Source organism: Streptosporangium subroseum, assembly GCF_900188345.1.
In the GTDB taxonomy this organism is placed as follows: domain Bacteria; phylum Actinomycetota; class Actinomycetes; order Streptosporangiales; family Streptosporangiaceae; genus Streptosporangium; species Streptosporangium subroseum.
The window spans coordinates 1-57,671 of record NZ_FZOD01000047.1 but is presented as its reverse complement, the minus strand read 5'-3'; the positions used below and the strand labels follow the sequence as shown (position 1 = coordinate 57,671).

At 68.9% G+C, this 57,671-nt stretch carries 43 protein-coding genes (1 of these 43 running past the window's edge); 22 read left to right on the top strand and 21 right to left on the bottom strand.

Annotated features, from left to right (window positions below):
• Positions 1-15 carry the 3' end of a hypothetical protein gene (locus CHC08_RS33590; RefSeq protein ID WP_089211404.1) on the top strand. It extends 342 nt beyond the left edge of the window, so only the last 15 of its 357 coding nucleotides appear in the window; the start codon falls outside the window, past its left edge; the stop codon is at positions 13-15.
• Between the two features lie 259 nt (positions 16-274).
• Here the strand turns inward: CHC08_RS33590 and CHC08_RS33585 are convergent, their stop codons facing one another.
• The gene (locus tag CHC08_RS33585) at positions 275-1,216 is read right to left on the bottom strand and encodes a hypothetical protein (protein ID WP_143653438.1); all 942 of its coding nucleotides are present in this window, start codon (positions 1,214-1,216) and stop codon (positions 275-277) included.
• A 47-nt stretch (positions 1,217-1,263) separates the two neighbouring features.
• Complete coding sequence (locus CHC08_RS33580; RefSeq protein ID WP_245878716.1) at positions 1,264-2,544, bottom strand: cryptochrome/photolyase family protein; 1,281 nt, start codon at positions 2,542-2,544, stop codon at positions 1,264-1,266.
• 422 nt (positions 2,545-2,966) lie between these two features.
• On the opposite strand from CHC08_RS33580, the gene CHC08_RS33575 reads away from it, so the two are divergent.
• From CHC08_RS33575 to CHC08_RS33565, 3 genes are all read left to right on the top strand, one after another.
• Positions 2,967-3,932: a MerR family transcriptional regulator gene (locus CHC08_RS33575; RefSeq protein ID WP_089211401.1), complete on the top strand. Its 966-nt coding sequence runs from the start codon at positions 2,967-2,969 to the stop codon at positions 3,930-3,932.
• Positions 3,933-4,223: 291 nt separating this feature from the next.
• Positions 4,224-4,748 (top strand): RNA polymerase sigma factor, encoded by a 525-nt coding sequence (locus CHC08_RS33570; protein ID WP_089211400.1) that lies wholly within the window; start codon positions 4,224-4,226, stop codon positions 4,746-4,748.
• Between the two features lie 94 nt (positions 4,749-4,842).
• A complete protein-coding gene (locus CHC08_RS33565) occupies positions 4,843-5,823 on the top strand; it encodes a YbgA family protein (RefSeq protein ID WP_245878715.1) in 981 nt (326 codons plus the stop codon).
• Positions 5,824-5,999: 176 nt separating this feature from the next.
• Here CHC08_RS33565 and treZ read toward each other — a convergent pair whose 3' ends face one another.
• From treZ to CHC08_RS49925, 6 genes are all read right to left on the bottom strand, one after another.
• Positions 6,000-7,703, bottom strand: a complete 1,704-nt coding sequence (gene treZ, locus CHC08_RS33560) for a malto-oligosyltrehalose trehalohydrolase (protein WP_089211398.1) — start codon at positions 7,701-7,703, stop codon at positions 6,000-6,002.
• Between the two features lie 3 nt (positions 7,704-7,706).
• On the bottom strand, positions 7,707-10,067 hold the full coding sequence (treY, locus tag CHC08_RS33555; protein WP_338055712.1) for a malto-oligosyltrehalose synthase: 2,361 nt from the start codon (positions 10,065-10,067) through the stop codon (positions 7,707-7,709).
• A complete protein-coding gene (gene glgX, locus CHC08_RS33550) occupies positions 10,060-12,165 on the bottom strand; it encodes a glycogen debranching protein GlgX (protein WP_179282355.1) in 2,106 nt (701 codons plus the stop codon). The genes treY and glgX overlap by 8 nt, the downstream gene beginning before the upstream one ends.
• A gap of 141 nt (positions 12,166-12,306) precedes the next feature.
• Entirely contained in the window at positions 12,307-15,510 is a 3,204-nt protein-coding gene (locus CHC08_RS33545; protein ID WP_089211397.1) for an ATP-binding protein, read from the bottom strand.
• 55 nt (positions 15,511-15,565) lie between these two features.
• On the bottom strand, positions 15,566-16,159 hold the full coding sequence (locus CHC08_RS33540; protein WP_143653437.1) for a hypothetical protein: 594 nt from the start codon (positions 16,157-16,159) through the stop codon (positions 15,566-15,568).
• The gene (locus CHC08_RS49925) at positions 16,146-16,529 is read right to left on the bottom strand and encodes a hypothetical protein (RefSeq protein ID WP_179282354.1); all 384 of its coding nucleotides are present in this window, start codon (positions 16,527-16,529) and stop codon (positions 16,146-16,148) included. The genes CHC08_RS33540 and CHC08_RS49925 overlap by 14 nt, the downstream gene beginning before the upstream one ends.
• 636 nt (positions 16,530-17,165) lie before the next feature.
• On the opposite strand from CHC08_RS49925, the gene CHC08_RS33530 reads away from it, so the two are divergent.
• Genes CHC08_RS33530 through mscL form a run of 3 tightly spaced genes read left to right on the top strand, consistent with a single transcriptional unit; the run spans position 17,166 to position 18,173 of the window.
• On the top strand, positions 17,166-17,375 hold the full coding sequence (locus CHC08_RS33530) for a DUF397 domain-containing protein (protein ID WP_089211394.1): 210 nt from the start codon (positions 17,166-17,168) through the stop codon (positions 17,373-17,375).
• Positions 17,296-17,700 carry a DUF397 domain-containing protein gene (locus CHC08_RS52815; protein WP_338055711.1) on the top strand — a complete coding sequence of 135 codons (405 nt, stop codon included), beginning with the start codon at positions 17,296-17,298 and terminating at the stop codon, positions 17,698-17,700. The genes CHC08_RS33530 and CHC08_RS52815 overlap by 80 nt, the downstream gene beginning before the upstream one ends.
• Positions 17,701-17,744: 44 nt before the next feature.
• Positions 17,745-18,173, top strand: a complete 429-nt coding sequence (gene mscL / locus CHC08_RS33520; protein ID WP_089211392.1) for a large conductance mechanosensitive channel protein MscL — start codon at positions 17,745-17,747, stop codon at positions 18,171-18,173.
• A gap of 86 nt (positions 18,174-18,259) precedes the next feature.
• Here the strand turns inward: mscL and CHC08_RS33515 are convergent, their stop codons facing one another.
• Positions 18,260-18,790: a hypothetical protein gene (locus CHC08_RS33515; protein WP_089211391.1), complete on the bottom strand. Its 531-nt coding sequence runs from the start codon at positions 18,788-18,790 to the stop codon at positions 18,260-18,262.
• 536 nt (positions 18,791-19,326) lie between these two features.
• Here CHC08_RS33515 and CHC08_RS33510 point away from each other — a divergent pair.
• The 4 genes from CHC08_RS33510 to CHC08_RS33495 all read left to right on the top strand — a co-directional run bounded on the left by CHC08_RS33510 (position 19,327) and on the right by CHC08_RS33495 (position 21,635).
• Positions 19,327-20,199 carry a helix-turn-helix domain-containing protein gene (locus CHC08_RS33510; protein WP_245878714.1) on the top strand — a complete coding sequence of 291 codons (873 nt, stop codon included), beginning with the start codon at positions 19,327-19,329 and terminating at the stop codon, positions 20,197-20,199.
• Positions 20,200-20,244: 45 nt separating this feature from the next.
• Positions 20,245-20,469 (top strand): DUF397 domain-containing protein, encoded by a 225-nt coding sequence (locus CHC08_RS33505; RefSeq protein ID WP_089211390.1) that lies wholly within the window; start codon positions 20,245-20,247, stop codon positions 20,467-20,469.
• Between the two features lie 127 nt (positions 20,470-20,596).
• On the top strand, positions 20,597-20,806 hold the full coding sequence (locus CHC08_RS33500) for a DUF397 domain-containing protein (protein WP_089211389.1): 210 nt from the start codon (positions 20,597-20,599) through the stop codon (positions 20,804-20,806).
• A gap of 220 nt (positions 20,807-21,026) precedes the next feature.
• Positions 21,027-21,635 (top strand): hypothetical protein, encoded by a 609-nt coding sequence (locus tag CHC08_RS33495; protein ID WP_089211388.1) that lies wholly within the window; start codon positions 21,027-21,029, stop codon positions 21,633-21,635.
• A gap of 134 nt (positions 21,636-21,769) precedes the next feature.
• Here the strand turns inward: CHC08_RS33495 and CHC08_RS33490 are convergent, their stop codons facing one another.
• On the bottom strand, positions 21,770-22,750 hold the full coding sequence (locus CHC08_RS33490; protein WP_179282353.1) for a Gfo/Idh/MocA family protein: 981 nt from the start codon (positions 22,748-22,750) through the stop codon (positions 21,770-21,772).
• A 63-nt stretch (positions 22,751-22,813) separates the two neighbouring features.
• Positions 22,814-24,397: a peptide chain release factor 3 gene (locus CHC08_RS33485; RefSeq protein ID WP_089211386.1), complete on the bottom strand. Its 1,584-nt coding sequence runs from the start codon at positions 24,395-24,397 to the stop codon at positions 22,814-22,816.
• 227 nt (positions 24,398-24,624) lie between these two features.
• Here CHC08_RS33485 and CHC08_RS33480 point away from each other — a divergent pair, with 227 nt between their 5' ends.
• The 4 genes from CHC08_RS33480 to CHC08_RS33465 all read left to right on the top strand — a co-directional run bounded on the left by CHC08_RS33480 (position 24,625) and on the right by CHC08_RS33465 (position 33,717).
• The gene (locus CHC08_RS33480; protein ID WP_089211425.1) at positions 24,625-25,386 is read left to right on the top strand and encodes a PP2C family protein-serine/threonine phosphatase; all 762 of its coding nucleotides are present in this window, start codon (positions 24,625-24,627) and stop codon (positions 25,384-25,386) included.
• Between the two features lie 493 nt (positions 25,387-25,879).
• Entirely contained in the window at positions 25,880-26,482 is a 603-nt protein-coding gene (locus tag CHC08_RS33475; RefSeq protein ID WP_089211385.1) for an OB-fold-containig protein, read from the top strand.
• 12 nt (positions 26,483-26,494) lie between these two features.
• A complete protein-coding gene (locus CHC08_RS33470; RefSeq protein ID WP_089211384.1) occupies positions 26,495-28,618 on the top strand; it encodes an SPFH domain-containing protein in 2,124 nt (707 codons plus the stop codon).
• 11 nt (positions 28,619-28,629) lie between these two features.
• Positions 28,630-33,717, top strand: a complete 5,088-nt coding sequence (locus tag CHC08_RS33465) for a DNA repair ATPase (RefSeq protein ID WP_089211383.1) — start codon at positions 28,630-28,632, stop codon at positions 33,715-33,717.
• An 81-nt stretch (positions 33,718-33,798) separates the two neighbouring features.
• Here the strand turns inward: CHC08_RS33465 and CHC08_RS33460 are convergent, their stop codons facing one another.
• The 4 genes from CHC08_RS33460 to CHC08_RS33445 all read right to left on the bottom strand — a co-directional run bounded on the left by CHC08_RS33460 (position 33,799) and on the right by CHC08_RS33445 (position 38,107).
• Entirely contained in the window at positions 33,799-34,332 is a 534-nt protein-coding gene (locus tag CHC08_RS33460; protein ID WP_089211382.1) for an alkaline phosphatase family protein, read from the bottom strand.
• A complete protein-coding gene (locus tag CHC08_RS33455) occupies positions 34,329-35,441 on the bottom strand; it encodes an XRE family transcriptional regulator (protein WP_245878718.1) in 1,113 nt (370 codons plus the stop codon). The genes CHC08_RS33460 and CHC08_RS33455 overlap by 4 nt, the downstream gene beginning before the upstream one ends.
• Before the next feature lie 352 nt (positions 35,442-35,793).
• Positions 35,794-36,390: a DedA family protein gene (locus CHC08_RS33450; RefSeq protein ID WP_089211380.1), complete on the bottom strand. Its 597-nt coding sequence runs from the start codon at positions 36,388-36,390 to the stop codon at positions 35,794-35,796.
• 217 nt (positions 36,391-36,607) lie between these two features.
• Entirely contained in the window at positions 36,608-38,107 is a 1,500-nt protein-coding gene (locus tag CHC08_RS33445; RefSeq protein WP_089211379.1) for an MDR family MFS transporter, read from the bottom strand.
• A 209-nt stretch (positions 38,108-38,316) separates the two neighbouring features.
• Between CHC08_RS33445 and CHC08_RS33440 the strand changes: the two genes are divergently transcribed.
• Together CHC08_RS33440 and CHC08_RS33435 are read left to right on the top strand one after the other, a co-directional pair.
• Positions 38,317-38,988, top strand: a complete 672-nt coding sequence (locus tag CHC08_RS33440; protein ID WP_089211378.1) for a TetR/AcrR family transcriptional regulator — start codon at positions 38,317-38,319, stop codon at positions 38,986-38,988.
• Between the two features lie 301 nt (positions 38,989-39,289).
• Positions 39,290-40,120 (top strand): phosphoribosylaminoimidazolesuccinocarboxamide synthase, encoded by an 831-nt coding sequence (locus CHC08_RS33435; RefSeq protein ID WP_089211377.1) that lies wholly within the window; start codon positions 39,290-39,292, stop codon positions 40,118-40,120.
• A 258-nt stretch (positions 40,121-40,378) separates the two neighbouring features.
• On the opposite strand, the gene CHC08_RS33430 is transcribed toward CHC08_RS33435, so the two are convergent.
• A complete protein-coding gene (locus CHC08_RS33430) occupies positions 40,379-41,179 on the bottom strand; it encodes a PP2C family protein-serine/threonine phosphatase (RefSeq protein WP_089211376.1) in 801 nt (266 codons plus the stop codon).
• A gap of 84 nt (positions 41,180-41,263) precedes the next feature.
• Between CHC08_RS33430 and CHC08_RS33425 the strand changes: the two genes are divergently transcribed.
• Both CHC08_RS33425 and CHC08_RS33420 read left to right on the top strand, forming a co-directional pair.
• Positions 41,264-43,162 carry an N-6 DNA methylase gene (locus tag CHC08_RS33425; protein WP_089211375.1) on the top strand — a complete coding sequence of 633 codons (1,899 nt, stop codon included), beginning with the start codon at positions 41,264-41,266 and terminating at the stop codon, positions 43,160-43,162.
• A gap of 23 nt (positions 43,163-43,185) precedes the next feature.
• A complete protein-coding gene (locus CHC08_RS33420) occupies positions 43,186-44,079 on the top strand; it encodes a serine/threonine-protein kinase (protein WP_089211374.1) in 894 nt (297 codons plus the stop codon).
• A gap of 18 nt (positions 44,080-44,097) precedes the next feature.
• Here the strand turns inward: CHC08_RS33420 and CHC08_RS33415 are convergent, their stop codons facing one another.
• Together CHC08_RS33415 and CHC08_RS33410 are read right to left on the bottom strand one after the other, a co-directional pair.
• Positions 44,098-44,703, bottom strand: coding sequence for a DedA family protein (locus tag CHC08_RS33415; protein ID WP_089211373.1), 606 nt, complete (start codon positions 44,701-44,703; stop codon positions 44,098-44,100).
• The gene (locus CHC08_RS33410) at positions 44,696-45,307 is read right to left on the bottom strand and encodes a class I SAM-dependent methyltransferase (protein WP_089211372.1); all 612 of its coding nucleotides are present in this window, start codon (positions 45,305-45,307) and stop codon (positions 44,696-44,698) included. The genes CHC08_RS33415 and CHC08_RS33410 overlap by 8 nt, the downstream gene beginning before the upstream one ends.
• A gap of 133 nt (positions 45,308-45,440) precedes the next feature.
• Between CHC08_RS33410 and CHC08_RS33405 the strand changes: the two genes are divergently transcribed.
• From CHC08_RS33405 to CHC08_RS33395, 3 genes are all read left to right on the top strand, one after another.
• Entirely contained in the window at positions 45,441-46,718 is a 1,278-nt protein-coding gene (locus tag CHC08_RS33405; RefSeq protein ID WP_245878713.1) for a sensor histidine kinase, read from the top strand.
• A complete protein-coding gene (locus CHC08_RS33400) occupies positions 46,691-47,350 on the top strand; it encodes a response regulator transcription factor (protein ID WP_218825614.1) in 660 nt (219 codons plus the stop codon). Before CHC08_RS33405 ends, CHC08_RS33400 begins: the two co-directional genes overlap by 28 nt.
• Positions 47,351-47,452: 102 nt before the next feature.
• Complete coding sequence (locus CHC08_RS33395) at positions 47,453-48,274, top strand: MBL fold metallo-hydrolase (RefSeq protein ID WP_245878712.1); 822 nt, start codon at positions 47,453-47,455, stop codon at positions 48,272-48,274.
• Positions 48,275-48,391: 117 nt separating this feature from the next.
• Here the strand turns inward: CHC08_RS33395 and CHC08_RS33390 are convergent, their stop codons facing one another.
• From CHC08_RS33390 to CHC08_RS33365, 3 genes are all read right to left on the bottom strand, one after another.
• The gene (locus tag CHC08_RS33390; protein ID WP_143653436.1) at positions 48,392-48,829 is read right to left on the bottom strand and encodes a hypothetical protein; all 438 of its coding nucleotides are present in this window, start codon (positions 48,827-48,829) and stop codon (positions 48,392-48,394) included.
• The gene (locus CHC08_RS50890; protein WP_245878717.1) at positions 48,826-54,957 is read right to left on the bottom strand and encodes a non-ribosomal peptide synthetase/MFS transporter; all 6,132 of its coding nucleotides are present in this window, start codon (positions 54,955-54,957) and stop codon (positions 48,826-48,828) included. Before CHC08_RS50890 ends, CHC08_RS33390 begins: the two co-directional genes overlap by 4 nt.
• Positions 54,958-54,959: 2 nt before the next feature.
• The coding region (locus tag CHC08_RS33365; protein ID WP_089211369.1) for a non-ribosomal peptide synthetase at positions 54,960-57,671 on the bottom strand (2,712 nt) is incomplete at its 5' end.

The following is a 57,671-nucleotide window of genomic DNA, read 5'->3' as shown; positions in this document are numbered from 1 at the left end:
GGTCACAAGCACTGAGATCGCTCGTTGACCATGGAGTCGTTCCCGAAGCTCCGGAGCTGACCTCGCGGGCATCCGTCCCGCCGGCTCCGGTGCTTCCGGGGACGTCCCTCATCCGTTCACGTATCGGCGGCGTCCCCGAGCCACCGACAGTCGGTGACGCCCTCCGGCGCGCGGCACCCCCGAGCCACTGACAATCGGTGATGTCCTCCGACCTGCGACTTCCTTGATCCTCCGCTGAATCGGTGACGCCCTTCGACCACTTCGGCGGCGTCCCTCAGCCGGTGAGGACGTCCTCGCGACGGGCGACGAAGGAGTCGCGCCCGCGCGTCAGCTCCCCGCAGCGGGCGGCCAGGCCGTTCACCGTACCGCCCACCCATTCGGCGACATCGCCGACGGCCTCGCCCGTGCGGGCGATCCGCTGATGCTTGATCGCATCGGTGACGATGTTGTCGAAGAACATGTCGGCGAACCAGCGGGTGTCCACCTTGGGAAGCGCCGGGCTGACGTGCACGCCGATGTCGACGAGTTCCCTGGCGAAGACGTCCAGGAGATGCTGGGCGTGCCAGGCCGCCTCGTCCGCGTTGAGCAGGTGGCCGCGTTCCATCATGTCCGCGATGCCGCCACCGCCGGCGAGCATGTCCCACGTGGAGGCGCCGCGCGCGCTGCCGAGGCAGCGCAGGACCTGGCCGACCGCGTGGGCGGCGGCGACCCCGGCACGGTGGGCCTCCTCGTGCTCCCGGAGGTCGGCGTCGACCTCGGCGAGCCGCTGGGCGATCTCGGCCAGCTCGCGGCCCCGGGGATCGCTCGACTCCACCAGCATGCGCTCCTTGCGTTCGAGCAGCGCGGCGAACTCCTCCGGGGCCGACCCGACCTCGGCCAGTGCCTCCTCCAGGGCCGTCCGGTCGGTGTTCAGCCATTCGAGGCGGGTTCGCTGCCCTTCCAGGCGCTGCCGTACGGCCAGTGCCTGGGCCTTCTCCCCGGCCAGCTTCTCCTCCCTGGATCCGGTGAGGCCGGCCAGGAACGCCGAGAAGCCGCCCTCCAGCCTGGAGACGCCCCGCTCCTCCTCGGCGAGTTCGGCTTCGAGGTCGCCGATGAGCCGCCCGACCTCGTCGAGCTGGACCTCCACCGCCTGACGCCGTCTGGTCAGCTGCTCCAGCTGTCGCACTCGCCCGTGAACGGCCCGTAGGTCATCGTCGATGCTCTCAAAAGAGGTCACACTTTTTGCGACGTGCGGCAGAGCCAAATCGTTCCGCCCGGGCGCTGTCAATCCATCGAGACCAGGGGCTGTGGATAGCCGGGGACGCCCGCCGGCAACAGCCACGGCTCGTGGATCGCCCTCTTCGGCACCGAGCACAGCTCGGGCACGTAGCGGCGGACGTATTCGCCGTCCGGGTCGAACCTTTTGGCCTGCCGGATGTGGTTGACCGTCTGGTTGGGCCGGGTGTTGTTGCCCGTCCCGGCCATCCACTGCCAGTTGCCGTAGTTGTTGGCGATGTCACCGTCGAGCAGCATCTCGAAGAAGTGGTCGGCCCCCACTCGCCAGTCGAGACGCAGCCGTCTGACCAGGAAGGACGCCACGATCATGCGGGCCCGGTTGTGCATCCAGTTCTCGGTGAGCAGCTGCCGCATTCCCGCGTCCACGATCGGAACCCCGGTCATGCCCTCCTTCCAGGCCTGCGCGGCGCCGGAGTCGGTGCGCCACTCCTGGCCGCGCGACCGGTAGTCGTCCCGGTTGATGCGGGGGAAGGCCGCCGTCACCTGATGGAAGAAGTCGCGCCAGCACAGCTGCCTGACGAAGGCGTCGCCGTTCACGGCCGTCGACTCCAGCTCCAGGGGCGACAGGCAGCCGAAGTGCAGATACGGGCTCAGCCTGGAGGTACGGTTTCCCGCGAGATCGTCGTGGCCGTCGGCGTAGTCCTCCACGCAGTGCTTCAACCACTGCCTCATCCGTTCGCGCGCCACCGTTTCACCGCCCCTGAACAGCACGGACGGTTCATGATCCGAGTCGGGCAGCAGACCTCCCTCCAGACCGTCGGGAACGTGCACCATGTCGGGCGCCTTCAACGTCTCCCGCCGCGGATGGGCGCTCCAGGCGCGCCAGTAGGGTGTGAAGACCCGGTAGTGATCACCACCGCCCGAAGGCCTGAGCGCGTCGGGCGCGACGATCGTCACGCCGGGGAACCCGCGAAACTCCATCCGGCTCTGCTCACATGCCTCGGCGAGCCGCCGCTGCCTGCGCCGCGCGAGCGTGCTGACGTCCGAACTGGCATAGACGGCCTGGGCCGAGATCCGCCTTGCCAGCCGTACGGTCTCCGCGACCGGGTCGCCCCGGCGAATCACGAGCTCACCGCCCCGCTCCCGTAGCGATCGACGCAGGTCGGCGAGGCACTCGGACAGGAAGGCCGAACGGTGGCCCGCGGGCAGCGCGGGGTCGAGCACAAAAAGCGGGACCACCTGGCGCGCGTTCTCGCATGCGGCGGCGAGGGCCGGGTGGTCGTGCGTCCGGAGATCGCGGTTGAACAGAACGATGACGGTGTCCATCATGATCTCCTTTTCGCACCCTGCGGCGCCGGCGGTTGCACCTACCAGGGTTCATTCCCTTTCATCCGCTCCAGCCCCGGGGGTTGAACCCGTTGGGGCTCACTCCCTTCATGCGCCCCGGCCGTCGCACCCGCCCGGGCTCACCCCTCTCGTACACTCCGGCCCAAGTGGTCACGCGCACCAGAACCCGCCCCATTCGCACACCCGGCCCCGGTCGTTGCGTCTGGCGAGATCAGCTCCTTTCGCATGCCAGCCCCGTGGACCCCATTTGCCGCATATCGCCACCTTTCACGTGCTCCGGCTCCCGTTATTGCATCCGCCGGGACCTGTCGCTCGAAGAACCTTCCAGGGGACGACCACCCGTGCCGTCTGGCAGCCTGGTAGGGCGATTACGGGCATGGAACGGGTTGTGAGAATGAGATGAGATGGGCGAGCAGAGTCAGGTGACCACCGAAGAGGAGCCGGGCTACGGCATCGGAGCCGTCGCACGGCGTCTCGGCGTGCCCGCCCCCACCCTGCGGACCTGGAACCTGCGCTACGGTCTCGGCCCCAGCCGACGAAGTCCGGGAGGGCATCGCCGCTACGACCTGAGCGACCTGCGGCGCCTTGAGGAGATGAACCGGCTCATCCGGACGGGCGTGCCCGCCGCCGACGCGGCGCGGGAGGTCCTGAGAGGCGACGGGCCCCCACCGGCCGCCTCTCTCCGGGAAGTCCCCGATTCTCGGGAGGCCCGGGAGGAAAGGGAGGGCCGGGAGGAACGCCCGCCCGCCCCGGCGCCGCGCCCCGAGATCCCCACGGTGGCGATGCTGGCTCGGGCGGCGATCATGCTGGACAGCCAGCTCGTGTCCGACTGGATCGGCGCGGCGCTGGCCAGGCACGGGGTCATCTGGACCTGGGAGGAGCTGGTGATCCCGGTTTTCGAGACGATCTGCAGGCGTCAGGCCGAGACCGGCGCGAGCATCGAGGTCGAGCACCTGTTCTCCGACCGGTTGCTGGCCTCCCTGAGCCGGTTGATCGAACGCCCCGCCCGGCCGATCAACGTCCGGCCGGTGCTTCTCACCTGCTCCGAGGAGGAGCAGCACAGCCTGCCGATCTACGCGCTGGCCGCCGCGCTGACCGCCGAACACGTGGATACACGCGTGCTGGGCGCGCGGATCCCCTACCCCGCCCTGGCCGACGCGATGCGCCGCCTCGGCCCGGCGGTGGTCTTCGTCTGGTCCCAGCTGCCCGAGACCGGCGACCCGGCCCCGCTCGCGTCGCTACCCCTGCTCCGCCCCGCGAGCCGGGTCATCGTCGGCGGCACAGGGTGGTGGGATGATCTCCCGCCGTCGGTCTCCCGCGTCACGTCGTTCCGGGACGCGCTCACCCAGATCAGCGCCGCCCTCCACTGACCGCGCGCCGCACCGGCCGTCCTCCTTTCGAAGGCTCCTCCCGTCACCGCGCCCGTCGTCCCCGGCCCGGGCCACCCTGACGGGCCGCTCCGCCGATCGCTCCCGTCTCGCCTCTCCGGCTTCCCCCTGACACCGCGCCCGTGGTCCTCGTATGACCGCGCCGGCCGTCCGCGTTTCGCCACCCGGATCCCCGCCTTCTCGCGACGCGCCCCTCCCCTCAGGTTGCGATCACGAAGGGTGAGCGAGTATGAATAAGTTTTGAGTAGGTTTTCTTGGCAAGGGAGAGTCATCATGACAGACACCTTGAACATCCGGCTCGCCGAGGGCGACGACGCCGCGCTGGCCGAGTGTTTCCACACGCACGGGTCGCTGGTCCGCTCCTACCTGCGGCGATTCGTCCCTCAGCAGGATGTCGAAGACCTGCAGCAGATCGTGTTCGCGGAGGTCTGGCGGTGCCGGCACCGCTTCGACCCCGCCCGCAACCTCCCGGCCTGGTTGCTCGGCATCGCGCACAACCGGGCGATCGACCAGCTGCGGATCCGGACACCGCGGACGGTCCCGCTGGACGTGGTGGCCGATCCGGCCGGTGCGGACGGACGGACCCACGGCGACGGCCTGGCGGACCGCGACCAGGTCCAGCGGGCGCTGGCCGAGCTTCCCGCACCGCAGCGCCAGGCGATCGAGCTGGCCTACTACGGCGAGCTGACCCAGCGGGAGATCGCCGAGAGGCTGAGCGTGCCGCTCGGCACCATCAAGGCCCGTACGGCCCGCGGCCTGCGCCGCCTGTCGAGCATCCTTCCCCCGGTCACGGCATGAGCGGGACGGGCCGGGCGAGGGTATGAGCGGGATGAGCGGCACGAGTGCCATGAGCGGGACCAGCGAAACAGGCAACCTGAGTCGGACAGGCGAGATGAGCGACATGAGCCGGACGGGCGACATCGCCGAGGCCATCAGGCCCCGGGTCGCGGTGTCCAGCTGCCTGATGGGCGAGCTGGTGCGGTTCAACGGCGGCCACAGCCGCGACCGGTTCCTCAGCGGGGAGCTGGACCCTCACGTCGACTGGGTGCATGTCTGCCCGGAGATGGAGATCGGCCTCGGCACCCCGCGCGAGACCCTCCGCCTCGAACGCTCTCCCGAGGGGCCGCGCCTGGTGACCAGGAAGACCCGGGTGGACCTCACCGACCGGATGGCGGCCCTGTCCGCCGAGCGGGCGCGCACCCTCGACGTGGACGGCTACGTCTTCAAGTCCAGGAGCCCCAGCTGCGGGCTGCACGGCATCCCCGTCTACGAGGGGGACATGGCCGTGGATCGCAAGGGCCGGGGCGTTTTCGCGGCCAAGATTCTCGACGCCCACCCGCTGCTGCCGGTGGAGGACGAGGGACGGCTGAACGACGCGCTGCTCCGCGAGACCTTCGTGGAACGGATCTTCGCGCACGCCCGGCTGCGCGCGCTGCTGGAGGGCGACTGGCGGGCGCGTGACCTGATCTCCTTCCACTCCCGGCACAAGATGCAGATGCTGGCCCACGACCCCGTCGCCTACGGCGAGGCCGGCCGTGTCGTGGCCCGGGCGGGCGTGCGCCCCCGCGAGGAGCTGGCCGCCGACTACGCCCGCGTGTTCGGCACGGCCTTCGCCACGAAGGCCACCATCGGCCGCAACGTCAACGTCCTGCAGCACTGCATGGGCATGATGAGCGACGCGCTCGACCCGGCCAGGCGTGCCGACCTGGCGGAGGTCATCGCCTCCTACCGGGCCGGCCTGGTGGCCCTCAGCGTGCCCGCGACCCTGCTCCGCCATCACGCGCGGGGCGAGGCCGCCGAGTATGTACGGGATCAGACCTACTTCTCGCCGTACCCCGAAGAGCTCCGCCTACGGAACCACGTCCCCGCGTAAGCGGCCGGTCGGCCGGAGGACTTCGCCCGCGAACCGAGCTCCCTGATGAGGCCGCCGATCAGCGGCCTCATCAATCGGCATTCCCAGATCCGCGTCCTCGGCCCGCGTTCCCTCGTGAGCCGCCGGTCCGGCGGTCTCACCCATCGGCGTTCCCGAGCCCTGTCCCCGCGCCCGCGTCAGGTCACCTTCAGGATCGCCAGGGAGCGGGCGGGCAGGGACAACTCCTCGCCGTCCACGGTCACCCTCGGGTCGGAGGCGAGCAGGATCTGGGCGGGCGAGAGCCGTACCGTGATCGGGATCGGGCTGAGGTTGGCGGCGACGCGGAGCATCCCCCGGTGGACGACCAGCCAGGTCTCGCCGTGATCGACCTGGACCCGGTCGAGCCTCGGGTCCGACAGGTCGGGGTGGGCGCGACGCAGCGCGATCAGTGCCCGGTACCAGTCGAGATGGGCCCGGTGGGCGTCATGGTCGAGCTCGCTCCAGTCGAGCTTGGACCGCAGGAAGGTCATCTCCTCGCCGGGATCGGGCGCCTTGTCGGCCCAGTCGTCGTAGCCGAACCCGACGAACTCCCGCCGCCGCCGGTCGGCCTCCCCCTCGCGGAGCTGCGGCTCGACGTGGTCGGTGAAGAACAGGAACGGCGTGCGCGCCCCCCATTCCTCCCCCATGAACAGCATGGGGGTGAACGGCGAGGTCAGCAGGAGTCCCGCGGCCAGCCTCAGCGCGTCGGGCGCGAGCCGGTCGCCCTCGGCCCGGTTGCCGATCTGGTCGTGGTTCTGCGCGCAGCAGACGAAACGGTAGCCGGGCACGTGGCTCGCCGGGCGCCCGTGGGAACGGTGCCGGAAGGTCGAATAGGTCCCGTCGTGGAAGTAGCCCCGGGTCAGCACCTTGGCCAGGGCCCCCGCGAAGTCGTCGTAGTAGCCGTGCCGCTCACCGCTCACCGCCACGTGCAGGGCGTGGTGGACGTCGTCGTTCCAGGCGGCCTCCAGGCCGTACCCGCCGGCCTCGCGCGAGGTCATCAGCCGGGGGTCGTTGAGGTCGGACTCGGCGATGAGCGTCAGCGGCCTGCCCACGGCCGCCGACAGGGCCTCCACCTCGACGGCCAGCTCCTCCAGCAGGTGCACGGCCCGCTTGTCGTGCAGCGCGTGCACGGCGTCCAGCCGCAGACCGTCGACGTGGTAGTCGCGCAGCCACTGCAGCGCGTTGCCGATGAGATAGCCGCGCACCTCGTCGGAGCCCGGACCGTCCAGGTTGACCGCCTGACCCCAGAAGGAGGAGGCGGAGGAGTGGAAGTAGGGGCCGAAGGGGGCCAGGAAGTTGCCCGACGGGCCGAGGTGGTTGTAGACGACGTCAAGGATCACGCCGAGCCCCTGCCGGTGGCAGGCGTCCACGAAGCGCTTGAGCCCGTCGGGGCCGCCGTAGTTCTCGGTGACGGCCCACAGGTCCACGCCGTCGTAGCCCCAGTTGCGCTCTCCCGGCACCGGGGGCACCGGCATGATCTCGACGAAGTCGACGCCGAGCTCCGCCAGGTGCTCAAGCTTGCCGATCGCCGCGTCGAAGGTGCCCTCGGGGGTGAAGGTGCCGATGTGCAGCTCGTAGATGACCGCCCCCGGCAGACCCCGTCCCCGCCAGAGGTCGTCGCTCCACTCGAACCGGTCGTGCTCGTAGACCCGGCTCGGCCCGAAGATCCCCTCCGGCTGCCATCGGGTCCGGGGGTCCGGCAGCGCCTCGCCCCCGTCCAGCCTGAAACGGTAGTCGGTCCCGTGCCCGGCCCCCGGCACCTCCACCGACCACCAGCCGGCCGACCCCGCGGACATCGAGTAGCGGACCTCCTCGATCTCCACGTCGACCGCGGTCGCATGCGGCGCCCATACCTCGAACATCGGCTAGTCCCTTTCCAGGAGTGCCACGGGGTGAATGGACAGCAGGTGCGCTAGGGGGATCCGGCCGGTGTGCTCGGCCCCGGACAGCAGGTCCCGCCACCTTCCGTGCGGCAGCGTGAGCGTACTGCTCCCCCAGCCGCCACGCCGCTCCAGCCCGACCGGCAGCCGGGTGGCCACCGCGACGGCCCGGTCCCCGCGGGCGAAGGCGATCGCGTGCTCGTCGGCCTCCAGCGGGATGTACGGCGCGGCCGGATCCAGCCGCCGGCGTAGGTTCAGCGCCTGGGTGGTGACCATCAGTTTGGCCTCGTCCCACGACAGATCACCGGCCTTGCCCGCGTCCCACGACGGACCGGCGGCCTTGGCCCCGTCCCACGACGGGCCATCGGCGGCGGCGCCTCCACCGGCGGCGGCGGCAGCGACGCTGCCGCCGCCGGCACCGGCGAGCATCCGGCGGCGCAGGTCGAAGTCGACGGGGCGGCGGTTGTCCGGATCCACCAGGGAGAAGTCGGTGATCTCGTTACCCCAGTACAGGTCGGGCACGCCCGGCAGCATGAACTGGACGAGCTTCTGTCCCAGGGAGTTGGACCGGGCGTACGGCTCGATCCTGTCGGCGAACTCCGCGATCGACGCGCCGCACTCGCCGATGGCCTGGGTGACGAAGTCGCGGATACCCGCCTCGTAGGCGGGGTCGGGGGTCACCCAGGAGATCGAGGTCTTCGCCTCGCGGGCCGCCTTGAAGAGGTAGTCGAAGAGCCTGTCCTGGCTGATCGGCCAGGCCGCCATCAGGTTCTGCCAGGCGAGATAGTCGAGCACCGGGTCGAAGGAGACCTTCGAGGACCACTCCCCGACCGCCGCCGCCCACTCCCCTGGCAGCTCCGACAGCACGGCCAGCCTGGCCCGCACATCCTCGGAACGCTTGGTGTCGTGCGTGGACAGTGTGGTCATCGTTCCGGACGACATCTCCAGGCAGAACGTGTGGAAGTCACCCACGGACTCCCCGAACCGGTCCGGCTCCCCGCCCACCTCGTTCAGGCATGCCAGCGGATACCACCGGTAGAGCGCGGTGTCCTCCACCCCCTTGGCCATCACCGGCCCGCAGGTCTGCTGGAAGCGGGTGACCGCCTCCGCGGGGCCGTACAGCACCGTGTTCACGACCTCCGCGACCGGGGCGCCCTCGGGCAGCCGGTCGGCGGCGAGCTGTCCCGCCGTCTCGACGATCCTGGCCGAGACCTCCGGCACCGGCTCTCCCGGCACCACGTAGGCCCGGTAGACGGGCATCGCGGCGAGCAGCTCCACCAGCGCCTCGCGGTCGGAGCCGACGACGGCGTGCAGCCGGTCGATCTCCGAGGTGAAGAACAGGCCGAGGACCTCGGCCTTGGACTCCTGGACCACCGTGGCGTAGTCGGTCGGCATGCCGGTGTGCATGACGAACAGCTCCACCAGCCGTTCCTTGCCCGCCGGGTCGACGAACAGACCGGTGATCCGGTTGAGCACGTCGTAGCCGCTCGTGCCGTCGCAGTCCCAGTCCTCCGGCAGCTGCTCGGACCCGATCAGGATCTTCTCCACCACGGTCCACACGCCCGAGGCGGCCCGGAGCCGGGACAGGTAGCCGCGCGGCTCCGCCAGCCCGTCGGGGTGATCGATCCGGAGCCCGTGGACGACCCCCTCCTCGATCAGGGAGAGCATCACGGCGTGAGTGGCGTCGAAGACCTCCGGATCCTCCACCCGCAGCCCGATCAGCGAGGAGACGTCGAAGAACCGCCGGTAGCCGGGCCCCTCACGCCAGTCGACCAGCCGGTAGTGCGTGTCGGGCAGGGGGAACTCGTGGTCGTGGTAGCGCAGCACGTCGCCGTCCGCCACCGGGCCGTCGTCACCCCCGAGGACCGGCATGTTCAGCTTGCCGCCCGCCCAGTCGATGTCGAACCAGGACGCGTACGGCGAGGCCTGCCCGTCCTTGAGGACCGACCAGAGCTGCGCGTTGCCCGACTCCGGCACCGGGATCGTCATGTGGTTGGGCACGAGGTCCGCGACGATTCCGATCCCGTGCTCGGCCAGCGTCGCCGACAGCGCTCGCAATCCCTTGATCCCGCCGAACTCCGCCCGGATCCGCGAGTGGTCGGTCACGTCGTAGCCGTGCCTGGACTCGGGGTTGGCCTGCAGGAGCGGCGACAGGTAGACGTGGCTGATCCCCAGGTCCCGCAGGTAGGGAGCGAGCTCCGCCACCTGCGCGAACCCGAAGTCGGGGGTCAGCTGGATCCGGTAGGTCGAGGCCGGCGCCGGATAGACCGGGACCGGCTCCTCGAATGACTCGGACGGCTCAGACACGAACGGCTCGGATGACTCGGACACGCCTGGTTCAGACACGACGCAACACCCTTACCGAACGGCCGACGACCGGCACGCTTTCGCCCGCCCGGCAGATCCGGGTGTCAACTGTGATCGGCATCGCCGTGTCGATCTCCATCAGCCACATCTCGCCGTAGTCCTTGGGAATCGTGAACTTGATGACATCGTGGTGCGCGTTGAACAGGAGCAGGAACGAGTCGTCGGTGATCTGCCGTCCCCGGCGGTCCGGCTCGGTGATGGCCTCGCCGTTCAGGAAGACCGCCAGCGACTTGGCGTAGCCCACGTTCCAGTCCCCATCGGTCATCTTCTCCCCCTTCGGGGTGAACCATGCGATGTCGCTGAGATTGTCCTCCGAGCCGCGTACCGGCCGGCCGTAGAAGAACCGGCGCCGCCGGAAGACGGGGTGGTCGGCGCGGAGCTTGGCCAGGCGCCGGGTGAACTCCAGCAGCAGCCAGTTCTCCCGGACGTCCGACCAGTCCACCCAGCTCAGCTCGTTGTCCTGGCAGTACACGTTGTTGTTGCCCCGCTGGGTGCGGCCCAGCTCGTCGCCGTGAGAGATCATCGGCACGCCCTGGGACAGGAACAGCGTCGTCAGGAAGTTGCGCTTCTGCTGCTCGCGCAGTGACTCGATCGCCAGCGAGGCGGGCCCCTCCTCGCCGCAGTTCCAGGAGCGGTTGTCGTCGGCGCCGTCCCGGTTGTTCTCGCCGTTGGCCTCGTTGTGCTTGTGGTTGTAGGAGACCAGGTCCTGCAGGCTGAACCCGTCGTGGCAGGTGACGAAGTTGATGGAGGCGGCGGGGCGGCGGCTGTCGTCCTGGTAGAGGTCGCTGGAGCCGGTCAGCCGGGAGGCGAACTCCGGCAGGGAGGCGGGCTCGCCCCGCCACAGGTCGCGGATCGTGTCGCGGTACATGCCGTTCCACTCGGTCCACCGGGCGGGGAAGTTGCCCACCTGGTAGCCACCGGGCCCGACGTCCCACGGCTCGGCGATCAGCTTGACCTGCGACAGCACCGGGTCCTGCTGGACCAGGTCGAAGAAGGCGCTCAGCCGGTCGACCTCGTGCAGCTCCCGCGCCAGTGTGGAGGCCAGGTCGAACCTGAAGCCGTCCACATGCATCTCGATGACCCAGTAGCGAAGTGAGTCCATGATCATCTGAAGCACGTGCGGGGACCGCATGAACAGGCTGTTGCCGGTGCCCGTGGTGTCCATGTAGTAGCGCTTGTCGTTGTCGACCAGGCGGTAGTAGTCGGCGTTGTCGATCCCCCGCATGCTCAGCGTCGGACCCAGGTGGTTTCCCTCGGCGGTGTGGTTGTAGACCACGTCGAGGATGACCTCGATGTTCGCCTCGTGCAGCGCCTTCACCATGGCCTTGAACTCCAGCACCTGCCCGCCGCGCTGGCCGGTGCTCGAATAGGAGTTCTGCGGGGCGAAGAACCCGATGCTGTTGTAGCCCCAGTAGTTCGTCAGCTCCCGTTCGGCGAGGACGTGGTCGGTGACGAACTGGTGCACCGGCATGAGCTCGATCGCCGTCACCCCGAGCGAGGTGAGGTGATCGATGATCTCCGGGTGGCCGATCGCCGCGTAGGTGCCGCGGATCCGCTCGGGGATCTTCGGGTGGTTGATGGTCAGGCCCTTGACGTGCGCCTCGTAGATCACCGTGTTGTGGTACGGCGTGCTAGGCGGACGGTCGTGTCCCCACCCGAAGAACGGGTTGATCACGATGGAGCGGGGCACGAACGGGGCCGAGTCGGCGTCGTTACGGCTGTCCGGCTGGCCGAAGCGGTAGCCGTACACCGCCTCGTCCCACTTCACATCCCCCTCCACCGCCTTGGCGTAGGGGTCGAGCAGGAGCTTGTTGGGATTGCACCGCTGCCCGTTCGCCGGGTCGTACGGACCGTGCACGCGGTAGCCGTACCGCTGCCCGGGGCCGATGCCCGGCAGATATCCATGCCAGACGTATCCCTCGCACTCGGTGAGGGTGACCCTGGTCTCCTGGTTGTCGTCGTCGAACAGGCACAGCTCGACGCGTTCCGCGGCCTCGGTAAAGAGCGCGAAATTGGCTCCCGCGCCGTCGTAGGTCGCCCCCAGAGGATAGGGGTCACCCGGCCAGATCTCGATCATTGCACCGCCCTTCAGCGGTGGACAAATATGCCCCATGTTTTCCCAGCCATGCACACATTCCTACTCCTGTCACGGTGAACTCAGACTCAAGGAATGACACGCCTTTGCCAGCGGCACGTTCGGAGGGGGGTAGCGACACCTCTAACCGGCATTGTTCACATGAAACCCCATCGGTGAACGGAGTGCGGGCTCGTACACGCGCAGCCCGGCCTCGCCGACGAAGGCCTCCGCCGCCCGCAGGTGGGCCGGGGCCCGCTCGTCGCCGTTCAGCAGGGCCAGCCGCGCCAGGCACAGGTCGGTCACCGACCAGCCCAGCAACCGGCCCGCGCCGGGTGCGAGCCGGTCGTACAGAACCCTCCCGGCGGCCACGTCGCCGAGCGCCACGCAGATCTCGCTGACGGCGTCCGGCACGAACCTGTAGGCCAGGTCCGGGCCGATCGGGGCGAAGTCATCGCGGGCGAGCCCGGCGAAGATCGTACGCGCCTCATCCGCCCTCGCCAGGTCGATCAGGGCCAGGCAGCGCAGGATCTGCCAGGGCCGCTGGCCCGGACGGTGAGCGAGCATCTCGTCGGCCAGCGCGAGCGCCTCGCCCGGCGCGTGCTCCGCCCGCAGGGCCAGAAAACGGAACATCTCGCGCCGCAGGCGGGCGTCGTCCCGGCCCAGCGCCCCCTCCGGATGGGCCGCGCCCGAGGCGTCGGCCGCGGCGAGGGCGTCGGCGAAGCGCCCGCCCAGGTAGGCGCGGACCGCCGTCTGAAAGGCGGCCAGGCTGACCATCGAGGGAAGCCGCAGCCGGTTCGCGGTCTCCCTGAGCCAGGCCAGCACCCCGGCGGCCCGCTCCGCCCTGCCCTGGGCGGTCAGCTCGACGTATTCGGCCTCCCTGCCGACCCACTCGGTGGCCAGGTCGCCGGTGCGGCGGCCGATCTCCACGATCTCGTCGATGATCGACCGCCTGAGGTCGTGATCGTGGTCGGACCGCAGCAGGATCTCGCAGACGATCAGTGCCCTGGCCAGGGTCCGGTCGTCGCCGGCGGCGCGGGCCAGCCGTACCGCCTCCCGCGCGATCTCCCTGCTGCTCTCGACGGGCCGGGCGGTCGAACCGGTCAGCGCGGCGGCGGCGAGCAACTGGGCCCGCCACGGCGAGTCCTCGGCCAGGCCGGAGGCGAGGACCCGGTCGATGCGCTCGGAGAGCCGGTCGACGCCGGTCACCTCCTCATACATCGCCAGGTGGATCGGGTCGGTGAAGCCCAGCGCCGCCCGGGCCAGCCGGTTGTCGTCGCCGAGCCCCTCCGCGATCTCCGCGGCCGCCTCCAGGGAGGCGTGGGCCGCGATGCTCATCCCCGCCGCCGTCTGCGCCTCGGCCAGGTCGAGGAGGAGGTCGCAGCGGAGCGCGTCGTCGGACCTGGGCAGCCGGTCGATCAGCGCGATCGCCTGTTCCAGGTTCTCCACCGCGTCCTCGGGGGCGAACTGCGCCATCGCCTGGGCCGCCGCGCGCCGGGTGTAGCCGATGGCCTTCCCCGCCATCCGGGTGGTCAGCAGCCCCTCGCGGTAGTGGTGGGCGATCTCCTCAAGGCGCGTCCCGCTCCGCTCCTCCAGCACCTCGGCGACCCGCGCGTGCAGCCGCCGCCGGCGCAGCGGCGGCAGCGCCTCGCGCAGCACGTCCCGGACGATGTCGTGGACGAAGCGATAGGCCGGTCCGTCGTCCTCGACCAGCAGCCGGGCCCCGACCGCGGCGTCGACGATGTCGAGCACCCGGTCCTGGGGCAGCTCCGCCACTCGGGACAGGAGGTCGATCGCCGCGTCCCGGCCGAGCAGGGCCGCGACGGTCAGCACCTCCTCGGTGCCCGGCGGGAGACCGGCCATCCGGCCTCGCACGACGTCGGACAGCGCCCCGGGGGTCTCGCCCAGGTGCAGGACCTCCCCCAGGAAGAACGGGTTGCCGGCGGTCAGCCTGCCCATCTCGGCGGCCCGGCCCGGATCCGCGCCGGCCCGGCCGAGATATTCGCGGATCCCCTCCTCGGCCAGACCTCGCAGGAGGAGCCGCCGCACGTTCGGCAGCCGTAACAGCGCCCCGAGAGCGCGCTCCAGAGCCCCGCCCTGCCGCACGTCCGTGTCGCGGTAGGTCGCCACCACGGTCAGCTCCGGGCAGAGCCTCGTTGCGGCGAGGAACTCCAGCAACCGGAGCGACGACGTATCCGCCCACTGGAGGTCGTCGAGGACGACCAGGACCCGGCCGTGCTCGTTCAGCAGCCGGGCGAACGCCTCGTAGAGCTCGAACTGCCCGCCCCCCGCGAGCTGGGCCAGCTCGCCGTCCCTGCCGACCAGATCCTGTACGGCCTGCGTCCACGGCCAGAAGGGCGGCGCGCCCGTGCCGTCCCAGCAGCGGCCCCAGACCACGCGGTGCCCCCGCGCCCGCGCGGCCCGAGCCGCCTGCTCGGCCAGGCTGGTCTTGCCGATGCCCGGCTCCCCGGCGAGCAGCACCATCCGATGCCCGTCACCCGCGACCGCGAGATCCAGCACCTCGGCCTCGGCCTCCCGGCCCACCAGCCGGGCGCTCTCCCCCGTCGTCACCCGGACTCTGGGAGTGAGCTCCGGATCCTGCGCGAGGATGCGCCGCTCCATCTCCCTGGATCGGGGATCGGGGTCCAGTCCCAGGTCCTCCACCAGCAGCCTGCGCCCCTCGGCGAGCACGGCCAGCGCGTCGGCCTGCCGTCCGGCCTGGTAGAGCGCGTGCGCCCCGAGTACGCGGAGCCTCTCCCTGAACGGATGGGCGGCGACCAGCCGGGCCAGCCCGGCGGCCTGCGTGGCCCCCAGGCCGAGCGCGAGATCGGCCTCGGCCAGATCCTCCTCCAGCGTCAGCCGGAGCTCGGTGAGACGAATGATCTCCTCCGCCGCCCAGGAGGCGTCCGCGAAGTCGGCGAGCGGCTCCCCCCGCCACTCCTCCAGCGCCAGCCGCAGCCGCCCGCCCGCTCCCTCGTGGTCTCCCTCGGCGCTCATGCGCCTGCCCTCGGCCGCGTGCCGCCGCACCCTGCCCAGGTCCAGCGCGGTCTCGGAGATGTCGAGGGCGTAGCCGCCGGGTCTGGTGACCAGGATCGCCGGGGGCACCTGCCTCCGCCTGCCGGGCTCGAAGACGCGGCGGAGCTTGGAGACGTAGGCCTGAACGGTGTTGAGTGCCCCCGGGGGCGGCCCGCCCTCCCAGAGCGCGTCGATCAGCCGGCCCGGCCCGGTCGGGCGGGGTGCGGCGAGCATGCACATGGCCAGCACCGCCCGCTGCTGGTAGGGGCCGATGTCCAGCGACGTCCCGTCGTCGGCGATCACCTCGACCGGCCCCAGCACACGAAAGTCCATCCGGCCACCTCGCTCGCGAACGGGGCCGATAGTAGCCGCCCGCGCCGGGGCCACGTCAGTGCCGCCCTGCCACCAGGGGAGATTCGCGCCGGCCGTACCGGCCCGTGCCGTCGGCCCAGACCTTCTCCTCACGGACCACCTCCACGAGCGCGAGCGCGGGATATCGGGGGTGTGCCGTGACCCGGACGATCTGCGCCAGACAGCAGACGGCCAGCACCTCGGTGGCGCCTTCCAGATCGGAGACCGTGGTGCCCGTACGGCACCACAGCCAGGCCCGCTCCCCGAACGGGGTCGCCGCCGTCCACAGGACGTGCGGGACGCGGCCCCGCCGGTTGACGACCAGCGCCTCCACGCAGCCGGAACGGATCCGATGCGCGGTGAACACGCACCGGATCCGCCCCCACACCCCGGCCCTCACGACCGGCACCGCCCCCACGAGGAGGGCGAGCAGCGCGACCGCGAGAACCACCCAGTACCAGCCGAGCGTGCCCATCGCCCAGACGGCGGCGATGGGCACGCACAGGGCCAGTCCGATTTCGTAGCGCCACCACCAGATCAGCGCGAGCGGACCCGGCCGCGCCGCCGGAATGATCGCCGCCCGGCGTGTCGTGGAGACCTGCCGGGCCACGGGCTCCTCACGCCTCATCACGCACCCCCGCCTTGAGTCGCCGGATCCGCCCGCTGCCCCCGCACAGCCCGCACATCTCCCCGGCGCCCCCGGCCGCCTCTCCGATCCCGGCCCCAGCCCCGGCAACCCCGGTCCCGGTTCCGGTATCTGCCGGAACGCCCGCGCCGATCCGTCCCTCGCCCCGGCAGAGGCCGCACTCCTGCAGGGTGTCGAACCGCGGGTCCCTGTACACCCTGCGGAACCACCGGCTCCGATCGATCTCCCAGCCCTGCACCCACGCGAAGGCGTCGATCTCTCCAAAGATCCGGTTGCCCAGCGCTCTCAGGCCGGAGGCCAGCAGACCTCGTACGGCGATCCGGTGATCGTGCCGAACCTCAACTTTGTGCTTCAAGGCTCACACCCCCTTGAAGGTTCGCCCCATCGGGGCCTCACGCTCTCTTTACCCTGGTTTGTGCCGATGACAACCGCCCTTTGGCAATTACCATAATAATTTGCCAAAAGATCTTTCCGATGATGTTTGTCACGCCACGTCGAAGCACGAGGGGCCGGCAAATTTCGCCCAAGATGCCACCGACCCCTTGACGACACCGAGGAGAAAGCGGGCATTGATGGCCAAACAACCAAACCTTGCGGCAACAATTGGGGCGCTGGTTACGAGAGTTGCGTAGAGAGGCCGGATTGGCTGTCAAGCAAGCCGCATAGGCGTTGTTCTGCATTTCCCCGAAGATCCCTCGCAGGAAAACAGAGCGCCGCCGGCGCGCGGGATGTGCGCGATCTCTGTGCCGCCCGAAGGTGAACGATCAAACCCTGGTCGATGGGCCGATGACACCGGCTCGCGATATACGACAGCCAGGACTGAAACGTGAGCACGGAAACCTCGGCAACGATGCCTTCACGCATATGGAACTGCGGCGGGCGCATTTTCGATCACCGAGAACCAGGCATTCCTTCCACCTGGGCTGCAGCGGGAACTTAGAGTACCTTCAAGAAATATGCCCTATTGGTCTTATATGCGTCAGGAGTCTCCATGAGCTCACCGCAGGGCGGACCCGGTTCCTCTCTGGAGTGGCGCATCTCCTCCCGCTGCAACGGGGGCAACCGCGTCCAGGTGGCCTTCGAACAAGACGTGGTCAACGTTCGCGATCCCAAGAACCCGGATGGCGCGGTGCCGCGCTACTCGTTCGGCGACTGGTCTGCCTTCGTCCAAGCTGCCAAGCAGGGCGAATGCGACTATTGATAATTGGTTGTGCTGCGAACCGGGCGCGGAACACACGGCTTCGTTCGCGGCGGCATCGATCTTTCCAGGAGACCGCATGACGAGCCAACCTCCCTTCGGTCAGAGCATTTGGCATCGGCCGGCATGCAATAACGGAAGCTGTGTAGAGGTGGCCTTCGAGCACGGCAAGGTCGGAGTGCGCGACGGCAAGGATGGCGCGAACGGACCGGTCCTCATATTCACCGCCGCGGAGTGGACGGCTTTCGTCCAGGCCACTCGCCGAGGGCGTTTCGACATCGCCTGGTTCCGGCGGATCGCTCGGAAAACACGGATGTTTGGCCGCTGACCGGTGGGTAGTCCGACCGTCTTCACGAGTGGAGGACACGAAGGATGGGCGGATTCAAGAAGTTCCTGCTGAGAGGCAACCTCGTCGAACTGGCGGTGGCGGTCGTGATCGGGGCGACCTTCAGCGGGCTGGTGCAGGCACTGGTCAAGGACCTCATCACGCCGTTGATCGCGGCGATCACCGGGGGCGGCGGGCCGGACTTCGCCGAATACGCGTTCAAAGTCAACGGCGCCGAATTCAAGTACGGCGACTTCATCAACAATCTGCTGAGCTTCGTTATCATCGCCTCGGTCGTCTACTGGCTGGTCGTGATGCCGATGTCCCGGCTCATCTCCTTCTTCGACAGGGACAGGAAAGCCACCGAGAAGGAGTGCCCGGAGTGCCTGAGTGACATTCCCCTCGACGCCCGGCGCTGTGCTTTCTGCACCGCGGAGCTGTCCCGCGTCCCCGCGGCGGACAAGCCTCCGGCGTAACTCGCGGAAGCGGGTGCCCGCGCCGGAGCACAGGCACCCTCGGCTTCCCGTCGAACGTGACTGTCGCGTTCGCGCGGGAGCGCCGTTCAGGTCTCCTTCCCACCCACTGCGGACCGCCGTTTCTCATCGGCGCGATCCGGCCGATCCGCCCGGTCCGGGTACCGGATGACATCGACGATCGCGAGCGAAGCCCGATCCGGATGGCGCGTGATCCGGACGTCGCCCGCCAGCCAACAGGCCGCGGCCAGGAGGTCGCGGGCATCGATCAGATCCGCGGGGCTCGTACCCGCCCTGCACCAGATCAAGAGGCGTTCGCCGAACACCTCCGGCCTGGTGTGGAGGACGATCGGCAGCTTGCCCCGCGCGGTCACGATCAGTGCCTGCGCCATGCCCTCGCGGATCCGGTGCGGTGTGATCACACACCACATGCGGGCGGCCAGCTCCGCCCTGGCCGGCGGCCAGAGGACCGCGACAAGCAGAACGGCCGCGATCGTGGTGATCGCGGCCGTCCGTCCCAGCTGCCGGTCCATCAGGAGCCAGCAGCCCGGGGCTCCGATGGCGAGCCCTACCTCGTAGCGCCAGCGCCAGAGCAGGACCAGCGGACCCGGACGCGCCACAGGACCGGTGGCGGATTCAATGAGGCGGAGGATGAGGCGCCGATTCCTGCGTATCCCGTGCCTCACGATCTCCCCCTCCCTGCCTTCGAGTCGCTGGAAGGCTGTTCAGGCAGGCCGGCGGAGGGATTGTGCTGAGCGGTGAGGTTGCTACCATCCCGCATGAGGGGTACTTCCTTTCGCCTGTCCATGGCTAGGTGATCTCTCTAGCTGGGTCGATGCCGCAAACATCGGCCCAGCTCGCGTTCTGTGCCTCTTCTCCTCTCTGGCCCACTTTTCTGTCTCACTTGCAGCTTGCGCTCGGAAATCGCCATTGGCAAGTGCCAATCGAATCTGCCATCATCGTGGTTTCGGCCGTCACCTTGCATGGTTATCGGATATCCCTTATGTCCTATATGACCGTTCGACCTGGGAAATTGAGTACTTCATGATTGCCGGGATATGGGGTCATTGCTTGCAGGACGCTGTATGGTGGCAGCAACACTCCTGGCAAGTGCCATACGAATGTGCCCTTGGCGAGTACCGAAAGAGGGTGAGTGATGATGGCCGGATCCACCCCCACGCTCCGTCGTCGCCAGTTGGCCTCCCGCTTGCGAGAACTTCGCGAAAGCGCCGGACTCAGCATCAAGGAGGCCGCGGACGGCATCGAATGTTCACCAGCGAAGATCAGCCGCATTGAGACCGCCCAGCGTGGTGCCATCCCCCGAGATGTGCGCGATCTATGCGTGCTCTACGGGATCACCGATCAGACGAAAATCGGCGAGCTGATGGAAATGGCCCGAGAGGCCAAACAGCCCGGGCTGATCCAGGAGTACGGACTCACCGCCGCCGAAGACAAAGTCCGCGATTACATCAATATTGAAACAACGGCAACCTCGATCAGCGAATTCCAGACAGCATTCCTTCCTGGTCTTCTGCAAACCGAGGACTACGCGCGAGCGCTCATACGAGCCATGCTGCCCAGAATGACGCAAGAAGTTCTGGAAAGCCGCACCCAGGCTCGAATAAAGCGTCAGGAAATTCTTCGCCAACAAGATCCCCCGCAATACTGGGCAGTATTCGACGAGGCCGTTCTGATGCGCCCGGTAGGCGACGGCCACACCATGCATCAGCAGCTGAGCCGCTTGATCGAAGTAGCCGGGCTACCAAATGTAACCATTCAGGTTGTACCGCTCGCGATCGGCCCCTACATGGGACTTGACAATTCTTTTGTCCTTTTTAATATTCCAGACCTACCGACCCCTGATATTATTTATCTTGAAAACTTGACCACAGTCAATTATCTTGAAAAGCCCACTGACATCGCGCCCTACAGGGAGGCGATCGATCGCTTACGAGCCGTTGCCCTGGACCCAAGAGCATCGATGGCTCTCATACTCCAGACCCGCGACTCGTTTAAAATTGACGGCTAGGGCTGGAGAATCTCCGTCACAACTCACAACAAGAATCAGGCGACAATGACGTCACTGCAACCCGCGATCAGCCAAGATATCGCATGGCGATCCGCACGTGCTTGCAACAATGGCCAATGCGTGGAGGTTGCCAGCCTTCCCGACGGTAGAATTGCAATGCGTGATAATAAGATAGCTGAAAACAGTCCCGTGCTTCGGTTTGCGCCAGAAGATTGGCGAGCATTCATTCACAGCATCAAATCAGGAGAGATCACGGAATCGCTTCATTAGCGCATCTCACCTGCCTCTCCAGTTGACAACGGCCACTCAAGCCCGGCTGCTGGGCCGAAATGAGTTAACCTTCTCTTGGCGCGGAGCTCGACGCACATCTGCCGACCCCGCAGAGAGGGAGCGCATCATGAAGCGACCCACGTTTCAAGGGGCCGTCTGGAAGACCATCCCCTGCAACGGCGGTCAATGCCCGCAGATTGCTTACCAGGATGGTTACGTCGGGGTGCGCAATAGCGAAGATGGGGATGACGGTCCGCTGGTCGTCTTTTCCGCCGACGAGTGGGACGGCTTTGTGGTCGGCATAAGTGGCTTCACCAGCGACAAGCTGGAGAGCTGATCATTTACGATGGAGAGCCGGACCGAATTGATTGTTCGGTCCGGCTCTCCGCCGAACAGCCGATTCCTCCGCGACCAGATGTGGCCTGAAGGCCAGGCCGGCGAGGACGGTGCCCTGGTCCCAGATGGGGAAGGCCTGGACGGAGTCCAGGGGAGGCGACACCCGGCGTGACCGTCGGGGACGGCCCGGCCCGGAAGACGGCCTGCGGGATGATGGAGGCGTGAGCTTCGAACTGGCCGTCTGGCACGAGCCCAAGCCGATCACCAAGGAGTACGCGGAGAACGTCTATCAGGCGCTCCGCCGTGGGGAGCCGGGGGCCGCGACGGCGCATCCCGGGGTGGCGACGTTCGCCGGGCTGTTGCCCGAGGCCGAGCAGCTCTCGCCGGCCCACGCCCTGGTCACCGTGGACCTGGAGCGGGCCGACGAGGTGTCGGGCGAGGCCTTCGCCCTGGCCGCCGAGTGCGAGCTGGTCTGCTACGACCCGCAGCGCGGGCTCGTGCACAATCTGGGTCCGCTGGGCGTCAACCCCGCCATGGAGATGCGCACGGGCGACGGGATGATCGTGGTCAACCCCGACCTCCAGCTCATCTCCGACGCGCTCGCCACCCTGTCCCCGCAGAACCCGTTCATGGCGCTGGTCGTCTTCGGCGAGCACTTCATCCAGAGCTCCCCGGAGATCTCGGGATACGAGCTGGAATACCGGGACAGCACCAAGGATCTGATGTTCCGTACCCATGTCCCAGACCTGGAGGCGGTCCAGGACGCCTTCACCGAGTACGCCACCGGTGACCGCGCCTTCCTGGACCGCCACGAGTGGCGCCGCGTCTAGACCTCTGACTTACCCGGCCCTGTCTGGACGGCCTGGGCACACCCCTGGACCCTGTCTGGACCGCTGGAGCACGTCTGGGCCGTCAAACCGGTAGAGCGCCAGATCGCCCCGGAGTTTCCGAACGTCCCAGGGGCTCATTCGCCGGGATAGCGGACTCCCACCTGCGAGCGCACCTCGTCCATGATGCCCATCACGTCGAGCGTGGCCTGCCAGGGCACCAGCGGGCTCTCCAGCAGCCCCTCCCGCAGGCAGCGCATGGCCTCGGCGGCCTCGTGCAGCATGCCGGTCCCCTCGAAGGGGACGTGGAAGGTCTGCGGCTCGCCGTCCGTGGGATACAGGGTGAAGGTGTCGGGGTGGAAGAAGCCGTTCGGCACCTCGATGCGGCCGAGGGGACCCGAGACCGACGCGGTGACCGGGCTGGAGGTGCTGATGCCGCAGGAGAGCAGGGCGACCGCCCCGTTCTCGTAGCCGAGCAGCATGCCCGTATTCTCATCCACACCCTCGGGGGTCAGCCGCGCCCAGGACTGCACGTTGGTGGGGTCGCCGAGCATGAGGTAGGCGAAGGAGATCGGGTAGACGCCGAGGTCGAGCAGCGCGCCGCCGCCCAGCTCGGGAGCGCGGAGCCGGTGCTCGGGACCGACGGAGAAGGAGATCCCGAAATCGGCGTGGACGGTGTTGACCTGGCCGAGCGCACCGCCCTCGACCAGCTCAGCGATCTTGCGGATGGCCGGGATGCAGCGCATCCACATGGCCTCCATCAGAAACAGCCTCCGCTCCCGCGCGAGGTCCATCAGCTTGGCGGCCTCGGCCTTGTTGAGCGTGAAGGCCTTCTCGCACAGTACGGCCTTGCCCGCGTTCAGGCAGGTCACCACGGCGTCGTAATGGGCGTTCTGGGTGTTGGCGACGTAGATGATGTCCACGTCGGGGTCGGCGGCGAGCTCGGCCCAGCTGCCGTGCGCCCTGGGGATGTCATGCCTGTCGGCGAAGGCCCGGGCGGACTCGATCGTCCTGGATCCGACCGCCACCACTTCGGCGTCCGGCAGAAGCTTCAGGTCCTCGGTGAACGTGCCGGCGATCCCACCGGTCGCCAGAATTCCCCACTTAATCGCACTCATAAGAACATATTTCACCACGTACGGCCCCCACCGGGATCCCCCGCTGCGGGCCGTACGGGCCGATCAGCCGCGTGTGTCGGCGAGCAGGGCGTTCAAAATGAGGTCCGGATATTCGCGCATCACGCCTCGCATGCGCCATTCGTCGGTGAACAGCGCCAGCAGGGCTCCGTCGATCGTCCGGGTGAAGACCTCCACCCCGCGCTGGCGGGCCAGGATCGGCGCCGACTCGGCATCGGTAAGCCTGGCGATGCCGAAGTCGAGCCTGTCCATCGCGATCTCGGTGTTGAACTCGACGGCCATCCGGTGCTTGACCACGTCGAACTGCATCGGTCCCACCGCCGCGAGCACCGGCGACTGGTCTCCCCGGACGTCGGACCGCAGGACCTGGACCACGCCCTCGGCGTCCAGCTGCTCGATGCCCTTGCGGAACTGCTTGGACCTGCTGGAGTCCCGGACCCGGGCGGTGGAGAAGTGCTCGGGCGCGAAGCTCGGGATCTTCGGGAACTCGACGGCCAGACCGTCGTAGAGCGTGTCGCCGGGGCGCAGGGCGCTGGCGTTCACCAGGCCGACCACGTCGCCGGGGAAGGCCTCGTCGATCGTGGCGCGCTCCTGGCCGAAGACCGACTGCGCGTATTTCGTCGCGAACGGGCGGGCGGTGGCCGCGTGGGTCAGCACCATGCCGCGCTCGAACTTGCCCGAGCAGATCCGGACGAACGCGATCCGGTCACGGTGGGAGGGGTCCATGTTGGCCTGCACCTTGAAGACCAGCCCGGAGAACGCCTCGTCCAGCGGGCGCGGGTCGTCTTTGACGTCCGGCCGGGGGGTGGGAGCCGGGGCGATGTCCACCATCGCGTCCAGCAGGCGGCCGACGCCGAAGTTGGACAGCGCGGCGCCGAACAGCACCGGGGTGGACTCGTGCGCCTCGAACGTCTTCTGGTCGTGATTGGAGCCGATCGCCGAGAGCAGGTCGATCTCGTCCTTGGCCCGCTCCCAGTCCTCTCCCAGCTCCGCCTGGGCCTGCTCGGCGCTCAGGTCGGTCTCGATGGCCTTGGTGGCGCCGCCGGGGGTGCGGGTGTAACGGACGATACGGTCGGCGGCACGGTCCGCCACCCCGTGGAAGAAACCGCCGTTGCCGATCGGCCAGGTGATCGGCGTGGGCTTCAGGCCGGTCCGCTCCTGGATCTCGTCCAGCAGCTCCAGTGCCTCACGCCCCGGCCGGTCCCACTTGTTGACGAACGTGATGACCGGGATCTTGCGGTGCCTGCAGACCTCGAACAGCTTCAGGGTCTGCGGCTCCATGCCCTTGGCCGCGTCGAGCAACATGACCGCGCAGTCGACGGCGGCCAGCACCCGGTAGGTATCCTCGGAGAAATCGGCGTGACCGGGGGTGTCGACCAGGTTGAACATGTGGCCGCGGTATTCGAACCGGAGCGCGGCGGAGGTGATGGAGATGCCTCGGGCCTTCTCCATCTCCATCCAGTCGGAGGTCACTCCCCGGCGCCCGGACTTGCCGTGCACCGCGCCGGCCTCGGTGATCGCGGACGCGTGCAGCGCCAGCGCCTCCGTCATGGTCGACTTACCGGCGTCGGGGTGGCTGATCACCGCGAACGTGCGGCGGCGCGCCGCCTCCTGAATGATCGCGGCCATTTCCTTGTCTCCTAGCCATGCGTAAGGTGGGGAATTCCCGGTACTGCCCGGGGCATCGAACAGCTTACGCGCCACCACAGCTGTCAACAGATGTGGCAACACTTCCCCAGGCCGCTTGCGCCACCATGGTGTTCAGTGGATCGTGGAACATCTCGGTTCGCCCCATGCCCCTCCCAACTGTCCGAAAGCAGCTAGCTCGTGCAACTCGACGTTCCAGTGGTGTGCAGATGATCACGCTCCGCTATGCGGCAGGTTCCGATGTCGGCCGGGTCCGGCAAGGCAACGAGGACGCGGCCTACGCCGGCGCCCGGCTTCTCGCCGTCGCCGACGGGATGGGCGGCCACGTGGGCGGGGAGGTCGCCAGCTCGGCGGCGATCGCCACGATCGCGCCCCTGGACCAGGAGTGCCCGGGCGACCTGGCCGCCGCCGCCGAGGCGGGGGTCCGCAAGGCCAACCAGCGCCTGCGCGACCTGGTCAAGGAGGACCCGACCCTCACCGGCATGGGCACCACCCTGACCCTGATGCTCTGGAACGGCTCGCGGGTCGCCCTCGCCCACATCGGCGACTCCCGCGCCTACCTCCTCCGCAACGGGGATCTCTACCAGATCACCTACGACCACACCCTGGTCCAGACCCTGATGGACGACGGGCGGATCACCCCGGAGGAGGCCGCCCGGCATCCGCACCGTTCGATCCTGCTCCAGGTGCTGGACGGCGGCGACAACCTTGAGCTCGACCTCTCCCTGCGGGACGCGGAGGTCGGCGACCGCTACCTGCTCTGCTCCGACGGCCTGTCCGGGGTGGTGGAGGCCGTCCAGCTCCGCCACGTGCTCGCGGAGTTCGACGACCTCGACGAGGTCATCCGGCAGCTCATCCAGCTCGCCTGCGACGCCGGAGGGCCGGACAACATCACCTGCGTGGTCGCCGACGTGGTCGAAGGCCCCGCCATGGGCACTCCCACGGTGGTCGGTTCGGCCAACCCCTCATAGGTCGCGGGCGGCTCGTCTTCAATAAAGGCCGGGCCGTTTTCACGCGATCCGCGAGTGCCCTTCCCGCGCCCCGGCGGGGCACGCCTCCATTCCTTCTGAAAGCTGTGATCGGCCGGTTCTGGTCGCGGCGGGAAGCAGCCGCTATCGTCGGTTCTGCGCGCCTCTCCGATTGCCACTCCGAAGGATGGTCCTCATGTACAAGGAATTCGCCATCGAGGCGATCGTATGGCTCATTCCCGTCGTGATCCTCATCGGTCTCGCCTACATGGTCACCCGGCCCGCCTGACACTCTCCCCCGAAGCCGAGGGTCTGGAGCACCGGCTCCGACTCCTCGGCTTTTCTGTGCCTCCGGGGCGCTCGGCGAGCCCCAGACGGACATAGCTCCAATTTAGGGAACTATTCCCTTTACCCGATCTTTATGTGTATATAGTCATGCACATGTGCTCGGGGGAGCGCATTGTCAGGCACGTCGGCAGGGGGATCTCACACACCGATGACCCAGTTCATCGAGGCCGTACTGGCTTTTCCGACCGTCCTTTTCACCTTTCTGCTTCTGGTTGTTCTCGGTTACTGGTTGATCGCCGTATTCGGTGGGATCGAGTTCGACAGTGACGGAACCGGGGCGACGGGCTTCACCGGATGGGCGGCGGGTCTGGGGCTCGGCGGAATACCGGTCGCCGTGGTCGTCTCGCTGCTGGTCGTCACCGCGTGGTTCGCCAGCCTGGTGGGCGGCGTTCTGTTCAGCGGTCTCCCCGCCCTGATCGCCGTACTGATCGCGGCACTGGTCTGCGCCTGGGTGTTCACCCGGCTGATCGTGCTGTTCCTGAGGCGTGTCATCCCGAAGGAGCGCGTCCCCTCCCGGGCCGACTTCGTGGGCCGTACCTGCGTCATCCGCACGGGTCGTGTCGGCGAGAACTTCGGCCAGGCCGAGGTCACCTCCCCCGACGGTTCATCCGCCCTCGTGCAAGTCCGCCAGACCGGTGACGACGTCTTCGCCGCCGGCAGCACCGCCCTGATCTTCGCCTATGACTCCCCCGGCGAGTTTTTCTGGGTGATGCCGTACGCCGCGGAACTCGACCCCGACCGTCCTATTTAACCGAGGGACCACATGGACGTCATCTCCACCGGATTCGGCATCCTCTTAGCCGTCATCCTTCTCGTCGCCATCGGCCTGCTCTTCATGGTCAGCCGCCTGTTCTACAAGGTCGAACAGGGCAAGGCGCTGATCGTCTCCAAGATCAACAAGGTGGACGTCACCTTCACCGGCGCGGTCGTCCTGCCCGTGTTCCACAAGTCCGAGATCATGGACATCTCGGTGAAGACCATCGAGATCGAACGGACCGGCCACGAGGGCCTGATCTGCCGGGACAACATCCGGGCCGACATCCGGATCACCTTCTTCGTCCGCGTCAACAAGACCGCCGAGGACGTGGTGAAGGTCGCCCAGGCCATCGGCACCGCCAGGGCCAGCGACCAGGAGACGCTGCAGGAGCTGTTCAGCGCCAAGTTCTCCGAGGCGCTCAAGACGGTCGGCAAGCAGCTCGACTTCGTGGACCTCTACACCCAGCGCGACCAGTTCCGCGACCAGATCATCCAGGTCATCGGCACCGACCTCAACGGCTACAGCCTCGAGGACGCGGCCATCGACTTCCTGGAGCAGACTCCCCTCTCCAAGCTCGACCCGGCCAACATCCTCGACGCGCAGGGCATCCGTAAGATCACTGAACTGACCGCGATCGAGCACGTGCGGACCAACGAGTACCAGCGGCACGAGGAGAAGGAGATCACCCGCCAGAACGTGGACGCGCGGGAGGCCATCCTCGAGCTGGAGCGCCGCCAGCACGACGCGGAGACCAAGCAGAAGCGCGAGGTCGAGACCATGCGCGCCCGCGAGCAGGCGGAGACCGCCAAGGTCCAGGCCGAGGAGCGGTTCAAGGCCCATTCGGCCGGCCTGCGCACCGACGAGCAGCTGGGTGTCCAGAAGGAGAACCAGGCCCGCGAGATCGCCGTGGCGGCGAAGAACCGCGAGCGCGTCATCGCCATCGAGACCGAGCGGATCGAGAAGGACCGCATGATGGAGGTCATCTCCCGCGAGCGCGAGACCGAGCTGTCCCGCATCTCCAAGGACAAGGAGCTCGAAGGCGAGAAGCGCTCCATCGCCGAGGTGATCCGGGAGCGGATCGTGGTGGAGAAGACCGTCGCCGAGCAGGAGGAGAGCATCAAGCGCCTGCGGGTGGTCGAGGAGGCCGAGCGGACCCGTCAGGCCGTGATCATCCAGGCCGAGGCCGAGGCTCAGGAGAGCCTGGTCAAGGACATCAAGGCGGCGGAGGCGTCCGAGGCCGCGTCCAAGCACAGGGCACGCGAGATCCTGGTGCTCGCCGAGTCCCGCCAGCAGGCCGCCGAGCTCGACACCCGCGCGAAGATCCGCCTCGCCGAGGGCATCCAGGCGGAGGCCGCCGCGGTCGGCCTGGCCGAGGTGCAGGTGCGTGAGCGGGACGCCGCGGCGATCGAGAAGGTCGGCCGCGCCGAGGCAATGGTCGAGCGGGAGAAGTCCCTGGCGACCGCCGAGGGCGACCAGGCCAAGGCCCTCGCGAACGCCACGTCGATCCGCGAGAAGCTGAAGGCCGAGGCGGAGGGCGAGCAGGCCATGGCCCTGGCCGCCGCGTCCGGGGTCGGCGAGAAGCTCAAGGCCGAGGCCGAGGGTCTCACCGAGAAGGCGGCGGCGATGGCCGCGTTCAACGACGCGAGCCGCACCCACGAGGAGTTCCGTCTGCGGCTGGACGCGGACAAGGAGATCCGCCTCGCCGGGGTCAACGTCCAGCTCAAGGTCGCCGAGGCGCAGGCCGCCGTACTGTCGGCCGGCCTGTCGAAGGCCAACATCGACATCGTCGGCGGCGACAGCGTGTTCTTCGACCGGCTGATCGGCTCGATCACCATGGGCAAGAGCGTGGACGGCTTCATGCAGCACTCCGAGACCGCTCAGACGCTGGCCGGGCCGTACCTGGACGGCTCGGCGAGCCTGCCCGCCGACCTGACCAAGATGCTCGGCTCGCTGGACACCGCCGACGTGCGGAACCTCTCGCTCTCCGCGCTGCTGGTGAAGCTGATCAAGGAGGGCGGCCCCGACGCGGACAGGCTGCGTGACCTGCTGAGCGACGCGCAGAAGCTCGGCGTCGCCGAGGCGCCGGTCGCGGCCCTGCACTCCGGTAACTCCCTCAACTCCGACAAATAGCGGCGCCGTCCATGACAGAGACGACAGAGGCGGCCGCCAAGGCGCCGAGCGGACACGCGGAGCTGGACGCGGGCACCTACGAGGTGCTCCGCGCCCGGCTCACCGAGCAGGCCGCCGAGCTGGCCCGGCAGGCGGAGGCGCTCAACGCCGAGCGCCTGGAGGTGTTCGGCGGGGCCGAGCTCCGCCTCATCGGCACCGAACGGATCCGCACCGAGAACAACTGCGTGCCCCGCGACATCGTGTCGATCGGCGGGCTCATGCTGTTCGGCTACAACGTGTTCATCGGGCTGAAACCGGAGACGGCCGTCGAGGACGTCTTCTCCATGCACACGTTCGTACGGAGTGCGGGGAACGGTGGCCGGGACGGGGATGGGAGTGGGAGCGAAGGCCGGGGCGGGGAAGGGAACGGGGACGCGTTCCGGTTCGATCCCGCGCCGATGTTCCGCGATCCGCAGTTCGAGCGGGACTTCGCCGAGCTCTACCGCTACTACCGGGAGACCCGGCTGGTCCAGCTCCGCCGCATCGAGGGCAAGATGCTGGCCGTCTTCCAGACCGGCCCCCAGGACACGCGGGTGCTGCGCTGGCAGGTCGGGGTGGACGGCACGCTCACCTACATCGACGACCGCGGCGAGCGCGACCACACGTTCCCGCCGTCCCACGACTTCGAGTGGGTCGCGGCCACCCGCGACGACCACGTGCCCGGCCGCCACCCGCACATCTCGATCCAGGGCGAGGTGTTCGTCGAGACCATCGGCGGCGACCTCACCATCAAGGTCGAGAACAACACGGAGAGCGGCGAGGGCGTCTACCGCGAACCCGTCGCCGAGCCGCTGCAGAGCCTCGCGGACGCCGAGGTGTACCACGCCAGGATCGGCCCGCTGATCCTGCTGCGCATCCGGCCGTACAAGGAGGCCGAATGGCGGCACCTGGTCTTCAACACCCAGACCAAGGGCGTGGTCCGCCTCGACGGCATCGGCCAGGCCTGCCAGCGTCTTCCCGAGGACCAGGGGATCATCTTCCCCGGCGGCTACCACCTGTCCACCGGGATCGGCAAGACCTTCGACACCGACGTCTCCGACCTGGAGTTCGAGCGGGTCATCCGCTCGGCCAACGGCGAGGACGTGCTCTACGTCTTCCACGCCCGGAGCGAGGGCCGGTCGCTGCTGCTGCCGTACAACGTGATCCGTAAGCAGGTGGCGACGCCTTTCTCCTGCCACGGTTACTCGCTGTTCGACGACGGCACCCTGGTCGTCTTCAGGGCGACCTCCGACGAGCCCACCCGCGTCCACCCGATGCAGGTCTGGCAGACGCCGTACCAGTCGGACGTCTACGCCGCCGCCCAGCCGGCGGGGAGCGGTCCGCTGGAGCGGATCGGCAACGCGGAGCTGGTGCGCGGGATCTCCGACTGCCTGTCGGTGGCCCGGATGGTCGACGAGATGGCGCCGTCGATCCCCGTCTTCGAAGCGCTGATCGCCGCCTGCGCCCGGATCTTCGACCACTACCACTGGCTGGGCGAGCACGGGCTCCGGGGACCGCTGACCGACGTGCGGGCCGGCGCCGAGCAGGTGCTGGACGAGTTCGAGAACGTCCAGTCGCTCACCGAGCAGGCCGCGACCGCGCTGGAGAACGCCGCCGTCGAGATCACCGCGCTCCTGCGGCGGGCACGCGGCGAGGCGCCTCGCTCCGCTCAGGCGTGGGTCACCCAGCTCGCCGATCTGCGGCGGGCCCAGGGGCGGCTGGTGACCCTGCGCGAGCTGCGTTACGTGAACCTCACCCGGATCGAGGAGCTGGGCGCCGAACTCGACGCCGAACTCGGCAGCACCGCGCGGCGCGCGGCCGGCTTCCTGCAGGGCGAGGACGCCTTCGCCGGTTACCGGACGGAGGTCGAACGGCTGGTCTCCGACGCGAGCGCCATCGTGACCGTGGCGGAGGCCGGGCCGATCGGCGAGCGACTGGGCGGCCAGGCGCAGGGGCTTGAGGTCGTGATCGAGGTGGTCGGCACGCTCGACATCGCCGACGCGACCGTGCGGACGGCCATCCTGGAGCGGGTCGGCGAGGTGCTCGGCGGGGTCAACCGCGCCCGGGCCACCCTGGACGCGCGTCGCGGGGAGCTGCTGGCGAGCGAGGGCCGGGCCGCCTTCGGCGCGGAGTTCGCGCTGCTGGGGCAGGCCATCACCGGGGCACTGGCGATGGCCGACACCCCCGAGCGCTGTGACGAGCAGCTGGGCCGGCTGATGCTCCAGCTGGAGAACCTGGAGTCGCGCTTCACCGAGTTCGACGACTTCCTGGAGCAGCTGACCTCCAAGCGGGAGGACGTCTACGAGGCGTTCTCCTCGCGCAGGCAGTCGCTGCTGGACGAGCGCGCCCGCCGAGCCGACCGCCTGGCCGACTCCGCCACGCGGCTCCTGGCCGGCGTGCGACGCCGGGTGGCCGGGCTGAAGTCACCGGATGAGATCAACACCTACTTCGGGTCCGACCCGATGGTGGTCAAGCTGCGGGGCGTGGCCGGAGAGCTGCGCGCGCTGGGCGACCAGGTCCGCGCGGAGGAGCTCGAAGGCCGCATCAAGTCCGCCCGGCAGGAGGCGGGCCGCGCCCTGCGCGACCGGCTGGACCTCTACTCCGACGGCGGCGAGACCATCCGGCTCGGACGGCACCTGTTCGCGGTCAACACCCAGGCGGCCGACCTGACTCTGGTCCCCCACCAGGACGGGATGGCGTTCGCCGTCACGGGGACCGACTACCGCTCGCCGGTGCGCGACGAGACCTTCGCGGCGAGTAGGCCGTTCTGGAACCAGCTGCTGGTCTCGGAGTCGGCCGAGGTGTATCGGGGGGAGCATCTGGCCGCCTGGATCCTGGCCGCCGCCGAGGCCGGCACCCTGAACGTGGGCGAGTCCGCGGTCTCCCTCGACGCGCTGCACGAGGCGGCGGTGACCGAGGGCGAGCTGCAGTCGATCGTCCGCCGGGTGGCGGAGAGCCGCTACGACGAGGGCTACGAGCGAGGCGTCCACGACCATGACGCCGCGGCGATCCTGAGCGCCCTGCTGCGCCTGCACGCGGGCGCCGGCCTGCTCCGCTATCCCCCGGCGGCGAGAGCCGCCGCACAGCTCTTCTGGGCCTTCGGCGCCGACGAGGCCGCCCGCCTGACCTGGACCACCCGGGCGGTGTCGCTGGCCCGGGCGCGCGCCCTGTTCGGCCGGGTGGACGCGGTGGACGAGATCCGCGGGGCGCTGGGCTCCGCCGTCGCGACCTTCATACACGGCCTGGAGGACCACACGCCCGCCCCGGCGACGGCCGGCACGGCTGGGCGGAACGGAACGGAGCGCGACGCGACCGGGCACGGGACGACGGGTCACGGAGCGACGGGACAGCACGGCGAGGGCGTTTCCGCGTTGGCCGGGGAGTATCTCTTCGAGGAGCTGGCCGGCCGGCCGTTCGGGTTCGTGACGAGCGCCGGGGCGCGGTCGCTGCTGGAACGCTTCGACCGGGTGCTGGGGCCGTCGCGCACGGAGTTCGAGAACGACCTGCGGGCACTCGGGGACGACCTCCCCAGGCGCCACCAGCTGGCCCGCGCCTGGCTCGGCTCCTTCGAGCCCTCGGCCTCGACCTCGGCCGAGCTGCCGGAGGCGGTCGCCGTACAGCTGTGCGAGGTGTCGCGGCACGACTCGTCGGCGGCCCTGACCGCCACGGTCGAAGGCCTGCTCGGCGCGCATCCGCGGATCACCGGGCGCAGACTCGACCTGCGCCTGGACGAGTTCCTCGCCCGGACCCGGAACTTCCGCGACCTCCGCGTCCCCGCCTACCGCGCCTACCAGAAGCGGCGCAACGAGCTGGTCGCCACCGAGCGCGGGCGCCTGCGCCTGGAGGAGTTCCAGCCGAAGGTCATGACCTCCTTCGTCCGCAACGAGCTGCTCGACCAGGTCTACCTGCCGCTCATCGGCGACAACCTGGCCAAGCAGCTCGGCGCGACCGGTGACGCCAAGCGGACCGACCAGATGGGGATGCTGCTGCTCATCTCCCCGCCCGGCTACGGCAAGACCACCCTCATGGAGTACGTGGCCAGCCGCCTCGGCCTCATCTTCGTGAAGGTCAACGGTCCGGCCCTGGGACACCTGGTGACGTCGGTGGACCCGGCGGAGGCTCCCGACGCGACGGCGCGTCAGGAGATCGAGAAGATCTCCTTCGCCCTGGAGATGGGCAACAACGTGCTGCTCTATCTCGACGACATCCAGCACACCTCCCCCGAGCTGCTGCAGAAGTTCATCTCCCTCTGCGACGGCCAGCGGCGGATGGAAGGCGTCTGGGAGGGCCGGGCCCGCACCTACGACCTGCGTGGCAAGCGCTTCGCGGTCTGCATGGCGGGCAACCCGTACACCGAGTCGGGCAAGCGGTTCCGCATTCCCGACATGCTGGCCAACCGCGCCGACGTGTGGAACCTCGGCGACGTGCTGTCGGGCAGGGACGAGCTGTTCGCGCTGAGCTACGTCGACAACGCGCTGACGTCCAACCCGATCCTCGCCCCGCTCGCCGCCAGGGACCGCGGCGACATCCGGCTCCTCATACGGCTGGCGCAGGGTGACTCCGGGGTCCGGGCCGACCAGCTGTCCCACCCGTACTCCTCGGTCGAGCTGGAGCAGATCCTCACCGTCCTGCGCAAGCTGCTGCGGATCCAGCGGGTGGTCCTGGCCAACAACAGGGCCTACATCGCCTCGGCCGCCCAGGCCGACTCCTCGCGGACCGAGCCTCCGTTCCAGCTCCAGGGGTCCTACCGCAACATGAACAAACTCGCCGCCCGCGTCGTGCCCGTGATGAACGACGCCGAGCTGGAGATCCTGATCGACGACCACTATCTGGGCGAGGCCCAGACCCTCACCTCGGGGGCCGAGGCGAACCTGCTCAAGCTGGCCGAACTCAGGGGGACCATGACACCCGAGCAGGTCAGGAGGTGGGCCGAGGTGAAGACGGCCTACCTGCGGTCCCAGGCCCTCGGCGGCGCCGAGGACGACCCGATGGCCCGGGCCGTGGGCGCGGTCGGCCTGCTCGCCGACCGGGTGAGCACCGCCATCGAGCACGCCGCCGACCGCCTGTCCTCCGAACCCTGACAGGAGAGCCCACCGTGACAGAGACCGCCACCCGCTACCTGTATCTCACCCGGCATGACAAGGCCACGCCCGATGAAAGGACTAGAGCTGTGCCTGGTTCGCCGGAATTCGAAGATGCCTGCCTCGCTGTCTCATGAGCTGAAGGAGTTTGAAGCCGTCGCCGCGCGTGCAAACGTCATCGCTGATGCCTTCGCTGATCAGCTCTGCGGTGTCTCGCGTTGTGATTCCCACGCTGCGGGCGTACTCCTGCGCATCACGGTCATCAGTGATCCAGAATGAGCCATCGTAATCTTTCCAATTTCGGATCACGTGACAGGTCTGCGCCTCACCGAGATGCTTCAGTGGTTCTTGATCCGTACCGCCGAACACTGCCCGTCGAACACGGTTGATCTGTTCGACCTCGCGAGCGTCGTCGATCTCAATCGGCTTGCCGAGCCATCCATCTGGGGCAATGGTTTTGAGGTCGGGGTAGACATGTGCAGACCTACTCGCTTCGTAGGCTATCGCTTCGGTCCAGCGTCCACGCTCGCACAAAATCTCTCGCAGGAGTGGGAGCTGATATACGGATGCGAAATTGCACAGCACTGTGTTGTCGGGGAACCAGTACCAGGTCATAACGCGAGGGGGGAGTCCTCTCTCGTGTCACTGATGGCTTGCCTCAGCGTGTCGGTGTCAAGACCGATCAGATTCGCGAACGGTCGAAGTGTCGCCTTGCCGTCTGCGTACGCCTGAGCGGTAGCACGCACCAACAAGCTGGGAATCCGTGGCGTGGAGGCATGCTGGAGCCACTCGCCGAACGATTCGAAAGACCCTGCCAGCCCTGCCGCGTCCCCGGCCGTCATCGCCTTGAAGGAGTCACAGAGGCTCCGATCTATCAGCTCGAGGTTGAACAGTCGCCAGGCGAGCGTGCTCGGCGACACCCAAAGCCGACAGGCAAGCCGGGCGAAAGCCTCTCGTGACCACGTCGTATGGGCCGCTTCCTCCTTGAGGATGTCTCCTGGAAGGAGAAGTTCCGCAGCGAACGCGTTCGCGCGCATTTCTGAGGGCTTCCGCTTGTGCACGGCATCCTGAATGTTCGCGTCGACGTGCAGCCCTTGATCATCTCCCGCCAGGAGATGCCCCAGCTCGTGAGCGATGGTGAACCTCTGGCGAGCGGGGAACTCGGACGTTCCGACCACAATGAGCGATGACTCTTCGTCGACCCACGACAGTCCGTCAAAGCCGTCGGGGAGACGATGGACTCGCACGTCCACACCGAATGCGGCTTCGACCGCTTCAGCCAGGTCCCTGCTCTGCCACAGCGTGACCTTTCTGGCCGCGGCGTGCTCCGTGGCGTGGACAGCCAGATCACGTCCCTGATCCACGCTGAGAAGGAAGGTGCGAGCCCGTCGAAATTTCGGCACATCCTGCCGGTAGCCCAGGAACGCAAGGTCCGCGCGCATCTGCGCGAGGCGTTCAGCTTCGCGGATTGCGGCATCAGACGCGGTCAGGGGAGCCGTCGAAGTCCTTGCGGCCACGGAGGGGGTCATAGGATTCGCACCGAGGAGCCAGTCGACGGACACACCACACAGGTCGGCGATCCTGGCCAGGTCGAGCGAGGTGAACCTTCGAACGCCTGACAGCGACTTGGACATCTTGGATTCTTCAAGCCCTACCTTGCTGGCGAAGACCGCTTGGGTAAGGCCGCTTTCTGCAATCAGTTGGCGCACACGCGCCCCTGTCATATCCCCGGCCATGGAAAAATTCTACGTACCACTTGCGAAAAACGCAAGAGGTAGAAGATCATGAAAGCCCATGCCATCCGTGGTTGAGGCATTACTCATCGATATATTCGAACGCTGAAGTACGGTCCAGGGCGAACAGGTGAATCCCATCGGATAACAGGACGAATGAGGCATGGTGCGACGGTCTTCGAAGCCGCCGTCCACGCCGGAACCAACCGGTACGGACTCCAGATCCGGGCGTTGGTCTCCTCTGGGTGGGCGCGCGCCGATAGCCGTCAGGCCCGCGATGTGATCATGACTCGCCGACCGGAGCCGGATCGACACCGTTGAACTCCGACTGCTTGGCCCTTGGCTATGACTCTGGAATCGCCGAGCCGTTACGGCGGGCGGTGCGCCGGTGGCGCAGGAGGGCGGCGAGCACGGTGAGGACGATGCCTCCGAGTGCCGCACCGAGCATGAACTCCACCGGGATGAACTGTCCGCCGAGATAGCCGAGCAGGACCGCGGGACCGGCCCACAGGAGTTCGGCGGTCAGGGCCGCCAGGGTGTAGGCGCGCCAGGGGTGGGCCAGCCGTCCCGCGGTGGTCGCGGCGACCGTCCGGCCCGCCGGGAGGTAGCGAGCGATCAGCAGTGCCAGGAACGCGTGCCGCATGATCCACCCCTGCCAGCGGGACTCGCTCTTCCGGGGGTGTGCCTCGGGGTGAAGGTGGGCCAGGCCGCGGGCGATCCGGCGGCCGAGCCGGTAACCGGCCAGGTCGCCGGTCCACGCGCCGAAGGCCCCGATCGTGCCGAGGAGGATGGGATTCAGGTCGCCCTGGGCGGCCAGGGCGCCCCCGGCCAGCAGCAGGGTGCCGGGCGGCAGGATCGGGATGAACAGATCCAGCGACGACACCAGCCAGATGACCAGGTAGGCGGCGAGCGGCGCGGAGGGAAGCACTATGTCGAGCATCTGAGACCCTCTGGACTTCGGGTTTCCTGCGGGAGCGCCCGGCGAAGATGACCGCCGGTGCGTGTTTCTTACGGATCGGGCCAGGGGGCTCAGGCGTCGAGGGCGGGCACACGGGCCGGCGAAGCCCGTGTGCCCGTCTCTTCAGGGACGTCGATTGCTCGGCTCTTCAGGAACGTCGATAAGGAGGTTGGGGAAGCAAGGAGTGGCGCGGGTCAGCTCAGGCGCTGGCCTCCACCAGCTCCGCTTCCTTGATCGCGGCCGCGGGGCCGCCGCGGAGCGGGACCTGGCGGATGAACACGGCGATGACGATGCCGACGGCGGCCACCACCGCGCCCCACATGAAGAGCGCCGTGACGCCGTCGGTGACGGCCTGCTGGAAGATGTGCCGGGCCGCTTCCGGCAGGGCACGCAGGGACTGAGGAGTCATGGAGGTGGCGGAGGTGCTGATGTCCTTCACTCCGGCTCCGACCAGCGAGTCGGTCAGGTGGTTGACGTAGACCGCGCCGAGAAGGGAGATGCCGAGCGAGCTGCCCATGTTGCGCAGGAAGGTGGAGGCACCCGTGCCCGCGCCCATGTCACGCAGTTCGATGCTGTTCTGGGCGATGAGGGTGCTGGTCTGCATCAGCCCGCCCATGCCCGCGCCCAGGATCGCCATGTAGACGCCGGACATGAACGTGGAGGTGTTGACGTCCATGGTGGCGAACAGCGCCAGGCTGATGGTGATGAGAACGGTGCCGGCGATCGGCAGGGCCTTGTAGTGCCCGGTCTTGCTGATCAGCAGACCGCCGCCCAGGCTGACGATCATCGCGGAGACCATCATGGGTGCCAGCAGCAGGCCGCTGTTGGTGGCGGAGGTGCCCTGGACGAACTGCTGGAACTGCGGCAGGAAGCCGATGGCGCCGAACATCGCGAAGCCCGAGATGAAGGCGAGCCCCCCGGCCAGGTTGAAGTTGAGGCTGTTGAAGACCCGCAGGGGCATGATCGGTTCAGCGGCACGACGCTGGACGACGATGAAGGCGACGAACGCGACCACCGTGAGCGCCGCGAGTCCGAGGATCTGCGCCGAGCCCCAGTCGTACTGGACGCCGCCCCAGCTGGTGATCAGCACCAGTGCGGTGATCCACACGGTGAGCAGGGCGGAGCCGAGCCAGTCGATGCGAGCCTTGCCCGCGCCCTTCGGCAGCTTGCCGAGGGTGATCCAGCAGACGACCAGGGTGACCACGCCGAGCGGCAGGTTGACGTAGAAGGCCCAGCGCCAGTCGAGGTTGTCGGTGATGAACCCGCCGATGAGCGGGCCGCCGATCATCGCGACCGGCATGACGGCCATCATCAGGCCCTGGTACTTGCTGCGGTCACGCGGCGGGATCATCTCGCCGATGATCGACATAACGCCGACCATCAGGCCGCCGGCGCCCAGGCCCTGGATCGCGCGGAAGGCGATCAGCTGCGTCATGTCCTGGGACATGCCGCACAGCACCGAGCCGACCAGGAAGATCACTACGGAGGAGATGAAAATGATGCGGCGGCCGTACAGGTCGCCGAGCTTGCCCCAGATCGGTGTGGACACCGTGGAGGCCAGAATGTATCCCGTTGCCACCCACGCCAGGTGGTCCAGTCCGCCCAGTTCACCGACGATCGTCGGCAGCGCCGGGGCGACGATCATGTTGTCCAGCATCGCCAGTAGCATGGCGATGACCAGGCCGCTCATCGTGATCATGATTTGACGGTGACTGAACCCCAGTCCCCCCGCCTCTGCCGGTGCCGCCACCTCCGCCGCCGAAACCGGCGAAGCCGCCGCCCCTGTCGTTCCGTCCTTCGTTACCACTGCACCTTCTCCACTCAATTTAACTAGCCGGCCGGTAAGTACCGTACTTACTTACCGGCCGGTTAGCAAATGTGCGAAGATGGGAATAAATCACGACATAGATGAAGAAGGCGGAACGGTTGAGGGGTATGCGGCGTAAGGGCGAGGACACGCGGGCACAGATCGGGGACGTCGCGCTGGCCCTGTTCACCGAGCACGGTTACGACGCCACCTCGATGCGCGAGATCGCCGAGCAGCTCGGCATCACCAAGGCCGCGCTCTACTACCATTTCACGAGCAAAGAGGCGATCATCCTCAGCCTCTTCGAGGAGCATCTGAACGCGCTCGACGAGCTGCTCGCCTGGGCCGCCGCCCAGCCGCACTCCCCGCAGCTGTCCTCGAAACTTCTCGGCGGATGGCTCGCGCTGGCCGTCGGCCGAGGGCTGCCGGTCATGCGCTTCGCGGCCGTCAACCAGACCGCGGTACGCGCCGCCCTGCATACGGACCGGGGCACCATCCAGCAGCGGATGGAGAAGGCCACCCAGATCATCGCGGGTCCCGACGCACCTCTCCAGGAACGCCTGCGCGTTCGGATGGCCCTGCTCAGCGTGCACATCACCGTGATGGCCTCCCATGAGACCGAGGCCGACGACGCCGACATCCTCGCCGCCGCGACGCACGCGGCGGCGTTACTGACCGGCGACCTGTTCCCCGCCCCGCAACTCCCGCTCACCGAGCGCTGCGGCCCGGCCGGGACCCGGCCGGAGGCGACCGGCTGCCAACCGTGCTCGTGATCCCGGAGACGATCGGCGGCCGACAGCGTTCGCGATCCCGGAGGTCCGGGCACGGGAGGACCACGGAGATCACTCGTGCTCCCGGAAGCGCGGCCGGCGCCGGAGAACCGCCCAGGTCGCGGTGACGGCGCCGACCCCGTACCTGCGGGGATGGCGCTCCCGGCCGGACGACTAGTCTGTTGGTTGCCGGTCGGCCCCGCGCCCACCGGAACGGTCTCCGTCATCGAGTGCGATGAGTGTGTCGATTCAGCGATCACCGGTCCTCCTGCGACCACGGGATCGCGCGAGAGCAGGGAACAGCGTGAAACTTCTACACTCCGGGAAGGTCCGCGACGTATACGAGGACCGGGGGGACATCATCCTCGTGGCCTCCGACCGGGTGTCGGTGTACGACGTGATCCTGCCCACACCCATCCCGGACAAGGGGAAGATCCTCACCCGGCTGTCGCTGTGGTGGTTCGAGCAGCTCGCGGACATCGTGCCCAACCATGTGATCTCGGCCACCGACGTGCCCGCCGAGTTCGAGGGACGCGCTGTACGGTGCCGGAAGCTGAAGATGGTCCAGGTCGAGTGCATCGCCCGCGGCTACCTGACGGGACAGGGGCTGAAGGACTACCGGGCGACCGGTTCGATCTCCGGGGTGTCGCTTCCTCCCGGCCTGGTGGAGGGGTCACAGCTCCCCGAGCCGATCTTCACCCCGAGCACCAAGGCGCCACTCGGCCAGCACGACGAGGGCATCACCTACGACGACGTGGTCGCCCAGGAGGGCGCCGAGGTCGCCGAGGAGCTCAGGCGGATCACGCTGGAGGTCTACAGGCGGGGGTCCGAGCTCGCCGCCGAGCGCGGCGTCATCATCGCCGACACCAAGATCGAGCTGGGCTGGGCCGCGGACGGCACGCTCATGCTCGGTGACGAGGTGCTCACCTCGGACTCCTCGCGGTTCTGGCCGGCCGACGACTGGAAGCCCGGCCGCACGCAGTTCTCGTTCGACAAGCAGTACGTCCGCGACTGGGCGACCGGCACGGGATGGGACAAGAAGGAGCCCGCACCGGAGGTGCCCGCCGAGGTCGTGGAGGTCACGCGGGCGCGCTACCTCGAAGCGTACGAGCGCATCACCGGCAAATCCTGGTAAACACCCGCCCGCGCCTCTGATCCACTCTCCGTTACGGAGAACATGGTGAACCGCCCGCGTCCCTGACGCACTCCCCGTTGCGGAGGACGCGCTCCCACGGCCGGGGACCGGCCTCACGCCGCCGAACGGCGGTACGGAACGTGCTCCCACAGCCGGGACCGGCTCCCGCCCGGCTGTTCGAGGGACGCCCTCCCCCACGGCCCGAACCACGAGGGCCGGTGTGGACGACTCACACCGGCCTCTTCGGGGAGACGGACGTCAGACGGCGAACTTTCTCTCCGCCGCGGCACCCACGATCAGCGAGGCCGCGGGGGCACCGGTGGGCGCGCAGAAGTCGGCCACGATGCAGGTGATGTTGTCGGGGCCACCGCCCCGGTTGGCCAGGTCGATGAGCCACCGGGCGGCCTCGTCGGGATCGGAGATCTCGCTCAGCGTGTTGAACATGGTCTCGGGACCGACCACGGCGGTCAGGCCGTCGGAGCAGAGAAGGTAGCGGTCCTCCGGATAGGCCTCGCGCAGGGAGAGATCGAGCTCACCGTCGCCGGTGCCCTCGAGGACCCGCAGCACCATGGATCGGCGCGGGTGCTCCGCGGCCTGCTCCAGGGTGATCCGCCCCTCGTCCACCAGCGACTGGACAAGGGTGTGATCGTGGGTGATCTGGTAGAGGGCGCCGTCGCGCAGCATGTAGGCGCGGGAGTCGCCGACGTGGGCCAATGCGAAGGTGGCACCGTCCCAGAGCATGGCGGTCAGGGTGGTGCCCATCCCGCGCAGCGTGGGGTCCTGCTCGCTCATGTCACGCAGCGTGTGGTTCACGCCCTTGGCCGCGTCCTTGAGCGCGGCCAGCAGGTCGACACCGCTCTCCGGAAGGCTCTCGTCCAACGCCGCCATCGCCGTGACGGCGAGTGAGCTGGCGACCTCTCCGCCCGCATGACCACCCATACCGTCGGCTATGGCGAGCAGGCGTGCGCTCGCGTAGCCCGAATCCTCGTTCGCCTCGCGGCGGACGCCTACATCAGAGCGGGCCGCATAGCGCAGTGCCAATGCTTCGTTCAGTGCCATGAAGGCAGTAAAGCATTGGTTGAGGCACTTCACAAGCAAAGTTCCTGTAGACCGTTGCGGCACAGTGAACTACTGTGACCCAATATGGAGGAGCGCCAGGACATCACCGTGAACGCGGGCGACATCGCCCGGCTCGCCGGAGTCGGCAGGGCAGCGGTAAGCAACTGGCGCCGCCGCCATGAGGACTTCCCCCAGCCGGTGGGCGGCACCGCCTCCAGCCCTCTCTTCTCTCTGCCCGAAATTGCCGCATGGTTACGTGCAAATGGCAAATCTTTTGAAGTCTCCCTCGGTGACCTGGTCTGGCAGCGGCTACGGACTTCGGTCGACGACCTGCGCCTGGGAGATCTGGTGGGCAGGGCCGGCGCGTTCCTGCTGTTCCTGCACCGCGAGCCCGGAGCCTGGCGTGATCACGGCACGAGGTCCCTCTCCCGCATGGCCACCGTGACAGCCGATCTTCCCGGCTCCCCCGACCTGCGCCTGGACGACCTCGCCCTCGTCGGGCTGATCGCCGAGCTGGCCGCCGAGCGCGGGCCGCTGGACGCCTTCGAGTTCCTCTGCGAGCGCTACGTCGAGGCCCACTCCCGCCAGCTCTCGATCACCCGGGACGACGTGGCCGAGCTCATGACCCGGCTCGCCGTCCAGGAGAAGGGGGTCGTTCTCGACCCCGCGTGCGGTATCGGGACCCTGCTGCTGCACGCTGAGTCCTCACGCGGCCAGGAGATCAACGAGACGAACGCGCTGCTCTCCGCGGTCCGGGTGCTGCTCCGGGGCGCCGAGGCGCGGATCGTCGCCGGCGACTCCCTCCGCGAGGACGGTTTGGCCGGCGACCTCGCCGACGCCGTGATCTGTGACCCGCCGTTCAACGAGCGTGCGTGGGGTTACGAGGACCTGGCCGCCGACCCCCGCTGGGAGTACGGCCTGCCGCCGCGAGGGGAGTCCGAGCTCGCCTGGGTGCAGCACTGCCTGGCCCACGTGAAGCCGGGAGGCCTGGTGGCGATCCTGATGCCCACCGCGGCGGCCAGCCGCCGTCCCGGCAAGCGGATCCGGGGCAACCTGCTCCGCGCCGGGGCGCTGCGGGCCGTGGTGACGCTGGCGCCCGGCGGCCCCGACCTGTGGGTGCTCCGCCGCCCCAACGGTACGCGGCCCCCGTCCCAGCTCCTGGTGGTGGACGCCAGCGAGGACCTGTCGATCGTGGAGCCCGCCTGGCGCGCTTACATGGAGAACCCCGAGGCCGAGCTGTCCGGCGACAGCCGTACGGTGCGGATCATCGACCTGCTCGACGACGAGGTGGACCTCAACCCGGCCAGGCATCGCCCGCAGCAGGGGGGCCTGGACTTCCTGCGGGACTTCACCGACGCGCTGGCCAGGTTCAGGGGCACCTCGGCCATGCTGTCGGACGCGCCACCCTCCCTTGAGCTGCTCGACGAACGGCAGGACCTGCCGACCACCACCATCGGAGAGCTGGCCAAGGCGGGTTTGATCGCTATTCTCCAAGCCCCGCCCAAGATGTCCGCCGATGAGGGTCCTCTCCCGGTTTTGACCGCCGACGACATCGCCGCGGGCACGTCCCCCTCCGGACGGACCACCCTCGATCCGGCCCTGGTCATGATCAAACCCGGTGACGTCGTGACCACCGTGCTGGGCACCGTACGGATGATCACACAGAGCGACGCGGCGCTCGGCCCGCAGGTCACCCTCTATCGCGTGGATCCGCAGCGGCTCGACCCCGGTTTCCTGGCCGGTTTCCTGCGCTCCGCCGACGGGGCCAGGATCCATCCCAGCTCCAGCCGCCTCGACGTGCGGCGGGCGCGGGTGCCGATGCTGCCCCTGCCCGACCAACGGCGGTACGGCACCGCCTTCCGCGAGTTGTTCGCATTGGAGGACAGACTGCGCGAGACGAGAACACTGGGAGAAACCCTGATCCGGCTAGGCTTTGACGGACTGGTCGACGGCCATCTCCGGCCGTGCGACCAACGGGTGTGATGCCCGCAAGTCTGGGAGGGTCGATGGTCATCGGAGACCGCTACGAACTCGACGACCTCCCTCTCGGCCAGGGGGGCATGGGCGCCGTCTACGGCGGTCACGACAAGCACCTCGACCGCAGGGTGGCCGTTAAATTCCTGAAGCTTCTCACCGGCCCCGACGAGGAGCTGAACCGGCGCTTCCTGCGTGAGGCCCGCATCCTGGCGAAGCTGGAACACCCCGGTGCCCCGGTGCTCTACGACTTCGGCACCTTCGACCAGCGGCTGTTCCAGGTGATGCAGTTCATCGAGGGCGTCACCGTGGCCGACCTGGTCAGCGAGCACGGCCCGCTCCCCGTCCCGTGGGCCGCCGCGATCGCGGCCCAGGCCTGCGCCGTCCTGTCGGCCGCCCACGCACTGTCCATCTACCACCGCGACCTCAAGCCGACGAACCTGATGCTCTGCCCCGACGGGAGCGTCAAGGTCCTGGACTTCGGCCTCGCGATGCTCCGTGAGGCCGACTCCACCCAGTTCACCCGGATTGGCCAGATCCTCGGCACCCCCGCCTACATGGCGCCCGAGCAGATCCAGAGCGGCCTGTCAGGCCCCCGCAGCGACCTCTACGCGCTCGGCTGCGTGATGCACGAGATGCTGACGGGCGAGCAGCTGTTCACCGGCCCCACCGAGTACGTCGTGTTCGAGCGCCAGGTGAAGGAGCGCCCGCCCGCGGTCCCCGGTGTCCCCGCCGAGCTGAACCGCCTGATCGAGGATCTCCTGGAGAAGGACCCCGACAACCGGCCCGTGGGCGCCGACGTCCTCTACGAACGCCTGCAGCCCTTCGCCGTGGACCTCCCCATGCTCCCCGGCTTCCTCCACCCGTCGTCGGTCCCCAGCCCCGGCCGGATGTACGCACGCATGGTCGGCCGCGTCCTCATCTGATCCGGACGCCTCCGCCGGTCAGCGGATGGTCGGTTGGGCCTTCGCCTGAGCCCTGAGCCTGGCGCGGACCGCCCAGGCGACGAGGAGCCAGACCGCGACCAGTACCGGTCCGGCGACGGCCAGGTGGGTGGTGACCTGCTGGATGATCTCCGGGGCGAGGTGGTAGCTGAGGGTCACCAGCGTCGCCGCCCAGGCGCAGGCGGTGGGCAGACTCGCGGTCGCGAAGGTGCGGTACGGCATGCCCGCCCAGCCCGCGAGCCGGGGGGTCAGCGTGCGGGCGCTGCCGAACCACTGTCCGCCCGCCACCGCCCAGCGCCCGTACTTCCCGAGCAGTTCACGCGGCCGATCCCAGCGGCCGGGGGCGAACCGGTGGAAGGAGGGAGCACCCTCGCGGCGCCGTCCCCACAGGTAGGAGATCTGGGTGCCGACCACCGCCGCGCACGCCGCCACCGCGATCGCCCCGCCCAGCGGCACCACGCCCAGATGGGAGAAGTACCCGAGCGCGACGAGCACGCTCGTCCCCGGCAGCGCGACGCCGACCAGCAGTCCGGCCTCGGCCACCAGGAACACCCACGCCACGACCAGCAGCAGCGGCGGGGAGAGCTGGCCGAGCAGCTCAGACATGAACTGCCGGCCTGCGGCACACGTACGTCATCCCCGGGGGCAGGTTCCGCCAGACCGGCCCGGTGGTCAGCACCTCGTCGAAGGCCGACCGCAGCCGCCTGCGGAAGGCCCTGGCCCCGGCGAGCGGTACGGCATGCAGGTAGGTCACGGTCGTGAACGCTCCCCCGGGGGCGAGCACCCGGCCGATCTCACCGACGATCCGCTCCTGCTGCTCGCCGGGGAACAGCGACCACGGCAACGTGCTGACCACCGCGTCCACCCGGTCGACCCCGGCGGAGGCCAGGAGCTCGCCGAGGTCGGCCGCGTCGCCCTGGATGGTCTCCATCCAGGGTTTGGTCCTGCGCAGGTGTGCGACCAGGGCGGGTTCGATCTCCACGGCCAGATGGCGCGATCCGGGAGCCGTCCGCGCCCGGATGGCCTCGCTGATCGAGCCGGTGCCCGGCCCCAGCTCCACCACCACCGGTGTGCCGCTCGTCGGCACCACCGCGGTCAGCGCCCTGGCCAGTGCCGGAGAGCTCGGGGCGATCGCGCCCACCACGCCCTGCTTGCGAAGAGCGACCGCCATGAATGCCCGCAGGTCAGGAACCACCGCTGTCTCGTTCATGGCTCAATGACATCGTCGCGGGGGTGCCAGCCGCAGGACGCCAGAACCTAGTCTTCGGGGTATGCCTGGCCATACCAGGGAAGGGGATCTGGCCTGCTGGGGGGCACTCCCGCGCAGGCCGTACTGTCATAAGGTGCGATCTCAGGCGGCCTGGCAGGCACTCACCCGGCGGAATCTGCTGGTCACGCTCTGGCCGTGGCGTTCGATCGTCTACCTGATGACAAGCGCCGTCGTCGGCGCGATCATCCTCGCGGTGGTCCTGGTGTCCCTGGTCTCCGGCGCGGTGCTGGCCCTGGTGCTGGTGGGCATCCCGCTGCTGGTCGTGCTGGGGCTCAGCGGGATCCCGGTCGGCGCGCTGGAACGGCGCCGCCTGTGGATCATCGACTCGGAGCCGGTGGAATCGCCGCATCGCGTGCCCGACCAGCCGGGGCTCGTCGCCTGGGCCCGGCTCCGGTTCGGGGAGCAGGCCACCTGGCGGGAGCTGGCCTACACCGGTCTGTTGATCACCGTGCTCTGGCCGATGGAACTCCTGGCCGTGGTGTACGGAATCGCCGGGCCCATGCTGGCCATGTACTCACCCATCGCGCTGGAGGAGTCGGGCGAGTTCAGGCTGCTCAAGATCTGGCTGATCGACAGCTATCCCGAGGCGTTCGCCGCGGCACTGCTGGGAGCCGTCCTGCTCGCCCTCTTCATCTATCCGCTGACGGCGCTGGCGGTGCTCCACGGCATACTGGCCCGGTTGCTGCTCGGCGCGCGGGAGACCGACGAGGCACAGCGGGTCATCGAGCTCACCCGGTCCAGGACCCGGCTGGTCGAGGCCTTCGAGGCCGAACGGCGGCGGATCGAGCGCGACCTGCACGACGGCGCCCAGCAGCGGCTGGTCTCGCTGACCATGACGCTCGGCCTGGCCAAGCTCACCCACGGGGACGAGAGGACCGACCTCGTCCACAAGGCGCACGGGCAGGCGAAGCTCGCACTGGCCGAGATCCGCGACCTGATCAGGGGGATCCATCCGCAGATCCTGACCGACCGGGGGCTGCCCGCGGCCGTCGCCGACGTCGCCGACCGCTCCCCCGTCCCCGTCGAGGTCTCCATGACGCTCCCGTCGCGGCTGCCCGAGGCGGTGGAGGCCACCGCCTACTTCGTGGTGTCGGAGGCACTGGCGAACACGGCCAGGCACAGCGACGCCCGGCAGGCCTCCGTCACCGGCCGGATGGACGGCGACCGCCTCGTGGTGGAGATCGGCGACGACGGCGTGGGCGGTGCCGACGCGGCGGCCGGGACCGGCCTGGCGGGGCTGGCCGACCGCGTCTCGGTGGTGAACGGCAGACTGATGCTTTCCAGCCCGGTCGGCGGCCCGACCCTGCTCCGTGTGGAGATCCCTTGCGCATCGATCGATCCCTCAAGATAGTCATCGCCGAGGACGGCGTGCTGTTGCGCGAAGGGCTGGCCGGGCTGCTCACACGTTTCGGGCATCGGGTGGTGGCCACGGTGGGCGACGCCGGGAAACTCATGGAGGCGGTGCGCGAGCACGCTCCCGACGTCGTCGTGACCGACGTCCGGATGCCACCGGACTTCACCGACGAGGGGCTCCGGGCCGCGGTCGCCCTCCGCTCGGAGAATCCGCGCCTGCCCGTCCTCGTGCTGAGCCAGTACGTCGAGCAGACCTACGCGACCGAACTCCTGGACTCCGGTGACGGCACCGGGATCGGCTACCTGCTCAAGGACCGGATCGGCGACGTGGAGGAGTTCGTCGACGCGCTGCTCAACGTGGTCGGCGGCGGTACGGTCGTGGACCCCGAGGTGGTCAGGCAGTTGCTGCGCCGCCGCCGCGACCCGCTGGCGCGGCTGTCTCCCCGGGAGCGGGAGGTCCTGGCGCTGATGGCCGAGGGCCGGTCCAACGCGGCCGTCGCCAGGGCGCTCGTGGTGTCGGAGGCCGCGGTGGGCAAGCACATCGGCAACATCCTGACCAAGCTCGACCTGCCCCCGGCCGAGGACGACCACCGGCGGGTACTGGCCGTGGTCACCTACCTGAGGGGGTAGGCAGAGGCCCGCGTGCCGAGCGCGTCAGGTTTCCGCGTGCCGGCCTCGACGAAGGAGAACGCCGAGGCCGGCGTCCTCCCGTCGTGGGAAAGAATGCCGTCCATGGAAGAACGATGGATTGAGGTGGCCGACCGGGTGCTGGTCCGGCGGCATGCCGAGCTGGACCTGTCGGTCGGCCTCGTCATGGGTGACGGCGGCTGCCTGGTGATCGATACGCGAGGGGACGAGCGGCAGGGGGCGGAGCTTGCCTCACAGGTGCGGCGGATCACCCGCGATCCATGGACGGTGGTGATCACTCACTCGCACTTCGATCACAGCTTCGGCACGCGGGCGTTTCTCGAATGTCCCGTCTGGGCGCATGAGGGCTGCCGCACCGACCTGATCGAGAACGGAGAGACGACGCGGGAGGCCTGGAGGCTGCGATACCTGACGGAGGGGCAGGCCGGCATCGCCGACGACATCGCGAAGACGGAGATCGTACTGCCGGACCGTCTCGTGACCGATCGGGCGGAGCTGGCCGCCGGCGGGCGCCGTGTCGTCCTGACCCACTTCGGCCGCGGCCATTCCAGCAACGATCTGGTGGTCCACGTGCCGGACGCCGGCGTGGTGTTCGCCGGCGACCTGGTGGAGAACGGCGCCCCACCGGCGTACGGAGACGCCTACCCGCTCGAATGGCCCGCGACGGTCGACGGCGTGCTCGGGCTCGCCGATGACGGCATCGTGGTGCCGGGACACGGTGACCCGGTGGACCGCGCGTTTGTCGTCACCCAGCGCGCCGAGATCGGCGTGATCGCGGAGCTGTGCGAGGAGGTGGCCGCCGGCCGGATGAGTGTCCAGGACGCCGTACGGCTGTCGCCCTATCCCGAGGAGACCACCAGGACCGCGATCCACAGGGCGGCCTTCAAGGACGGGTCGGTCCAGTGAGATAGCTCGTCAGGGCGTCCGGCTTCAAGGGTCGGCAAGCTTGGCGAGGTAGCTCGTCAGGGCGTCCGGCTTCAGGAGCGACAAGTTTGGTTAGGTAACTCGTCGGAGCGTCCGGCTTCAGGAATCGGCAAGTTTGGTTAGGTAACTCGTCAGGGAGTCCAGGTCCTTGAGGAACCAGGTGTCGCCTCCGAACTCGATGAAGACGTCCAGCTCGATCTCAATGGCGTCGACCAGCCGCACCATGGCGATCGAGGTGATCCCCAGGGCGACGAACGGGCAGTCCGCGCTCAGGATCTCCTCCGCGGAGATCTCGCCGTCGCAGGCCGTGGCCAGTGCCCCGGCCAGCCATTCCCTCATCGAGGTCCTGGAAGTCGAGATGCCTTCCGTCCCGGCCGAACCGATCGCGTCGGCCGCGTCGGCCGAACCGACCTGATCAACCTGATTGGTCTGACCGACCTGACCGGCTGAGCCCGCCTGACCGGCCTGACCGGCCTGACCGGCTGAACCTGCCTGATCAATCTGATCGACCGAGCCTGTGATGTCCAAGTGACTCATACCTTCTCCTTGGCGACGTCGACCGTCACCCGCTGGGTGTCTTCAATGACGTTCTTCTCCGCCGGACGCGGAGTCCTTCCGGCGATCGCCTCGACCCCGACGAGGTCGTCGGCGATCGCGTCGGGGATGTCACGGTCGAAGCCGGAGAGCGAGCGCGTCCGCAGGGCGATGAGGGCCGTGCCGACGATGCCCATCGCGAAGAGGACGTACATGAAACCGATCCCCCGTCCCGGCCCGGTGCCGACGAGCGCCCCGGCGGTCGAGGCCAGCGCGCCGCCGTCGGCGAGCAGGGGCTCCAGCAGCGCGCTGACCCCCGGGGCCACGAGGCCGAACCCGATCGGCAGCGTGGACCACGAGATCACCGTGTTCAGCGCGAAGACCCGGCCGTGGAAACGCTGGGGGACCTTCACCTGGACGATCGTCGCGTAGATGCCGTTGAGCAGCGTCAGGCACAGGGCCATCCCGAACGCCCCGACGGTGATCACGACGAGGTCGGCCCGCAGCCCGGTGACTGCGGAGCATGCTCCCAGCGCCAGGGTGCAGAGCAGCACACCGCGCATCCGCAGGCTGCGCGGCCCACCCCACAGGCTCATGATCAGGCCGCCGAGGAAGCCGGCCGCCCCGGAGGCGAAGGCGACCCGGCCGGTGTCTTCCAGGGTCGCGAACGACAGCACCAGCGGTGTGACCATCAGGAACAGGGGCGAGAGGAAGACGTTCAGCCCGGCGAAGAAGAACAGCATGGCCCTGAAACCGGGGTTCCCCCAGGAGTAGCGGAAGCCCTCGGCTATCTCCGCGAGGAGTGTCTCCCTACGCCGCCAGGCCATCGTGACGGGGAACCGTACGAGGATCAGCGTGCCGATCGCGATGCCGTAGCTGGCGACGTCGAACAGGACGATGCCCTCCAGGCCGATCGTGGCCATGAGACCGACCGCGATCAGAGGGACCAGGAGCTGCGACGACGAGTTGACCATCTGGACGACGCCGTTGGCGTGGCCGAGAAAACGTTTGGGCACCAGCTGCGCGACCGCCGACCCGTAGGCCAGCCTCTGGAAGGTCAGCGCCACCGACAACATCACCAGCGGCAGGTAGACGTGCCAGACCTCGAGGTTTCCCGTCCACAGCAGCACTCCGAGCACGAGCTGGCTGCCCGCGGCCCCGATGTCCCCTGCCAGCATCACCCGGCGCCGGTCCATCCGGTCGACGATCGCACCCGCGAACGGCGCCACGAGCAGGCCCGGCACCAGGGCGAGTACGGCGAACAGCGCGAAGCTCGCGACGGACCCGGTGGTCTGGTAGATCCAGATCGGCACCGCGAACTCGGTGAGGGACGAGCCGATGATCGACACGAGCTGTCCGGCCGCCACGGCCGCGAACCGGCCCATCCCCGGTTCCGGCGCCCGGGACGCTGCGGGATCCCGCTGCCCGTACCTGGACGCTCCGGCCAGCCACCACGTCGCGCCTTCGCTCCGGGTGGGGATGCCGGAGGTCCCCTGCGTCTCCAGAGGAGTCGAGTCGGCCGATGACGCGAAATCCTTCGAGTCGTCCAGGTCCGCCCGAGACGTCGCGCCCTCTGGCACCTTCGAGCTGCCTGAGGTCACCGACTGCGCGAGAGACTCCGAGCCGCCCAGGGCCGCCCGCGACACCGTGGTCTCTGGAACCTTCAGGCTCTCCGAGCCGGCGGGGATCTCCGGGGTCCACGAGGCGAGCGCGCGAGGAGTCTCGACGAGGATCCGCGCGAGTTCCGCCGCTCGGTATTTCAGGAAGAAGTGCCCGGCCTCACTCATGACGACGAGCGCGGAGGTGTCCGCCAGGAAGTGCCACTCGCGGTAGCGCTCCTCGCGGAACTCGGTGGCGGGGTCGCGGTCGCCGGCCACGGTGACCAGCGGGGCGCGCAGCCGCGTCACGTCCGCGCCGAGGATGCCGGTGAAGTACTCCTCCGCGCGCTCCGCCTCCCTGCGCATGTTCCGCACGATCCGTACGGCATGCTCGGGTTCGAGGTCGCTCAGATCCACGCCCATGGAGGCGAGCCAGTTGCCGTAGGCGCGGTCGGAGGAGACGGCGGCGGCTCGTGCGAGCCTGGCCAGCCCGCGCATCACCCTGCCGGTGGGCCGGCTGAAGGGGAAGGCCGCGCCGATGAAGACGGCCTCCAGCTCACGCCCGGCGGCCTCGACGCGGCGGGCTATCTCCACGGTGAGCGCCGACCCGACGCTGCTCTGCCCGTACAGGACCAGTGGACCGCGCACCCGCCGGAGGATCTCCTCGGTGCAGCGTTCGGCCAGCTCCTCAAAGGGCAGCGCGTCCTCCTCGAGTCCCAGGTCGTTCCCGGGGATCGCGAGCGCGAGCAGCCGGTGGGAGGGCGGCAGCGCATCGGCCAGCGGCCGGTAGACCACCGCGCTGCCCCCGCCGTAGGGCACGCAGACGTAGGTGACGACCTCGGCGCCCGGTGGCTGGACCGGGGTGAGCTCGTGCAGCAGCGGTCGTGCCGATGCGCCGTCTGACGCGCCTTCGGGGCGCTCGACCAGTGCGGCGAGCCCTCGCACCGTGGGGTGCTGGAACAGGTCCATCAGGGACACCCCGCCGCCGAGCTCGCGGCGCATCCTGGCGATCGCCTTCGTCGCCGACAGCGAGTGCCCGCCGAGCTCGAAGAAGTCGTCCTCCGCCCCGATCTCGGCGATCCCCAGCACCTGCGACCAGATCCCGGCGATGACGCGCTCTACCGGCGTGACGGGAACGGCCACCGACTCGTCCCGCGCCATCCGGGGCGCGGGGAGCGCGCGCGTGTCGAGCTTGCCGTTGGGAGTCAGGGGCAGCCGGTCGAGCAGCACCACCGCCTTCGGCACCATGTACGCGGGCACCGCGGACGCCAGCCACTCGCGTAACTCAAGCGGTTCGCGCAGCTCACGCAGTTCGTCCAGCTCACGCGGTTCATGCGACTCACCCGATTTACGCGGATCGCGTGATTCGTACGGCTCGCCGTTCTCGCTGAGTTCACGGCTGTCGCTGAGTTCACGGCTGTCGCCGAACTCACGGCGCTTGCCGAGCTCATGGTCTTCGTTGAGCCTGTCGGGTCCGGCGCGTTCATTGAGCTCACGGCCTTCGTCGAGCCCTGCGCGTTCGGCGTCTCTCACGACGTAGGCGACCAGCGCCCCGTCGTCCACGACGACGACCGCCTGCGCCACACCGGGGGCCTCAAGCAGACGGGCCTCTATCTCGCCGAGCTCGATCCGGTAGCCGCGCAGCTTCACCTGGCTGTCGAGGCGGCCGAGGAACTCCAGCTGACCGTCCGGCCGCCAGCGAGCCCGGTCTCCGGTGCGGTAAAGGAGGCCCTCGCCGTACGGATCGGTCACGAACCGCTCGGCGGTGAGCTCCGGCCGGTTCAGGTAGCCACGGGCCAGGCCCGCGCCTCCGATGTACAGCTCGCCGGGTGTTCCCGCCGGGACCAGTCCTCTCCGCTCGTCGAGCACGTACACAGAGGTTTCCGCGATGGGACGTCCGATGGGCGGGCGCTCGTCGGAGTCGCGGAGCTCCGCACAGGTGGCGATGATCGTCGCCTCGGTGGGCCCGTAGGTGTTGACCAGCCGGACCCGTCCCCCGAAACGCCGGTGCCAGGCCCGGACCGCCTGCGGTTGCGCCTGGTCGGCCCCCAGCACCGTCAGACGCAGCCCGGGTGGCCAGGCGACGGCGTCGATGTCGGCGACCAGCTCGTGCCAGTACGGCGTGGGCAGGTCGAGCACGGTCAGCCGGGCGCCCTCGGCGCCCGCGAGGAAGTCCGGCAGGAACTCGCCCCCGCCGGGCAGCAGCGTGAGCGTCGCGCCCGCCGCCAGGCACGGGTAGACCTCCTCCGCGTGGGTGTCGAAGCTGACGGAGGCGAACTGGAGCACTCTGTCGGCCGGGCCCAGACCGTACTCCTCGCGCATCCAGCCGACCCGGGCCGCCAGCGCCCGATGCGTGACGACCACGCCCTTGGGCCTGCCCGTCGAACCCGAGGTGTAGATAACGTACGCGGCTCGGTCGGGTGCGAAGGCGGGCAGCTCTGCCGCGCTCTCCCTCGGCCCGTCGCCGGGGTCGAGCCGCCGGATCTCCGGCAGGCGCGCGCCCGTGGCGGCGGGGGCGACCAGGATTCCGGCCGCGCTGTCGGCGAGCATGTAGGTCAGCCGGTCGTCCGGGTAGGCCGGATCAAGCGGCAGGTAGGCGGCGCCCGCCTTCCACACCGCGAGCAGCGTGACGATCAGATCCGGTGAGCGGTCCAGGCAGACTCCGACGATCGACTCGGGCCCGGCGCCCGCCTCGCGCAGCGCCCGCGCGAGCCGGTCGGACCGCCCGTCCAGCTCCGCGTAGGTCAGCTCGACGCCCTCGTGGCTCAGCGCCGTCGCCCCCGGGGCCGCCGCCGTCGCGACGGCGATCAGCCCAGGTACGGTCTCCCGCTGAACCTCAGGTGCGGCCTCCCGCTGAAGCCCAGGTGCGCTCTCCCGCTGAACCTCAGGTGCGGTCTTCTCCTGAAGTGCGGGTGCGCTCTCCCGCTGAACCTCAGATGCGGTCTTCTCCTGAAGTGCGGGTGCGCTCTCCCGCTGAGCCTCAGATGCGGTCTTCTCCTGAAGTGCGGGTGCGGTCTGCCGCTGGATCCGGCCGGGACCGGTGCTCCAGCCCAGGATCCGTTCCCGCTCGTCCTCGCCCAGCAGGTCGATCTCGGACAGTCGGATGTCTGGATTGTCGGCCACCGTGCGGAGCAGCCGGACGAACCGGCCGGCCAGTGCCTCGACCGTGGACCGGTCGAACAGGTCGGTCCGGTATCCGAACCCGAGGGTCAGGCCGTCGGCGCCGCGCCAGGCCTCCAGCGTCACCTCGAACTTGGCCGCCCGGTATCCGGTGTCGAACCCCTCGACCTCGATGTCCCGCATCGGGAGCACCTGATCGGGGTCGTTCTGGCTGTGCAGGATGATCATGGTCTGGAAGAGGGGCGAGCGGCTGAGGTCGCGTTCGATCCTGAGATCGGTCATGACCCTCTCGAACGGGATCTCCTGGTGGCTGAAGGCGTCCACCGCGGTGGACCGGGTACGGCCCAGCAGTTCCCTGAAGGTCGGGTCTCCCGACAGGTCGCCACGGAGCACGAGGGTGTTGAGGAAGTAACCGATCAGCGGTTCGAGCTCGACGTGGGGCCGCCCGCCGATGGGCGAGCCGACGCAGATGTCCTGCTGTCCCGTGTGGCGCATGAGCAGCGTCTGGTAGGCGGCGAGCAGCGCCATGAACAGCGTGCCGCCCTCCGCGATCGCGAGCCGTTCCAGGCGGGCGGTCACTTCCGCGTCGACGCCGCTGGTCAGGGTGTCGCCCTCGGAGGTGTGCACGGCGGGGCGTGGCCGGTCCGTGGGTAGCTCCAGGATCGGGACTCCGGCGAGCTGCTCGCGCCAGTAGTCCAGCGAGCGTCGCGCGCTCTCCCCCTGAAGCTCGCCGCGCTGCCAGATCGTGTAGTCCGCGTACTGGATGGGCAGCGGCCCCAGCGGCGACGGCTCGCCTGCGAGAAAGGCGCCGTAGAGAACGGCGAGCTCGCGCAGGAGCAGGTTGATGGAGACCCCGTCGGCGATGATGTGGTGGCACACCACGCTCAGCACGTGGTCGTCGTCGCCGAGGCGGAGAAGTGTGATCCGCAGCGGTGGTCCGGCGGTCAGGTCGAAGGGAGTGGAGACACGCTCCGCGATCACGGCCGGGGCCTCGTCCTCGGAGACGTCCAGGCACTCGAACGGCGCGGGCCCCGGCTCCTCGACAACCTGGACCGGGCCCGCATCCACGTCCACGTTGGCGTTGGCGTTGGCAGCGTTGTCCGTGTCAGCCGGGTCGACCCCGTCGTCCATGCCGCGGAACCGGGTGCGCAGCATCTCGTGCCTGGCCACGATCTCGTCGAATGCCCGGCGCAGGACCTCGACGTCCAGCGGGCCGCGCCACCGCTGGGCGAGGGACATGGCGAACGAGGTGTCCTCGGGGTCGAGCTGGTCGAGGAACCAGATCCGTTCCTGTCCTGACGAGAGAGGGAGGCTCTCCGTCTCCGGCGGACGCGGGGAGATCGACGGCGGAGCGACTGCGGCGCCGCGCCGCAGTCGCTGGGCCAGCAGCGCCTGCTTGGCGGGCGACAGCATGGTCACGGCGCTTCCTCATCGAGCAGCAGGGCGGCCTCTTCCTCGGTCAGCGCGGACAGTTCTTCCATGAGCAGCTCCTCCACCGCGACCGCGAGGTCGGCTACCGTACGGTTTCTGAAGAGCGCGCGGATGGGAACATCGATCCCCATGGCCGCACGCAGGTGCGCGCCGACCCGTACGGCGAGCAGCGAGTGACCTCCCAGCACGAAGAAGTCATCGAAGGCGCCGACTCTTTCGACCCGCAGCACCTCCTGCCAGACCTTCGCCACCAGGGCCTCGGCATCGGTCCTGACCGCCACGAACGGCCGGTCCTCGTCGAAGCCCGGCGCGGGGAGAGCCCTGCGGTCGATCTTCCCGCCCGAGGTCGTCGGCAGTTCGTCCAACATCACCCAGACCTCGGGCACCATGTACGGCGGAAGCCCCCCGGCCAGGTGACGCCGGAGCTCCGATGGGTCGGCAGAGCCCGCGACGTAGGCGACTAGCCTGTCGTCGCGGGCGGTGACGGCCGCCTGCCGCACGCCGGGACGGGCAAGCAGGCGTCCCTCGATCTCCGCGGGTTCGATCCTGAACCCGCGGACCTTCATCTGGTCGTCGAGGCGGCCCAGGAACTCCAGTTGCCCGTCCGCGCGCCAGCGGACCAGGTCACCGGTCCGGTAGAGCCGCCCGGCCTCGGGGTCGGACACAAAACGCTCGGCGGTCAGGTCCGGGTGCCCAAGGTAGCCGCGGGCGAGTCCGGCGCCGCCGAGGAGGAGCTCTCCCGGCACACCGGGTGGCACGCGATGGCCGTGAGCGTCGAGGACGATCGCCCGCACGCCGCCGATCGGACGGCCGATTGGCGGGCGTTCCTCGGTGTCGGCGGGGCCGAGGTCCGCCGCGGTGGCGATGATCGTGGCCTCGGTGGGACCGTAGGTGTTCACCAGGCGCACCCTGTCGCCGAACCGTTCCCGCCAGCGGGCCACGGCGCTCGCGTGCACCTGCTCGCCACCGAGGATGACCAGCCGCAGCCGTTCGGGCCAGGCCACGTCGTCCATCAGGTCGACCAGCCGGTGCCAGTAGGCCGTCGGGAGATCCAGGACCGTCACCTCCGGTCCCCGAGGTCCGGCGAGGACCTCCGGGAGGGTGACCGCGCCCTCTGGCAAAAGCTCCAGGGTCGCCCCCGAGGCGAGGGCGGGATAGATCTCCTCGGCGTGCGCGTCGAAGCTGAGCGAGGCGAACTGGACCACGCGGTCTCCCGGTCCCAGGCCGTAGGCCTCCTTCATCCAGGTCACCCGGGCGGCCAGGGCCCCGTGTTCCACCACCACGCCCTTGGGCAGGCCGGTGGAGCCGGAGGTGTAGATCACATATGCGGCGTCGGCGGCCTCGGCGCGATGCGGCCCTTCGAGCTCCGTACCGGGCCTCTCGCTGCCCGGCTCACCAAGCTCAGGCGGCTCTTCCCGCCCGGCCGGCGCTTCGGATCCGTCCAGGTGTCCCGGCCCGTCCAGGCTGCTCAGGCCGTCGAGCCCGTTCAGGCCGTCCAGACTGTTCAAGTCGTTGAGCCCGTTGAGCCCGTTGAGCCCGTCCAGGCTGCCCAGGTCGTTCAGGTCGTTCAGGTCGTTCAGGTCGTTCAGGTCGTTCAGGTCGTTCAGCCGCAGTGTCGGGACGTCTCCCGGCAGGTCGTCGAGGTCCCGTCCCGTCACCACCAGCGCGGCACCGCTGTCGGCGAGGAGCACCCCGGCCCGTTCCTCCGGGAGTTCGGGATCGACGGGCAGGTAGGCGCCACCGGCCCGCCACACCGCCAGCAATGCCACCATGGCGTCGATCGACCGATTCACGCGGACCGCGACGATCGTCTCCCGTCCGACGCCCCGTCGGCGGAGCGCGACCGAGAGCGAGGCGATGCGGCGCTCCAGGCCCGCGTAGGTCAGTGTCTCGTCGCCGCAGCTCAGCGCGGTGGCATCGGCGTGGGAGGCGATCACCTCGCCGATCAACTCCGGTACGAGGGGACCACCGGAATGAGCGGCGGTCGCCTCGCCGATCGGTCCCGACTCAAGGGGATCACCGGAGTAAACCGTGATCGCCTCGCCGATCGACCCCGGTATGGAGAGACCACTGGAGTGAGCGGTGATCGCCTCACCGATCGGTCCCGACACGAGAGGACCACTGGAGTAAGCGGTGATCGGCTCGCCGATCGGGGCCGGTGCTGGGGAACTGCCGGGATGCTCTGTCACCGCTTCGAGGACGCGCAGCAGAACGTCATCTGCGGCCGTACGGAGTGGCAGCGCGGAGAGGGGACGATGGGGATCGGCCGCGATCGCACCGCACAGGACGGCGAGCCGCTCGGCGAGGCGAACGACGGTCACCGCATCGAACAGCTCGGCGTCGTAGCCGAGCACAAGGGAGAGCCCTTCGTCGTCTCGCCAGGCCTCCAGCATGAGATCGAACTTGGCCTGCCGGTAACCGGCGTCGAAGAACTCCAGCGCCAGATCGGCGAAGGTCTCCCTGTTTTCGCCCTCCCCGTCCTGGCTGTGCAAAATGGCCATGGTCTGAAAGAGCGGAGTACGGCTCAGGTCGCGCTCCACCTCCAACTCGGCCAGCAGCTTCTCGAACGGCACGTCCTGGTGGGCCATCGCCTCAAGGACGGTTGCCCGGGTGCGGTCGAGGAGGTCGGCGAAGGACGGGTCTCCCGACAGATCGCCCCGCAGGACGAGTGTGTTGGCGAGGTAGCCGACGATCGG

Coding starts and splice junctions, on each gene's coding strand:
- CHC08_RS33580 (WP_245878716.1), bottom strand. CDS start 2,544: ATGATGGACACCGTCATCGTTCTGTTCAACCGCGATCTCCGGACGCAC.
- CHC08_RS33575 (WP_089211401.1), top strand. CDS start 2,967: ATGGGCGAGCAGAGTCAGGTGACCACCGAAGAGGAGCCGGGCTACGGC.
- CHC08_RS33570 (WP_089211400.1), top strand. CDS start 4,224: ATGACAGACACCTTGAACATCCGGCTCGCCGAGGGCGACGACGCCGCG.
- CHC08_RS33565 (WP_245878715.1), top strand. CDS start 4,843: ATGAGCGACATGAGCCGGACGGGCGACATCGCCGAGGCCATCAGGCCC.
- treZ (WP_089211398.1), bottom strand. CDS start 7,703: ATGTTCGAGGTATGGGCGCCGCATGCGACCGCGGTCGACGTGGAGATC.
- glgX (WP_179282355.1), bottom strand. CDS start 12,165: ATGATCGAGATCTGGCCGGGTGACCCCTATCCTCTGGGGGCGACCTAC.
- CHC08_RS33545 (WP_089211397.1), bottom strand. CDS start 15,510: ATGGACTTTCGTGTGCTGGGGCCGGTCGAGGTGATCGCCGACGACGGG.
- CHC08_RS33530 (WP_089211394.1), top strand. CDS start 17,166: ATGAGCTCACCGCAGGGCGGACCCGGTTCCTCTCTGGAGTGGCGCATC.
- CHC08_RS52815 (WP_338055711.1), top strand. CDS start 17,296: ATGGCGCGGTGCCGCGCTACTCGTTCGGCGACTGGTCTGCCTTCGTCC.
- mscL (WP_089211392.1), top strand. CDS start 17,745: ATGGGCGGATTCAAGAAGTTCCTGCTGAGAGGCAACCTCGTCGAACTG.
- CHC08_RS33510 (WP_245878714.1), top strand. CDS start 19,327: ATGATGGCCGGATCCACCCCCACGCTCCGTCGTCGCCAGTTGGCCTCC.
- CHC08_RS33505 (WP_089211390.1), top strand. CDS start 20,245: ATGACGTCACTGCAACCCGCGATCAGCCAAGATATCGCATGGCGATCC.
- CHC08_RS33500 (WP_089211389.1), top strand. CDS start 20,597: ATGAAGCGACCCACGTTTCAAGGGGCCGTCTGGAAGACCATCCCCTGC.
- CHC08_RS33490 (WP_179282353.1), bottom strand. CDS start 22,750: ATGAGTGCGATTAAGTGGGGAATTCTGGCGACCGGTGGGATCGCCGGC.
- CHC08_RS33485 (WP_089211386.1), bottom strand. CDS start 24,397: ATGGCCGCGATCATTCAGGAGGCGGCGCGCCGCCGCACGTTCGCGGTG.
- CHC08_RS33480 (WP_089211425.1), top strand. CDS start 24,625: ATGATCACGCTCCGCTATGCGGCAGGTTCCGATGTCGGCCGGGTCCGG.
- CHC08_RS33475 (WP_089211385.1), top strand. CDS start 25,880: ATGACCCAGTTCATCGAGGCCGTACTGGCTTTTCCGACCGTCCTTTTC.
- CHC08_RS33470 (WP_089211384.1), top strand. CDS start 26,495: ATGGACGTCATCTCCACCGGATTCGGCATCCTCTTAGCCGTCATCCTT.
- CHC08_RS33465 (WP_089211383.1), top strand. CDS start 28,630: ATGACAGAGACGACAGAGGCGGCCGCCAAGGCGCCGAGCGGACACGCG.
- CHC08_RS33460 (WP_089211382.1), bottom strand. CDS start 34,332: ATGACCTGGTACTGGTTCCCCGACAACACAGTGCTGTGCAATTTCGCA.
- CHC08_RS33455 (WP_245878718.1), bottom strand. CDS start 35,441: ATGACAGGGGCGCGTGTGCGCCAACTGATTGCAGAAAGCGGCCTTACC.
- CHC08_RS33450 (WP_089211380.1), bottom strand. CDS start 36,390: ATGCTCGACATAGTGCTTCCCTCCGCGCCGCTCGCCGCCTACCTGGTC.
- CHC08_RS33445 (WP_089211379.1), bottom strand. CDS start 38,107: ATGATCACGATGAGCGGCCTGGTCATCGCCATGCTACTGGCGATGCTG.
- CHC08_RS33440 (WP_089211378.1), top strand. CDS start 38,317: ATGAAGAAGGCGGAACGGTTGAGGGGTATGCGGCGTAAGGGCGAGGAC.
- CHC08_RS33430 (WP_089211376.1), bottom strand. CDS start 41,179: ATGGCACTGAACGAAGCATTGGCACTGCGCTATGCGGCCCGCTCTGAT.
- CHC08_RS33425 (WP_089211375.1), top strand. CDS start 41,264: ATGGAGGAGCGCCAGGACATCACCGTGAACGCGGGCGACATCGCCCGG.
- CHC08_RS33420 (WP_089211374.1), top strand. CDS start 43,186: ATGGTCATCGGAGACCGCTACGAACTCGACGACCTCCCTCTCGGCCAG.
- CHC08_RS33415 (WP_089211373.1), bottom strand. CDS start 44,703: ATGTCTGAGCTGCTCGGCCAGCTCTCCCCGCCGCTGCTGCTGGTCGTG.
- CHC08_RS33410 (WP_089211372.1), bottom strand. CDS start 45,307: ATGAACGAGACAGCGGTGGTTCCTGACCTGCGGGCATTCATGGCGGTC.
- CHC08_RS33395 (WP_245878712.1), top strand. CDS start 47,453: ATGGAAGAACGATGGATTGAGGTGGCCGACCGGGTGCTGGTCCGGCGG.
- CHC08_RS33390 (WP_143653436.1), bottom strand. CDS start 48,829: ATGAGTCACTTGGACATCACAGGCTCGGTCGATCAGATTGATCAGGCA.
- CHC08_RS50890 (WP_245878717.1), bottom strand. CDS start 54,957: ATGCTGTCGCCCGCCAAGCAGGCGCTGCTGGCCCAGCGACTGCGGCGC.